We start from the raw sequence: 57,671 nt of genomic DNA, 5'->3' as shown, positions 1-57,671 counted from the left end.
CCACCAGTATGCGATCGGTCACGATGCGACGCTGCAGGTCTGCCATGGCGTCGGACTTGCCGTGGCGGACGATGCTGAGCACCTGTGACTGGTGCATCACGAAGATCATCGCCGTCGATGCGCACTCGGCACCGAGGGCGCGCGAGATCCGGGCTATGTCGGTCAGTGTTGCCCCGCCTCCGCCGAACTCCCGCGGAACTCCGACCCCGAGCAAGCCGGCGTCGCGCAGCGCATCCACCGATTCGGTGGGAAAACGGGCATCGCGATCGACTTCGTCGGCGTAGGTCCGCAGTACGGCCAGCACGTCGGTGATCGACTGGTCGATCGAGCTCTCGTAGACGGTGGTCATGGCCTCAGTCCGTCAGCTGAGCGATGGCCGCGGCGATCGCGTTGATGCTGCCGAAGGTCGACTTCTGCAACATGGTGTCGGGGAATTCGACGTCGAACTCGTCCTCGAGCGCGATCATCACGTTGACACTGGCGTGCGAGGTGAGGCCGCTGTCGTAGAGATCGGCAGCTTCGTCGATGCCCTCAACGGGAACCGGCAGCTTTCCGAATTTCTCCAGAACGGTTCGCACTCGAACCACGTCGTGAGCATTGAGCGTCTGCATCGAAACCTCCACCGATCGCGTTAACCACGAGACCGGACGGCCTCGTCGTCGACTCAGGGTCGGCTGGCAGTGCGCCTTTTCGACCCAAAGTCTCCCCAGACCCTCTTAAACAATATCGCAGATTGTTTAGTAGCGTTACCGGGATGCCCGCATCGGGTATCCGAGCCGCCGTACACTTCGAGTGGAGCGGGGGCTCGTACGGGCGCCGGATCGGGCGTCGAAACACAATCTGTGAAGGACTGTCTGGTCTATGGGTGGAGTCTGCGGGGTGTCAGTGGGTACCGGTGCCGTGCGCATCGCGTACATCGCCGACGGCCGCCGCGTCGAGGACTCCATCGACGCAGAGGGTGCACACGACCTGCTGCCCGGCAAGCTCGTCGACCTCGGGCCGTTCGAGGACATCGTCCTCGCAGGATGGGACACCGCAGCCGTGACGGCGCTGCTGGAGACCCTCGGCGACGGCACCGTGCCGAAAGCTCGCATGGTCGAGGAGTCCCGCGCCCTGCTCGCCTATGCCCGCACCGTTCCGGAACTGGCAGACAAGGACTACGTCCTGGTCGTCGACCTGGGAAAGAAGGGGCTTTCGGCCACCGCACTCGATGTCGCGGGAGAGTACGTCGAGTGGACCGCACGCACCGTCGACATCAGCGGTGACCGCTTCGACGAGGTGGTCCGCGGCATCGTGATGGCCAAGGGCATTCTGCCGGCTCCGGTCGGCCCCGAGGGCGATCAGGAGTACCAGGCCTTCTTCCGCGAGCTCAAGGAGTTGGTGAGCTCGTCGGTCGGCGTCCGGGCACCCAACCGCGGCCCGATGTTGCTCAGCCGAAAGGAATTCGAGCGAGAGATCACACCGCTCGTCTCCGACGCCCTGGACTGGGCCTCCAAGCAGGCACCCGATGCAGTGCTGCTGATCGGTGGCGGTGCAGGCATCCCCTCGGTGCGCACCATCATCGAGGACAAGTGGAACGTTCCCGTCCACGTGCCCGACGACCCTGCAATGGCCATCGCCGAGGGCGCGGCACTCGACGAAAGACCCGTCGAAGCCTCTCTCCACGCCGATGTGGGAATCATCACCGTCCCGGACGACGCATCGGAATTGCTCGAGGCGGCGCCCGAGATGCTCGCCGAGCCGGAGACGCTCGACTTCGACACCGTCGAGGAGTGGATGGTCGACGGCCTCACCGTCGACCAACTCGCGACCGAGGATCTGACGATCCCGTCGACCACCTTCGATACGGCCCCGGCAGACATCGACCTCGACGAACCTGCACTCCTGCAGCCCGAGGTGCTCGAACCCGAGGTGCCCGCGGCACCCGAGCCGGGGGTCGTCGCCGAGCCGGTTCGTCGCGGCCGACGCACCTGGTCGGTGCGTGATGCGTCCGTGCTCGCCGCCGTGAGTCTGCTGATCGTTGCCGTGGTGGGACTGGTGTTCACCCGGGGAAACACGCCGCCGCCCACTCCTCTGATCGAACAGCAGATACCCATCGATTCCACGTTCGCCGCTGCGCTTTCTGCCGTCGCGGGCCCGGCCGACGGGGTCGATCCGGGACCCGCCGAGCTGCCGGTGCTCGGGCCCGCTCGATTGTCCGATGCGGACCTGTACGAGCGGGAGTTCAGCTACGCCGGCGAGCTGTACCTACCGACTGTCGATCCGGAGCTGCCGGAATAGACCTCGGGTCCGGTTCGAGCCGGCCGGGTGGGGAGCGCGACCGGTTTCGCTACGCCCGGCTCCGCCCACCGCCGGGGCGCGCGCCCCGCCGATTCGGCCGAAGCGGTAGCCTGGCGCTCTGGACGAGGTGGATCGCGTCCGAAGACAACTGCCGATCGAAATGAGGCCGACAACCGTGACTGTGCTGCTTGGGGTGTCCATGGGGACCCGAGCCGTGCGCACGGCGCAGCCCCGAGCCGAGCAGTTCGGGTCACCCGTCGGCGACCCATCCGGCCTGGTCACCGACATCGACCGGCCCTTGTTCTTCCGCAACGAACTCATCGACAGCGTCGGCGGAGACCTTCCGCATCTGGCCGCCGAATCGATCGGTGCCGCAGCCGAGAGCGAGCCCGAACTGGCCACCGGCGTCGCCTACCGCGACCCCCGCCAGGCCGACGCGCTGCATGCTGCCCTCAGCGGTGCGCGCCTGCACAACTACCACCTGGTCCCCGAGGTGGAGGCCGTCGTCGAGTACCTGGCGGCAACGGGCGAAGCCCGCAACTGCAATTCCGTCGCCCTCTTCGACCTCGGAAGTTCCGGACTGACCGTCAGCGTCGTGGACCTGGTCCAGCGCACCGTCATCGCCTCGCAGCGATCCGGTGCGTACAGCGGAGATCTGCTCGACGCCTACGTGCGCAACAATCAGCTCGAACGCCTCGGCAAGCAGCCGACCGACCCCGACATGGCGTTGTTCGAGAAGCGCTGCCGAATTGCCAAGGAACGCTTGTCCACTCAGGACGCGGTATGTCTGCCCGACGCCAGCGGCATGATCCTGCTCTCCCGGGAGAACTTCGAGCTGCTCATCACCGACCTGCTCGACGAGGCCATCGAGTTCGCGCGCGACGTGATGATCGGTGCCAACGTTCCCATCGACGCCGTCGTACTGATCGGCGGTGGCGCTCGTATGCCGATCGTGCAGAAACGCGTCGGACCGCTGCTCGAACTCCCGTCGATCGTGCCGACCGAACCCGAGACCGTCGCGGCACGTGGAGCGGCACTGGCCGCTCGGCCGCACTCGCGCACGCGAACCGGAACGCGACGGGCACCGAACAGGCCGGTGACGTCCGCGTCGATGACCGCCGAACCCACGTCGCGGGTCCGCTCGGAACCGGCTTCCGTGCCGGTGCCGCCTCCGCTACCCGCGCCGGTCCGTCCGGTTCCGGCGAATACCGAGTCTCAGCACGCCGCGCCCGGTGTGCCTGTCCCGGCTCCCTCGCCGGCGCGTCCTGTTCCGGCCCGTCCCTGGATAGCGGCGGGAGCGGTCGGCGCGCGCTCGCAGGACACGGTGTCCGAGGTGCCGGTGCCCGAGGTGCCAACGTCAGAAGTCCCGACGTCAGAAGTCCCGGTCGATCCCACCGGTACCTCGGGAGAATTCGCTTCCTCGAGGTTCACCGACTTCGCCGAATCCGGTGCAGTCGATTCGGTTCCCGAGACCTCACCGGTGGTGGAAGATGTTCTCGACGACCACGTGCAGGGGGCGCGGGTCGACGGGGAGGTCGTTGCGTTGAGCGCGAACACGGGGGATTCGTCTGCCGAGAACTCTGCTGCCAAGAACTCTGCTGCCAGGCCCGAGGCAGCAGACGACGGCAAGCCGGTTCCGTTCCAGCTGAAGAACGTCTACTGGCTCGACGCCGATTACGACGACGACGACGGCGAGGACGACCGCACCCGGGCTCGGCGCAAGCTCCGCACCGGAGGTGTTCTCGCGCTCGGTCTCGCGTTGGTGGTGGGCGGCTCCGCGTTCATGATCACCCAACAGAACACACCGCAGGTGGTAGACACCTCGGTCAGTCGGAACCAGACCGAAGCTCCCGCTGTCACGACCACGGTGCCGCCCACGTCGGTGACACCAGCGCCGGTGTTGCCGCCGCCCGCACCTGCACCCGAAACCACCGTCGAACCGACCACCGTGCCACCGGAGACCGAGGTCTACCAGGAGCCGTGGACGCCGGAGCCGACGACGACCACGGCCGAGCCTGTTCCGCCGCCACCCGTCGAGAGCGTTCCTCCGACGACACAGCAGCCACCGCCGCTGATTCCAGGATTCCCGGACTTCACGCTGCCCGGTTTCCCGCCGATTGCCCCACCCGCTCCCTGACCCGATTCACTTCTCTCCGTGAGTGTTTCGCGGCCTGATGTGCTCGAAGATCAGGATGGTCTCGGTAGCGGCCACAGCAGGGTCGGCGCTGAGATTCTCGACGACGAAGTCGCGAAGAGTAGCGGTGTCGACGGTCGCCACATGCACCAGGAAGTCGTCCGCACCGGCAATGAAGTAGATGTTCAGCGTCTCCTTCCGCGAGGCGATCTTCGAGCCGAATTCGCTGATGCGTCGTCGAGCATCTGCTTGCAGCCGAACCGAGATCATGGCCTGAATGCCCTGGCCGAGTGCCTCGGGGTCTATCTCGGCGTGGAAGCCGCGGATGACGCCGCGTTCGACCAGAGCGCGAACCCGCGCCAGTGCGGTCGACGGTGCGATCCCGGCCGCGGCAGCGAGCGCGTTGTTGGGTGTACGGGCGTCGCGGCGGAGCTCGTCGAGCAGGATGTGGTCGATTCGGTCCAGTGGCACCGACCGAACATCGTTCGACCGAGACCCCGCTTCACCCGTCTCGAACGAACTATTGCTCACCATTCTGGGATCGTACAGAATTATGTTCACTTCCGTTGCAGGTATTTCGTAGATAATTCATAGTTGGCCTACACGGATGGAGCCCCGGCTTCACATCACCCGCCACCGAGGAGGCCGCCATGAAGATCGGAATTCCACGCGAGATCAAGAACCACGAATACCGGGTGGCCATCACCCCGGCAGGCGTGCACGAACTGGTCTCGCGAGGACACGAAGTGATCATCGAAACCGAGGCAGGAGCCGGTTCGTCGTTCACCGATACCGACTACAAGGCCGCCGGGGCGCAGATTCTCACCGATGTCGCCGAGGTCTGGGAGTCTGCGGACCTGCTGTTGAAGGTCAAAGAACCTATCGCCGAGGAGTACTCACGCCTGAGGAAGGGGCAGGTGCTGTTCACCTACCTGCACCTCGCGGCGTCCAAGCCGTGCACCGATGCGCTGCTCGAGTCGGGTACCACCGCCATCGCCTACGAAACAGTCACTGCTGCAGACGGTTCCCTGCCGCTGCTCGCCCCGATGAGTGAGGTTGCCGGACGCCTCGCGCCGCAGGCCGGTGCCTACCACCTGATGTCCAGTGAAGGCGGCCGCGGAGTTCTGATGGGCGGAGTTCCCGGAGTCCGCCCCGCCAACGTCGTGGTGATCGGAGCCGGCGTGTCCGGAAAGAACGCCACCGCAATCGCTTTCGGCATGCACGCCGACGTCACCGTGCTCGATCTCGACGTCAAGGCGCTACGCGCCATCGACGATCAGTACCGCGGTGCGGTGAAAACCCTGGTATCCAACGCCTACGAGCTCGAACAGGCAGTTCTCGCAGCGGATCTCGTGATCGGCGCAGTGCTGGTGCCGGGAGCGAAGGCACCGAAGCTCGTGTCCAACAGTTTGGTTCAGCGCATGAAGCCGGGTTCGGTTCTGGTCGACATCGCCATCGATCAGGGCGGCTGCTTCGAGGATTCGCACGCCACCACCCACGCCGATCCCACGTACAAGGTGCACGAGTCGGTGTTCTACTGCGTCGCCAACATGCCCGGTGCCGTACCGCGCACCTCCACCTACGCGCTCACCAACGCCACCCTGCCGTACGTCGTCGCACTCGCCGACAAGGGCTGGGAAGCTGCGTGCGAGGCGGACCCGGGTCTCAAAGCCGGCCTGAGCACGCACAACGGTGCACTGTTGTCGGAGACCGTCGCCGCTGCGTTCGCCTGAGCGGCTGCGCCGCGCGTGCACGAAAACTCGTAGCCCACTACGAGCTTCCAGTCACGTGCGGCGGAGCCGCTCACGCGCTGTGACGGCCGGAGCGCCTGCTCTTGCGGGTGGGTGCCGTCGCCCGGCGCTGCGCTCGGTTGGAGGGCCCGCCCACGTTGATGGGGCGGGCCAACAGCACGGCGATCGCCGTGGTCAGCGGAACCGACAGGGCAAGCGCCACACCGCCGACTGCGGAGCGGACGATCTCGATCGCCACCGAATCGCCGGTGAGTACGTCCTGGATGGACCGGTCGGCGACGCTGAAGAGCAGCAGCAGCGGCAGTGCGCCACCGGCGTAGGCGAGCACGAGCGTGTAGACGGTACTGGCGATGTGATCGCGACCCACCCGCATCGTGGCGGTGAAGATCTCGCGCCGCGACGCCGTCTCGTCCACCGAGGCGAGCTCGAAAGCCGCCGACGCCTGCGTGATCGTCACGTCGTTGAGCACACCGAGCGAGCCGATGATGAAGCCGGCCAACAGTAGACCGGTGACGCTGACGTTGCCGATGTATGTCTGTACGGCGGTGTTCTGCTCCTCGGACAATCCGGTCAGGTGGGTCATGCGGATGGCGACGTACGACAGCACCGCCGCCACCGCCATCGAGGTGAGGGTGCCCAGCAGCGCCGAGCTGGTCCGAAGGTTCACCCCGTGCGCCAGATAGAGCACGGCATAGAGAATCACCGCACCGGCGACGAGGGCGACCGGAATGGCGGGTGCACCGTCGAGCAGGGCGGGCAGCATGAACACGACCAGCACGGCGAACGCGATGAGCAGGCCGACCAGTGCGCGGAATCCCCGCCAGCGGGCGACGACGCAGATGACCACGGCGAACACGCCGACGATCAGCGCCAACGGCAGCCCGCGGGAATAGTCGTTGAAGGAGTAGCGGACTCCACCGGCAGGGTCGGTCTGCACGACCAACCGGATGTCCTCGCCGGCGCTCAGAGTCGGTTGCCCGGGCCCCGGAGCGATCTCGAGTACCGTCCGCTTGCCCGCGTCCTCGCCCGTGGTGATGTCGACGATGCTTCGCTGGCATTCGTAGGAGTCGTTGACCGCGGGGGTCGGGTCACCGGTGAACGGTCTTCCGGCGTCGGGACTTCCGCAGGGCCCGATGCTCTGCGAGGTGATGGTGCCCGCTTCGGTGGACACTGCGCCGCCGCCGGAGGTCTGGAACGGCAACGGGATGTCGACGCTCTGCTGGCTCGGCCACAGTGCGATCGCACCACCGATCACGGCGATGGCAATGGCGACCAACAGTCCGACGACCACCTTGGCGGCCACCGGTCCCAACGGAACCGGAGTATCGCTGTGGCCGTGCCCGTGCCCGTGGCCCGCGTAGGAGTCGAGGCTCGGCTTGGTGCCGTCGGGAGGATTGCCGTGTGGTTCCACCATGCAAGGCTAGTACGGAGCCAGGTTGGTGACAGATGCGAGGAGCTCGGTGGCGGGGAGCAGGGGGGGCGTCCCCCGCCACCACCTGACCGACCCGGGGGGGAGGGGACGACCAGGGCTCGCGGGCACCGAAGTGCCGTCCGCCAATGTACAGATCATTCGTCGCCGAGGCGGGATCACACCGATGTTTTGTGCATCACTTTCAACTACTTTCGAGTAACTTCCGGCGTCACTGCTTGTACGACGCTAGGAAGTTACCGAACCTCTCGATCGCCACCGCCAGGTCTCGCGCCCACGGCAGAGTCACGATGCGGATGTGATCGTGACCGGGCCAGTTGAATCCCGTGCCTTGAACCACGAGGATCTTCTCCTGCAGCAACAGGTCCTGGACCAGCTTCTCGTCGTCGTAGATTTCGTGTACTTCGGGGTCGAGTCGCGGAAACGCGTACAGCGCACCCCGCGGTTTGACGCACGAGACGCCGTGAATCGCGTTGAGTTTCTCCCATGCGACGTCGCGCTGCTCGAGCAGACGGCCGCCGGGCAGGATCAGATCCTCGATGCTCTGGTATCCGCCGAGTGCGACCTGAATGGCATGTTGCGCAGGCACATTGGGGCACAATCGCGTCGACGCGAGAAGGTCGATGCCTTCGATGAATCCTGCCGCGTGCTTTTTCGGTCCGGTGATCGCGAGCCAGCCGGCGCGGTAACCGGCCACTCGATACGCCTTGGACAGTCCGTTGTACGTCAGGCAGAGCAGGTCGGGAGCCAGACTCGCCAGCGAGGTGTGCTGAGCGTCGTCGTAGAGGATCCGGTCGTAGATCTCGTCCGCCAGCAACAGCAGCTGATGCTTGCGCGCCAGATCGACGATGCCCTGCAGCACCTCCTTCGAGTACACCGCGCCCGTCGGGTTGTTGGGGTTGATCACCAGCAGTGCGACGGTCTTCGGGGTGATCTTGGACTCGATGTCGGCCAGATCGGGATTCCACCCGTTCTCCTCGTCGCACATGTAGTGCACGGCCTTGCCGCCCGACAGTGTCGTCATCGCCGTCCACAGCGGATAGTCCGGGGCCGGGATCAGTACCTCGTCACCGTCGTCGAGCAACGCCTGCATCGTCATCGTGATGAGCTCGGAGACTCCGTTACCGAGATAGATGTCGTCGACGTCGAGTTCTGGGAAACCCGGTTCGAGTTCGTATCGGGTGACGATGGCGCGCCGCGCGGACAGAATGCCCTTCGATTCCGAGTACCCCTGCGCCACCGGCAGCGCCGCGATCATGTCCCGCACGATCACATCGGGGGCCTCGAACCCGAACGGGGCCGGATTGCCGATGTTGAGCTTGAGGATGCGGTGCCCCTCCGCCTCGAGCCGGGCGGCGTGGGCGTGTACCGGTCCGCGGATCTCGTACAGCACGTTCTGCAGCTTGGTCGATTGCTGCAACGTGCGGTAACGCGGCTGGGAGTGGATCTGCGGAGTGGTCACCCGTCACATCGTGCCAGGTGGGTGCCACGTAATTCCACGAGGTTGTTTCGTCCGACATGTCGGTGGCAGGTGGAACAATCTCGTTCCATGTGCGGACGGTATGCCAGTACCCGGAGTGACAGTGACCTGCAGGCGGTGTTCGACATCGCCGAGACCGTCGGTGCGGAGGTGCCGCCGTCGTACAACGTGGCCCCCACCCAGACGGTCCGGACGGTGCTCGAGCGCGCACCGAAGGACGAACCCGAGGCCGACGCCGTGCGACAACTGCGGTCGGTGCGCTGGGGCCTGATCCCCTCGTGGGCGAAGGACGCCAAAATCGGTTCTCGACTGATCAACGCCAGGTCGGAGACCATCACCGAGAAGCCGTCGTTCAAAAAGGCGGCGAGCCGTCGACGATGCATCGTGCCCGCCGACGGCTACTACGAATGGGAGAAGCGCGACGGCGCGAAGGTGCCGTATTTCCTGCATACGGAAGGCGTGCTCGCGATGGCCGGCCTGTACGAGCTGTGGCGAGACCCCACCAAGGCCGAGGACGACGAGGATCGATGGGTCTGGTCGGTCACCGTGCTTACCTCGCCTGCAGCCGATGCGCTCGGGCACATTCACGATCGCTCGCCGGTGGTGCTTCCGCCGGAGCTGCGCTCGAGCTGGCTCGACCCCACTGTGACCGATCTCGGCGACGTGCAGGACCTGTTGGCGGCGATCCCCGAGCCGCGGCTCGAGCCCTACGAGGTGAGTACCGCGGTCAACAGTGTGAAGAACAACAGTCCCGAACTGTTGGTGCCGGTGTAGCTGCTCAGCCGAGGCGCAATCGGCAGATGTCGGCGATCGCGGACCGCTCGTCCGGGGACAGGTCCTCGGCGACCGGCGAGTCCAGGATGCGACGCAGTCGCTGGAAGTAGGTACGCGCGTCGATGCCGAATGCCACGTAGATGTCCTCGTCGCTGCCTCCGCCGTATCCCCGCCAGGTTCGGCCGAAGGTCAGAATTTCGTGGTCCACCGAATGGGTAGTGGTCCGGCGCATGGTGTCCCCCTAGTGCTACTCGACTCCCATCATCCGGGTCATGGTTGAAGGGCCGGTGAACAACGCGTTACGTGCACGTCAGTTCACTAGGGTGGACAGCGTGACTGCTCTCGCCTTCGGATCCTGGCCCTCGCCCATCACCGCAGCAGATCTGTCGTCGGCGGGCCACCCCGTCGAGGGCGGGCGCTTCGTCGGCAGTGAGATCTGGTGGTCGGAACTGCGGCCCGCCGAACAAGGCCGAACGGCCATCTGCCGGTATGTCGACGGAGAAGTGAAGCCGGTTCTGCCCGCACCGTTCAACGCCCGCACCCGCGTCCACGAATACGGCGGGGGAGCCTGGACTGCGACGGCCAACGGAGACCTGGTGTTCGCCGAGTTCTCCGATCAACGCGTCTACCGACTCACCCCCGGCGGCGCACCTGTGCCGCTGACTCCGAAACCGGCTGTGGCGTCGAGCATTCGGTACGCGGACCTCTCGGTGGTCGGCACCGACGTGATCGCAGTTCGCGAGATGCACGACGCAGGCGCGGTGTCCCGAGACATCGTGGCCATCGATCTCGGCGGCGGCGGGGTGCGCTCGCTGGTGGCGGGTTCGGACTTCCTTGCGTTCCCGAGACTGTCACCCGACGGCACCCGCATCGCCTGGATCGCGTGGAACCACCCGCAGATGCCATGGGACGGAACCGAACTGCGTGTCGCCACGCTGGCCGATCCGTCGTCCTGGACGGTTCTACTCGGCTCGACCGAGGAATCGGTGCTGCAGCCGGAATGGATCGACGACGAGTCGCTGTACGCAATCGGTGACCGAAGTGGTTGGTGGAACCTGTATTCGGTCAAGCTCGACGGGTCGGTCACGCCGCTGCTGACGCTGGACGCGGACTTCGGTGCTCCACTGTGGCGGTTGGGATCGAGTTGGTACGAGGTGCTGGACGACGGGACACTGCTCACCGTGCGGACTGTCGGCACCGACACCCTTGCGGTACTCGACCCTGCGTCCGGAGTGCTGGAGGACATCGCGCTCGACGGTGTGACCTCGGTGGGGCTCGGTGGGCGCTCCGGCTCGACGGTGCTGATCAAGGGCGGCGGAGCGCACGTGGCAAGCGCGCTGTTCGCACTCGACCTCGAATCCCGTGAACTGACTTCGGTGCGTTCGGGTTTCGAGTCCGTGCCCGACAGTGCATACCTACCCGAGGGGCGTCAGGTGACGTTCCAGGGGCCGAACCGTGAGGTGCACGCCATCACCTATGCGCCGCGCAACCCCGACTACGAAGGCCTGGACGGTGAACTGCCGCCGTACGTCGCCTTCGTCCACGGCGGCCCGACAGCGCACGTGGCACCCGCTCTGAACCCGTTGTTCGCCTACTTCACCAGCCGCGGCATCGGCGTCGTCGATGTGAACTACGGCGGTTCCAGTGGATACGGCCGCGAATACCGCAACCGGCTGCGCGGGCAGTGGGGAGTGGTCGACGTCGAAGACACCATCGCCGCGGTGCAGGGGCTGGCCGACAGTGGACTCGCCGACCCCGCCAGATTGGCGATCGAAGGTGGATCCGCGGGCGGGTGGACGGTCTTGGCTGCGCTGACATCCTCCGATGTGTTCGCTTGCGGCGCATCGTACTTCGGTGTCGCCGAGCTGGAGCTGTTCGTCGCCGAGACCCACGACTTCGAGTCCCGCTACATCGACGGGCTCATCGGACCGTTGCCGGAGGCCATCGATCTGTACCGAACCCGGGCACCGGTGAACAACGTCGACGGACTCTCTTGCCCGGTGCTGTTGTTGCAGGGGCTCGACGATCCGATCGTGCCGCCGTCGCAGGCCGAACGATTCCGAGATGCCATGGTGAGCAAGGGGATACCGCACGCCTACCTGGCTTATGCGGGTGAGTCACACGGGTTCCGCAAACTGGAAACGCAGGTGAACGCACGCGAATCCGAACTGTCCTTCTACGGCCAGGTCATGGGGTTCACGCCGCCCGGAATCCCCGAGCTGCAGCTGTGGCGTCCCTCTAGCTGAGTGGTGGGTGCGCGCGCTTCGCTTCCAGAAACTCGAGGAGTGCACTGGGGATCGCGCAGTACTTGCTGTTGCCCTCGGACAACTTGCTGCCCACCTCGAACGCTGCCTTCGACGGACCGTCGTTCTCGAGGATGAGTGCACAGAGGCGCTCGTCGGTGCGGCCGGATTCGCAACACTGCTCGACGTGCGCTCGGTCGTCCGGTGACAGAGCCGTCCACCACTCGTCGTAGCGGCGAAAGAGCTTGTCCGCGTCGTCGGTCATGCCTGCTCCCTACTTGTCGGTACGCCTTCGCGTCCGACCATACTCACGATGTCCGATTCGGCCACTTCCGAGGGGGGTTTGCGGGAACCTCACACCGCTTGTGCAGGGTGCGCGCCTGCATTTCGACGCGAGGACGGGCGCGCGGTCGGTAGAAAGGTCGCTCGGTGGCGTCGGCCGGCTCTATCGGCAGCATCGCGGATCATCCGGTCGACGAGCTCGGGACGATCGAGATCCGACCAGGCAATTCGCACCACCTGACGGCCGGTTGCGCGAATGCGATCCTCGCGGCGCTTCTCCTCCCACAACACATCGGCTGCAGACTTCCCCTCGGGCACGTAGCGCCCGTATTTCACCTTGCCGTCGAATTCGAGAACAGTCTCGATGTCGGGCAGATCGAAATCCACGCGCCCGACGAAGCCACGGGAATCCGTGATCGGTACCTGCAGCTGTGGGGTGTAGCCCAGTTGATGCAGCACTACGCGGGCGCGTGATTCCCCGACACTCTCGGACCGGCCGTCCATGAACTCCGCAACCCGACGCGCCAGCCGATTGCCCGGATGGTTCGGGCACGAATCCAGTGCTGCGACAACATCTTCGGCAGCGAGTCCGCGTGCTCTCGCCGCGAAGTCCGCGATACAGACAGCCGTCTCGAACGGAAGTGAGCGAGCGCAATCGGCAACTGTGCGCGCCAGGGCGGTGACCCGAACGCCGTCGAAGTCCACGACTTCCTCGTCGGTGTACGGCGAGGTGTGCACCGCTCGAACGGCACTGCTCCGACCTCCGCCCCGGGCGCGATTGCGCGTGATGTGCACCCGGCTCAGGTCGGCATTCCACACATCGAGACCGTGGAAGACAGCCGCACTCACATGGCTGACCACGGCATCGGGGGCGATGGTCGCGTCGAACACGGCATCGGCGATCACTCGATGCTTGTCTTCCCTGGGCAGGGCGTCGAATTCGTCTCTGCTGACGAACCGTCCGGGACGGAGTCGACGCCACGCTCGCGTTCGGCAGTAGCGCTGCAACTCTGCGTCGGAAATTCCGCGGGAGAGTGCGTCGGATCGCGAGACGATGCGGGTCATGAAGAAATGCTCTCGGGCGCAATCGCTTTCGACAAGACCCCAGTGGCCGATTGTGGATAACTCGCTTCCTGTGGATAACTCGTGGGAGTGGACCTCACACCCCTACTGACGACTGCGCGCCCCTGCTCGGCAGTGAGCAAGGGCGCGCGGTCGGTAAAAAGGGTGTGAGGTTACTTCCGGCGACCCGGAACCTTGGCTCCCGGGGCGAATCCGAGTCCACCGGCCTTCGGCTTGGGTGGCGTGCGGTCATCGGAACCACTGGACGTGGTGTCCGACGCCTCGGCGGGTGCCTCGGTGGTCGACGCCTCAGCTGGTGCTTCGTGGGAGTGGACCTCACACCCCTACTGACGACTGCGCGCCCCTGCTCGGCAGTGAGCAAGGGCGCGCAGTCGGTAAAAGGGGTGTGCGGTTACTTCCGGCGACCCGGAACCTTGGCTCCCGGAGCGAATCCGAGTCCACCGGCCTTCGGCTTGGGCGGAGTCCGCTCATCCGAACCACTGGACGTGGTGTCCGACGCCTCGGCTGGTGCCTCGGTGGTCGACGCCTCAGCAGGTGCCTCGGTGGTCGACGCCTCTGCTGGTGTTTCGGCCGCGGATGCTTCGGCTGGTGCCTCGGTGGTGTCCGACGCCTCGGCTGGTGTTGCCGCTGCCGCACCCGGTGTCCGTGCGCCCGGCTTCTTGAATCCGGACTTGACGGCCAGGCCCTTGGGCTTGACGGTCGGCTTGGATTCGGCGGCAGCCTCGGCGGCGGGTGCTTCCGACGCCGTAGCCTCGGCAACCGGTGCCTCAGCAGCAGGTGCCTCGGCAGCCGGCTTACCCGGTGTCTTGGCGCCCGGCTTCTTGAATCCGGACTTCACGGCCAGGCCCTTCGGCTGGACGGTCGGCTTGGATTCGGTTGCAGCAGAGGCTGATTCCACAGGTGCGTCAGAGGTCGACGGCTCCGTGGCGGGAGTCGCAGTGGCCTCGGCAGGCTTGCCCGGTGCCTTGGCGCCCGGCTTCTTGAAGCCCGACTTCACGGCCAGACCCTTGGGCTTGACGGACGGAGTCGATTCCGAGGCCTCGGTGGACGGAGCTTCGGCTGCAGTGTCGGCAGGTGCAGCCGCCTTCGCGCCGGGTGCCTTGCCCTTCATCTGCAGACCCTTGCCACCGGGTGCCTTGCCGCCTGCCATTCCGAGACCCTTGGGCTTGGCTGCGGGTGCTGCCTCCTCCGTTGGCTCTTCGGCCTTAGTGGCGGAACCGGGTGCCTTCGCTCCCGGAGCCTTGGCCAGACCCTTCATCTTCAGACCGCCGCCGGCCTTGGGTGCCGGAGCTGCCGGAGCGGACTTCGCCTCGGCCGGCTCCTCGACGGGGGCGATGCGTTCGGCCTCTTCGACCTCCATCGCCTTTTCGGTCGCGAGCTTCTCCTCCGGAGTGCGCTCGCGGGGGATGACCTTGATGTTCTCGCCCAGCACCGAGGACTCGACGCGGGTGATCGACTCGAGCATCAGCTGCGCGACGTCGACGACCTCGACGCCTTCGTGTGCGCCGCCTTCCTGACGTGCGGTGACACCGTCGGTGAGCATGACGCGGCAGAACGGGCAACCGGTGGCGATCTTCTTCGGGTTGGTCGCCAGTGCCTCGTCGACCCGGTCGATGTTGATGCGCTTGCCGATGTTCTCTTCCATCCACATGCGAGCGCCACCGGCACCACAGCACATGGACCGCTCACCGTGGCGCGGCATCTCCTTGAGATTGGAGCCCGACGCGGCCATGAGCTCACGCGGAGCGTCGTACACCTTGTTGTGGCGGCCGAGGTAGCACGGGTCGTGGTAGGTGATGTCCTGGCTGACCGACGCCACCGGGATCAGCTTCTTCTGACGCACGAGGCGGTTGAGCAGCTGCGTGTGGTGCACCACCTCGTAGTCACCGCCGACCTGCGGATACTCGTTACCGAGCGCGTTGAAGCAGTGCGCGCAGGTGACGACGATCTTGCGCTTGCTCTGCTCGACACCGTCGAACACGCTGTTCAGCGTCTCGATGTTCTGCATCGCGAGCTGCTGGAACAGGAACTCGTTGCCCGCGCGGCGAGCGGAGTCGCCGGTGCAGGTCTCGTCCGCGCCGAGCACCATGAACTTCACGCCTGCGGTGGCGAGCAGCTCGGCGACGGCCTTGGTGGTCTTCTTGGCGCGATCCTCGTAGGCACCGGCACAGCCGACCCAGAAGAGGTACTCGTAGTCCTGGAACGAATCGGCGTCCTGGCCGAAGACCGGGATGTCGAAGTCCATCTCGTTGATCCAGTTGAGGCGGTCCTTGGAGTTCTGGCCCCACGGGTTGCCCTTGTTCTCGAGGTTCTTGAACAGGCCGGCGAGCTCGGACGGGAACTCCGATTCGATGAGCACCTGGTAGCGACGCATGTCGATGATGTGGTCGACGTGCTCGATGTCCACCGGGCACTGCTCGACGCAGGCACCGCACGTGGTGCAGCTCCACAGCACCTCGGGATCGATGATGCCGCCCTCGATGGCGTCGGCGACGAGCTTGCGATCGGCCTCGTCCCGAGCGTTCTGCGGGATGGCGTCGAGCGCCTTCTGGTCGACGTTGCCCTCGGAGTCGACCAGTCCGACCTCGTCGCCTGCCATGTCCTTCTTGCCGCCTGCCAGCAGGTACGGGGCCTTGGCGTGGCTGTGGTCGCGCAGCGACATGATCAGCAGCTTGGGGGACAGGGGCTTGCCGGTGTTCCAGGCGGGGCACTGCGACTGGCAGCGTCCGCACTCGGTGCAGGTGGTGAAGTCGAGCCAGCCCTTCCAACTGAAGTCCTCGATCTTGCCTGCGCCGAACGCATCGACGTCGGGGTCGGCCTCTTCCATCTCGAGGACCTTGCCGCCGGACATCATCGGCTTGGCCGGTCCGAGGGCGACGGTGCCGTCGTCCATGCGCTTGAAGTAGATGTTGGGGAACGCGGTGAAGCGGTGCCACGCGATACCCCAGTTGATGCGGGTACCGACGATGTAGAGCCAGATCATGCCGGACATCAGCTTGATGAACGCGAACACCGCGACCATGTTCGAGTTGGCGGGCAGCAGCTCGGCCAAGCGGATCGTGAAGAAGTCCGTGTACGGGTTCCCATGCCCGTACGTGGCGATCTTGCCTGCCTTGACGAACACCATGCCGAGGCCCTCGATGAGCACGACGGCCTCGACGAAGTAGGCGGCTTTGAATCCGGAGCCGGCGAAGCGCGACTGACGCTCGGGCTTACGCGGGTGGTTGAGCTGGCGAATGATGATCAGCGTGGTGATGCCGATGACCGTGCCGAGTCCGAGCAGCTCGTCGATGAGGTGGTAGGCCGCGGTGTCACCGATGATGGGCCAGTGGAACTCCGGGTTGAACGTCTGGCCGTATGCCTCGAACCAGACGATGGCACCGAGCATGAAGCCGATCATGACCAGCCAGTGCGCCCAGCCGACGGTGCGGAACTTGACCATCTTGGTGTGCAGCAGGAACTCGACGACCATCTGCTTGAAGCGAGGGACTATCGGTCGCCAGCGGTCGGGTGCCGGCTGGCCGAGTCGCACGATGTTGAACATCCGCAGAGCCCCGCGAATGAAGACGTACCAACACACGAGGCTGAGCAGAGCACCGACTGTGCCCAACGTGATCGTCAGGGCGTTCATGTCGCGGCCTTTCGTTCAGGTGGCAGCTGGGGGGCTACCGCGGGTTCGGCCCGTCGAGCCGGCTGACGGACTATGTTACTCGCCAGTAGTAGTTTCGCCGTACTGACGGGTAACTTAGCACCACCGAGTGAAGCGGTGCTGGTGGGTGGGGAAGTGAGGCCGTCCGACGGGTGGGATGAACTCGTCAGTAGGTTGTCTCGCAGATCACCGTATGCGTAGGCCGTCGAGGTGCTGTCGAGAAGGCAGTCCTTACCTGCTCCGTTCGTGTGGCGGGATGTCGCCGACGGGCCGTCTGGGGCCGGTGGGATCACGCGCTCGGTCTTCCTCGATCGTTCGAACGATCGACATCTCCGATCTCAGCATGACGTGACGCGAGCCGCTGTGCTGCGAATATCCAAAATGTTTGTGACAGTGGGTAACTGACAGGTGGAGAACCTGTCACAAAAGGACAACGACCGGTCCGATTCTTACGCTACAATTCGGGCGCACCAAAAGTCGCAAAAGAGTCATCGGGGTGACTTTGCGCTTGACGGCTGCCTAGCGGTACTGCCAAGCACTCAACGCCACAGAAACGGAACTGAACTCCACATGAAACTCAGCAAACTGGTCGTCACGTCGGCCCTCGTCGCAGTCGCGATGGGCCTGGCCAGCGGAACCGCATACGCACAGCCCGCCGATGAAACGGCCCCCGGTGACACCAACTACACCGTCGATCTCGAAGATCGCACGATCGTCACCACCATCGACGCAGGCGTCTTCAAGGTCGCCGACGACGGGAAGACGGTCGACGTCCTCGACGCCGCCGACAACACCCTCGTGACTCTCCCGCTGTCGTTCAACCTCGGCGGACTCAACTTCCCGTACGAGCAGAACGTCGACGACAACGGCAAGACCCTGCGTCTGATCCCGGACCTCGACTTCACGAAGGCTTCGGCCAACTCGCGCAGCATCGGCGCAACGACCGTCGCCTCGCCTGAGGAGAACCTCAAGGCGCAGCAGAACTTCTCGTCGCAGCTGGGAATCGCGACCGCGATCGGTGGCTTCACCGGAACCGCGATCGGTGCTGTTGTCGGTGGACTCGGCTTCCTCGGCGGTCCCGTCGGCTTGGCGTCGGTACCGCTTGGTGCAACGATCGGCGGCATCGCGGGCACGATCATCGCCGGCGGACCCACCCTTGTTGTTGCAGGCATCGACCTGATCAACACGTTGAATGCGGCACCGGGCACCACGGTCTGGGCCAAGTAAGCAAGTCTTCACAGAAAACCCGCACTCTCGTCGAGGGTGCGGGTTTTCTGCGTTCTGGGTGGGTCGGCGTCGAGTTCGGGCGACCGCCGCGCCAGTGTGGGCACCCGTTGGATCGAGGACAACGAAGAAGTGCATTTACACGCTTATTAAACTTTCCGTAAAGTAAATAGCATGAAAACCGACTACGAACCCATTATCGGAGCCGTGGACAGAACGCTGACCGACGAACTCCGCGACGAGTGGGACGCGCTGGCCGAGCGAGTCGGAACGGTCTTCTCTTCTCGCCCCAGTTATGCGTTGAATGCACCGCGACCTGCGGGCAGTGAGCTGGTCTTCGTGCACGTGCGTCGCGGTACGCGTCTGGTGGCTCTGGCACCGATGTTCGTGACGCGACTCGGTCCGCTGAAGGTGGCGAAGATTCTCGGGGCCGGGCAGGGCGTTCCGACGGAACTGCTCAGCGAGGACGACGCGTCGTCTCGCGGCCTGTGGGATGCCGTCGAGGACTGCGGTGTGGTCTTCTACGCAGACTCCATGGCCGACAATCAGATCGCACTCGCGGTGCTCGATGCGCACCCGCGGTGGCGTTCGGAGTCGATCGTGCGGGAGCGAGTTCCGGTGATCGAGGTGCCGGAGGGGAGCACCGCTCGGGATGTGCGAGGGCGCAATTCACTGAAGCGGCTCGGAAAGTACAGGCGTCAGGCCGAGCGGGCCGGGAGTCCCCTCACGATGGAGACCATCCGGGATGCGAAGCACTTCGAACGACGCTGGACAGACATATCCCGCTTGGCTGCCGCCTCGACGCTCCACAGCGATCGCACCGACTACCTTGCGGAGGAATCGCCCGCCGACCCGTCGGCGTCGGCCAAGGACTTCCTGGCTCGCGAAGCAGCAGCCGGGAGATTGACCCTCTCCGGGGTGAGCGTCGAGGGGCGATGGCGTGCGCATCAGATCTGTGTTCGGACCGGAGCTCGACTCGAAGCCTGGTTGACGCATTACGATCCCGAGGTTGCGAAGTACCAACCCGGGCATCAGATGATGGAATGGTTCGTCCAGAGCCACGACGAGCTCGACGTGACCGTGCTGGACCTGGGCGTCGGTGTCAACGACATCAAGAAGTCCTGGTCGACCTCGGGCTACGACGTGCTGGCCGTGGTGGGCGTCCCCACACGCATGGTCGGGTCTCGGATTCTGGTCGGCTTGGTGCGTCGATGGGAGCTGTCGCCCGGGTTCGCGCATGCGCGAAGAGTCGGCTACGCGGCGCTGTCACGTCTGCGACCGTCCACGCACTAGGACGTTCGGATCGTCAGGCCCGGGTTCTCCGCGAGTACGTCGTTGATGGGGGTGGCGAACAGCTCGGGCCGCTGACCCTGCAGCATGCTGACGACGGTCGCGACCTCGCAGGAGGGCTGATCGCCCACGTTCGATGCACTGGCGATGCCGACCGCGAGGGTGCCGCTGACGACAGGGCCTCCACTGTCTCCGCGTAGCGCGCAGATGGAGGTGGAGAAGCCGCGGTCCAGAACGTTGTCGCCCAGTGCGACGTGCTGGCCCGTGGAAAGAATTGTGCCGCAACTGAATCCGGTTCTGGATCCGGATTTGCAGACCGGTGCTCCCACGATCGGGTCCACCGTCCCGGTGACGTGCAGTGGGCCTGCTCCGGGGACTCGCACGGCGTTGCTCTCGAATTCGGCGGCATTGGCGTCGTCGATGTCGATCAAGGCGTAATCGTTGCGCGACTGGCTGGTTCGGTAGAACGTTCCGAATTTCGAGCCCACGAGACTGCCGTACATCGGATACGCGCCCGTCAGTGCCGCGGAGCCGGTGTCGGTGGTGTTCGGATTGCAGTGGCCCGCAGTGATGTTGACCGATCCGCGCGTCGGGTCGACGGCATTGAATCCGAGGGAGCACCGCTGACCGAGGCCGGCCGGTGTACCCGCGAGAAAGCTGTCACCGCCGAGATACGAACTCGCACGGATCGGGCCTGCCGTCGGTGACGGATCGAACGGGAGCAGGTCCAACAGCGGCTGGACGGCATCGACAATTGCCGGCGGGAGCTCGATGGGCGACGCGTCGATCCCGAAACCGTTGGCCGACGCGGCATCTGCCACGTAGGCGTAGGCCGGTCCGTCCGCCACCGCAACGACGGGACGTCCGTCCTCGTCCAGCCATGCCCTCGCTACGCCGTCGGAACCGACGGTGTCGGTGAACTCGGCCAGTCGGCGGGCTGCGTCCGCTCGGTCGAGAAATTGCTGCGGAGACAGCCCGAGGTCGCGGGCCACCGCGTCGGCCAACGCCGCAGGCAGCACCGTGTCGGCAACCGGATCTGCCCCAGCGGTGGGCGCGAACACGGTCGCCGCCACCACGATCGGCACAGCGAACATCGACAGCCGGAACGCTCGGCGACGCATAGAAACCTCTCCCCCCGGGCATCTGCAGATGTGATGCCGTTCACCCGTCGTACGACTATAGGCGGTGGAGGGCTCCCGCCGTACCCACTACTCGGTGCGCAGTGTGCTTCCGGTCGCGCGCGTGACCTGATCGATGGGAATGCCCAGGCTTGCCGTGCCACCGTATTGCGCCAGAGCGAGGTTGGCCTCGTTGCAATCGGGTGCGCCGCCGCTGTTGGATCCGCTGGTAATTCCCAACGCGAGGGTTCCGGTCACGATGGCACCGCCACTGTCACCTGCGAGAGTGCATGCGGTGCTGGCGAATCCGCGAACGGTGCGGGACGTGCCGTCCTCCATGTAGAGCTGTGTCTCGACGCGATCGGCGGCAACCACTCCACAGGTGAACGACGACGACTGCCCGGACTTGCAGACCGGCGCTCCGATGACCGGCGATGCGGTTCCGGTGACGGTGACGGTGCTGCCGTTCGCTCCACGGACGGTGGGGCGGTCGAGTCCCGACGCGATGCCGGTGTCGTTCAGGGCGATGACCGACCAGTCGAGGCCGTCCTCTGCGCCCAGGCTGGACCGGTCGAACGACCCGATCTGCGTGCTACGCGAGATGTCGGCCGGATCGGGCAGGTAGACCGGTGCGCCGCCGGATCCGGTGGCCTTGGCGGGGTTGCAGTGGCCGGCGCTGAGGTTGACGGCCGAACCGGAGGAGTCGACGGCGTTGAAGCCGAACGAGCAGATGCTGATGTCGGTGGCCGGAGCGTCGGCGATAGGTCCCGAGGTGGTGACGTAGGTGTCGCCGCCCATCGGAGTCGGGTCGACCGGCTTGTTTCCGCCGGGGGAGAGGATGACCTTGATGTTCGCCAGCAGGGTAGGCAGATTCAGCGCGCTACCGATCGGGCTGTTCACCAGATCGATGACGATCTGGTTGTCGATGAAGTCGATGGCCGTTCCGTTGATCTGCTCGGAGATCTCGCGAGGGAGGCCGGCAATCCAACTGTTGAGGTCTGCCAGCGACTTCTCGAGTCCGTCTGCCGACACCGGCGACTGCGCGGTGGCGTATCCGTCCTTGGCGACGGCCTGCGCCGCAGCAGGTGAGGTGACGGCGACGACGGCATTGCCGTCGGGTCCGATCCAGGCACCGGCGAAATCTGCCGGACGGCTGGCTCGGAAGTCCGATGCGTATTCGGAGAGTTCCTGCGCGCGGGCGGCCCGATCGAGATACTCCTGCGGAGAGATCTTCAGATCTCGCTGCACGGCCTCGACGAGCTCGCGGGGAAGCTGATCGGCGGGTGACTGGACGACGGGTTCTGCTGCTGCTGTCCCGGAGAACGAAGCAAGAAGTACGAAAGCCGTCGAACACAGCACTGCAGCACGCAGCGCCCCGGTGTTACGCATGAAATCCCTTCATCGGGTGCTTGTCATCAGCGCCCCACCCTAGGGCATCGGGCTCGGAATCCGTGTTCGCGCAGCTCAGGGTTCTTCGAGCTCTTCGGATGGGGTGGTCACCGAAGCTGAGGTCGTGGTGGTCTCAGCCGGAGTCGTCGTCTCGACCGGGGTGGTCGTCACCGGAATCGTGGTGGCCACCGGCGTCGTGGTGGGCACCACGGGCGCAGGGGCGGGCACCGGCGCGGGCGCGGGAGCCGGAGCAGGCAGGGGAGCAGGTTCGGGTGCCACGTACGGCTCTTCCGGCTGTTCGACGACCTCGGGTACGAAGACGGGCTCGACGGAGGTGGCGGTGGTGGTCGAGGGTGCGCGCGTCGAGGTGACGATCGGCGAGCCGGCATCGGTGACGGTCGGGGGTGTCGCGGCGGGAGCGTCGCCGAACACTCCGCTCAGTGCTGCGATCGCGAGGACGATGACCACTCCTGCTGCTGCACCGGCAACGATGGTGGCGATCGTCCGCGAACGCTCGCTGCGTTCCTTCTTCGCCGCTACCGGCGCAGCGGCGACGGCCGGAGAGTGATCGGTGGTCGAGGTGTTCTCGTCGACCGGAACGATCGGCTCGGACCGAAATTCCGAGGGAGCGAACACCGGAGCGACCGCAGGGATCGCCTCGGAGAACGCGAGGGACGGCGCGGGCGCGACGACCGGGATGGCGTCGGTGTCGAGGGACTCCGTGCCGTCGTTTCGGGTGACGACCGGCGCGGCACCGGTCACCATGGAGTTGCCGTCGACATCCTCGATCTCGGCCAGCAGCAGGGCACCGCGGGTGGCAGCGAGCGGCTCGACGAGCACCGGGCCCGACGAGCGTTCGGTGATGTCGCTTGCCACCGACGGAAGTGCAGCGCTGCCGCCGGCGAGGATCACAGTGCCCGTCCCCGGAACGTCGAGCCGGCGGAGCAACGGCGCGACGAGGTCTGCGAACTCGGCTCGGGTTACCGTCGTGGACTGCGAGACACCGGGGAGTTCGACCGAGATCGTGGCGACGTCGGCTGTGCTCAAGGTCTGTTTGGCGGCCTCACACGAGGCGACGACGCCGGCAAGGGCTGCCAGGACTGCCGCGTCGGACAGGTCGATGTGCTCGCGATCGGTCACCACGTGATCGAAGAGGGCGTCGGTGAACGCGTCTCCGCCGACGGCGGTGGTGCGGACCGTTCCACCTCCGGGGAAGGTGGAGATGTCGGTGCCGGTGGCCCCCATGTCGACCACGGTGACCGCTGCTCCCGGGCTCGGCTGCGCGAATGCGCTGGCGGCTTTCGCGTCGGGAACCAGGGCGACGTCGGTGAGGCCGGTGTGATCGAGGGCGTCACGAAGCAGTGCGACGGCGGCGCGGGTCCACCGCGTCGGGTACGTCATGGTCGTGACGGGCATGTCGCTGGGCACGCCTGCCTTGGTGGACACCATCGTGACGAGGCAGTTGGCGGCGTTGGCCATCAAGTCCTCGGCGCGGTAGGCGTCGGCGTCGGGCTCGAGATCCTCCTGCCGACCGACCAGATCGACGAACCGAGTGAACGGCGCCGTCTCGGCGGGTTCACCGAGGTGGGCGCGGCCGTCCTCGTCGAATCTCAGTGTCGTCGGCAGGACGACGATCGTCGGTTCGTCCTCGGCCGATGCGCGGTAGGCCGCGACGGACCTGGTGTTGCCCACGGTTATTCCGAGATGGCCGGCATCGCTCATGGGGTCTCCGCCGATCGGTCGTTCGGTGCGGTCTGTTCGGTTATGGACTGCCCGTCGTCCGGGTCGGTGTCAGGGGTGTCGGGGGTCTCGTCGGTTGGTTCGTCCGGAAGTTCCGGATCGACCGGATCGACCGGTTCGACGACGATGGGAGGCTTCTCGCGGTCGTCGTCCTCGGGTGCCTCGAGCGCCGGGCGCGTCTCGATCTCGATCCCGGGTTCGGTCTCGATCGGCTCGCTCCGCGGGAGGTCGGAGGTTTCGGTGGGGGTCGTCTCTTCCAAGGTGGTGGTCGCCGTGGACGGAGCGACAGGAACGATCTCGGCGGCCGGTTCGGCGACGACGGTGGGGAAGTCGATCGGGCCACCCGACCCGGTGCCGCTCGACGACGTGCTCGGCACCAGCTGGGCGTTGTCGATGGTGGGGACGTCGGTGTCGGTGGGCGTACCGAGTTGCAGCGCGAAGAGCGCGGCACCGACGGTCAACGCGGCGGCGAACGCTGCCGCAGCGAACAGTGGTCGCCGGTCGGATCTCGCCGGGCTCACCACCGCGAACTGCTCGGTGACGGCGTCGACGGGGAACTGCGCAGCCAGAATCGCAGCACCGCGGGCCGCGGCGATTGCGGTGTCCTTCCTCTGCAGGGTCGGCAGAAGCGATGCGTTCCACGCGGCCAGCGCTTCTTCTTCGGCGACCAGCGCGACGTGTGCGAGCCCGTGCGCATTCATGGCCGAACGCAGCGCGAACACCTGCTCGGCCGTCCACTGGGCGGGATAGGTCGCCGCCGCGGCAAGATCACCCGGCCGCAGACCGATGGACGACGCCACCTCGGTGAGCAGGCACAGCAGGGCCATCGACGTCAGTTGCTCGGCAGGAAAGACCGTGCCCTTGCTGCCGGTGACACCCACGCCGTCGGCGAGGGAGTCGAGAAAGTGTGTGTAGGCCTCGGAGTCGTCGTCGGTCGCATCTCCGAGCGAGACGGTGCCGTCGGGATGGGTGTTGAGCACGGTCGGGTGCAGTGACGCCAGGTGCAGCGACGGTCCGGGCGCGATCGGATGGGACACGGCGGCGACGGCGCGCTCGTCGTCCAGGTAGAGGCCGACGTCCGGTGTGCTCACACTCGCACTGCCGGGCTGCTCGGTCATGGGGCTGCTACCTGTTCTCGATCGGGGAGTGGTGCTCGGCCGTTATGTCGCTCCCGGTCCCCGCACAGTTACAGTGTCCACACTTGTGCTGGTCGAGGCTCCGTACCCCATGGCGCGCAGCATCGAGATCAGCTCCGACCGCGACTGCGCCCCGAGCCTGCGCCGAATACGAGCCACATGGTGCTCGACGGTCTTCGGGGAGATGTAGAGCCGGCTGCCGACCTCGCGGTACGTGACGCCGAGTACCAGCAGTTCGGCTACCTCGGCTTCGCGTTCGCTCAACGAGCCCGTCGGCTGCGGGGTCGATCTCGGGCTGTCGCGACCCGTCGAGCTGGGTTGGCGCAACGACCTGGCGATGTGCAGCAGCGAGGTTGCCGTCGCAGTATCGGTGACGGTCAGGGCGGCCTCGCTCGCCAAGCGGGCACCGTCCCACGGCAGTCCGAAGGCGGTGAGCGTGCGTGCCGAATTCTCCACCTCGGTCGCGTCGGGCCTGCCCTGCAACACGCCGAGCCACGCGCGACCGGCACCGGCGAGTGCGGCGCTGTACGGATGGGTCGGAGCGGCGGCGGCCAGAGCCTTGGCGTGTGGGACCAACGCGTCGGGAGTCTGCGCCACGATGGCCGCCTGAACCTGGTACCAATGCAGCGCCGACGCCCACACGGGTGGATCGCCGAGCGCTGCGAGCAGGTCGGTGGCCTGCGCCACCAGATGCTCGACGCGGTCCACCTGGCCGAGTCGAGTTGCGGCCAAGAGCAATTCGCCCAGGGGTAGCAGCGCGAACAGGTCGGTGGAGTATTCGGCGATCACGTTCTGGGCCTGGGTCCATGCCGTGATCAGTGACCCTGCGTCACCGGACCTGCGAGCCAGGCCCACTCGAATCGCGTGCAGGAACAGTTGATTGCGCACGTGTGACACCGGAATCCGTAGAGCCTCGATCGCGATGCCTGCTTCGGCGGTATCCCCTCGCAGCATCGACGCCCAGGCCCCGACGAGGCTCAGTCTGGTGTGCGCCTCCGATCCCGTACGGTGTTCGGGAAGTGCTCGCGCCACGATGGAATCGACACGGGGTAGGTCGCCGCAGTGCACCGCGTGCAGCGCCGAGACGGCAGCGGCAGTATCCGGGGTGCACGAGCGATCGGAAGTAGTGCCCGTCAACGTCATTGCCCGCATCAGTGCGTTGGCAGCGGCACTCGACGCGGCTGCGCTCCGCGAATCGATCGACCCGATCACCCCGGTGACGAGCAGACTGCCCGACGCGATACTCGACGTCGGTGCGAGGGCAGTCACGGCAGCCATCGAACGGTCGGCGGCGCTGCGATCACCGGCCGCCGCGGCCGAGAGGGCAGCCCACATGGCGTCGGGTCCGAGCCGATCCTCGCCGAGCCACGCGAACAACTGCGCACTGCGCGAGGCCATTCCACGTTGCGCGGCAATCGACGCCGACACCCGCACCGCCGTCCGCAGATCCGTCGCATCGCACCCGACGGCGCCGTCGAGGACCACATCGGCGAATCTCGCCGCCTCGTCCGGATTCCCGGTGGCAGCCGCGACCTCGGAGCGCCTCGCAGCCAACGCCGCCGAGTCGAAGCCCGCGTCGACCGCCGCGTCGTACAGGGCACCTGCGGCATCGACAGCAGCCGAATCCGCCTGCTGCACAAGGAAATCTGCGAGACCCGGATGGATGACGCCTCGCTCTGCCAACGCACGTGCCGCGGTGGCGTCGAGCAGGCGGGATCGGGTGGCGATGTCCGTGACGGACGAGAGCAGGGCTCGGCAGCGCGCCTCTCCGATCATCTCGATCAGCGGTGCCTCCGCGGACGGAATCAACGTGCCCGTGGTGTCGAGTAGGCCGGAGCTGCAGGCCAGGTCGACGATCGACTCGACATCGGTCGCGCGTGCCACGATCTGCGCAGCCGACGCAGGATCGGGTGTGATGCCGAATCGGGCTGCGAGCAGCAGTGCCCGCGTGTCGTCGGTGGTCTCGATCAGCATCCGACGGTGTTGTTCGGCAACGGATTCGGCGACCGCGCGCAGTGGAGCCGGATCGGAACGGTCGCCGCCGAGTGCGCCGAGAGCCGCATCGACGGCGGCGAGAATTCCGCCGGTCGCCTTGGCGACGGCACCGGCGAGTGACGCCGAGATCGGTCGAACGGTCGCTGCTCGCGCCGCGATGGCCGCCTTGTCCAGCGGAACCAGAGTCAACCGGTTGGAACCGGCGGACGCGACGAGCTTCTCGATGCGGGAATCGAAGCTCCGCGGCGCGGTGGCGACGATCAGGGTGATGTCCGATCGTGTTGCAGCCGCTGCGATCTCGTCGAGACGCTGCTCCGACAGCAGGTGCGCGTCGTCGACGAGAACCGTCGAGCCGGACGGCGCGTCGGCGATGGTGCCCGGGTACACGTCCACCGTCGACGCCACGGAATCGAGAACCGCGGATCGACCGGAGCCGTCGACTCCGACGACGACATGAAAACCGCTGGCGACGAGCGCATCACGGACGAAGCGATCGGCGCGCTCGATGCCGACGAGCGATGATCGAGTGCTGGTCACCGTCGACCTATCGGCCGGTCAAGCCGCCGAGGGCTCCGCCGAGCCCGTCACCCACGCCGCCGACGACACCGCCGAGTCCATCACCGACACCGCCGACCACTCCGCCGAGCCCGTTACCGACACCCTGTCCGACATCGCCGAGGGTGGGCCCCTGGTAGCTGGGAACCTGCACGCTCGGGGCCTGCGGAACCTGAACCGCCGGAGGCTGGTAGCTGGGAACGGTCGGAGCGGCGACCGACGGGATGGTCGGCACCGTGGCCGCGCCGTTGTCGGCCGGGGCAGGCGATCCTGTGACCGGAGCGCCGGTGGCCGGATCGATCTGCGTCACCGTGCCGTCGGCGTTGACCACCGTGGTCGGCGCACCCTCGGAACCGGTTGTGACAGCACCGTTCTCACCGGTGGGCACCGTCGTCGTCGCGGCATCGGCCACCGCAGCGGTGGTTCCCGGTGTCTGGGTGCTCGAGATCGACGTGTCCGCGTTCGATTCGGCCGGAGTGGTGTTGTCGGAAGTCAATGCCGTTCCCACCGACAGTCCTCCGCCGGCGAGAAGCGCGAGAACGAGAACGGATCCGGCCACGACACCGGCTTTCTTGCGACCGGACATTCCTGCATCGGAGTCGACGGCGGTGGGCGTCGGCGCGGGCCGGGGAGTGGGGCGAGGCATCGGGGCGGCTGCCGCAGCGGACGCGACGGCCGTGGTGGGCACCGCAGCCAAGGCTGCGGCGTTGTCGGAGGCGGTCGCGTCGGCGATGTCGCTGCCGAGTATCGCGGCACCGACTGCGACGGTCAGCTCGGGTCGCGGTCCGGCCACCACGGGTGCTCGCAGCTCGGACGACATGAGCTCGGCAACCAGTGGGATGGCCGAACTGCCACCGACGAGTACCACCTGGTCGATGTCGGAGACGTCGAGACCCGCGGCCGTGACGGCGTCGCGTACCACCCCGATCGACCCCAGCAGTGATGCGCGCACCAGTTCTTCGACCTCGGAGCGCACCAGGCGGACCTCGGTGTGCAGGCCCGGGAGGTCGACCGTCAGTGACGTGGACGTGTCGTAGGACAGCTGTTCCTTCGCCTCGCCGCAGCGGGCCCGCAGTTCCACGAGTGCGCCGACGGTATCGGGGTCGAAGGGATCGAACTCGAAGGATTGGCTTCCCGAGACGGTGTCGAGGACGTACTGCATGATCGCGTGATCGAACTGCGCTCCGCCGAACTCCTCCGAATGCACTCCGGTGCCGACGGTGCCTGCCTCGGAGCCGGTGCGCATCAGCGTGACGTCGAGTGCGCTCGCGCCCAGGTCGTAGACCACGGCCAGGCCGTCGGCCTGTGGGCCGCGCGTCACTTCGAGCCACCGCATCGTGGCGACGGACTCCGGTACCAGCGTGACGTCGGCGAGTCCCGCGCGCTCCAGTGCTTCACCGAGAACCTCGGCGGTGTACGCCGTCCAGCGAGTGGGGTGGGTGACGACGACGGTAGGAGCGGAATCGGTCCCGGCGGAGACCTCGGCGACGAGTGCTCGAGCAGCGGTGGCGTACAGGTCCTCGGCGCGGTGACTGCGGCCGTCGTCGTCGATCAGTTCCACCGGATCGCCCACCCGGTCGGCGAATCCGCTGATCAGATTCCGCGTCGAACGGTCCCAGAGCTCTGCCAGCCGCGGGGCCTCGCCCGGACGAAGGTCGAGTGCCGAACGCTTGACCACCGAGGTGACGGGTTCGGTGTCCAGAGCAGCCACAGCCGTCACCGAACCGATACGTATGCCGAGCCCTGCGTTCATCGTGGTGTCGCCGCCTTCGTCTCGCACTGCCGTCAGTACTACTGCCGTCACACGCACTGTCGGCAGTGGTCGATTATTCGTTACGTCTCACAGCAGGTTAGAGCGCACAACGAGTGAAATCCCCTAAAGCGCCGAGATCCCCTAACCGAAGTCCCCTGGCAACCCCCGGGGGAGTGGGGGGATCCGCCCCGTTGGGCGGGGGCTCTTCGGTGCCTAGCGTTGTGATCAACCACGAAGCACCACTCGTCAAGGAGACCCACGATGGCTACCAACGCCGTACTCGATTTCATTCTCGGCCTGCTGCGCGACGACCAGGCTGCAGCCGCCTACTGCGCCAACCCCGAGATGACGCTGGCCGCCGCGGGACTCGGCGACGTCACCCACGCCGACATCGTCGCCGTGGCACCTCTGGTCGCCGAGTCGGGACTGTTCGCCGGTGCAGGCAGCCAGCTCTCGGCAATCCTGGGCGCAGGCGGATCCGCAGGCCTCGACGGCGCACTCGCCGGCGGCGCGAGCCTCGGCGGCGGATTGTCGGCCGGGCTCGGACTCGCAGCAGGCGCAGTGGCCGGCGGTGGACTCGCAGCAGGCGGCAGCCTGACCGGCGGAATCGACGTCGCGGGTGAGATCGAGGCATCCCTGCAGGCAGCACTGGCCGCAGCATTGGCAGTCGGAGGCCAGATCGGTCTCGAGCTCGGCACTGCATTCGGCGGCGCATTCGACGCCCTGCTCGGCGCGGGTGCCGGGATCGGCGGCGGCCTCGGACTCGGTGGCGGCTTGGATCTGGACCTCGACGGTCTGCTCGGGGGAACCGTCGGGCTCGGCGCTGCACTCACCGGACTGATCGGAGCAGGCGCAGGCATCGGCGGCGAGATCAGTGGAGACATCGCCGCACAGCTGCAGGCAGCACTCGACGCCGCTATCGGCGCGACCGGTGCCGTCGACCTCGGCGCACTGGCAGACATCCAGGGCGGCCTGGCCGGCGCTCTCGGTGCGGCCTTCGGAGTCGGCGGAAGCGTCGGAGCCGATCTCGGTGCCGCTCTCGGCGGAGTCTTCGACGCGGTACTCGGTGCCGGAGCCGGACTGGACATCGCAGGTGACCTCGGTGCCGCTCTGACCGCGGGAATCGGCGGCGCACTCGGCGGACTCGGAACCATCGGAGCCGATCTGACCACCGACATCGGAGCTGCACTGGACGGCGCACTGGGAGCCGGTGGCTCGTTGGTCGGCGACATCGCCGGTGGAGTCGGCGCAGGCCTCGGCGGCCTCTTCGCGGCAGACGGTGCCATCGCAGGCTCGATCGGTAGCGCACTCGGAGCCGTCCTCGACGCCGGAGTCCTCGCTGACCTCGACGTCGACGCCCTGCTTGCTGCAGGCGGCAGCGTCGGCGCAGTGGTCGGCGGCGCACTGGGAACCGCACTCGACCTCGACACCAGCGCAGTGGGCAGCCTCACCGCCGCTCTCGACGCAGCACTCGACGGCACCATCGGAGCAGCAGCCGGCATCGGCGGCGGACTGGCCGGCGGACTCGAAGGCGGAGTGGCAGGCGGACTCGAAGGCGTCCTCGGTACGGCATTCGGCGTCGGCGGTGCAGCCGGGGCTCAGCTCGGAACCGCACTCGAATCGGTACTCGACACCAGCGCCGCACTCGACCTCGGAGCCGCACTCGGAGCCGGAGCAGATGTCAGCGCAGGCCTCGTCGGCGCGATCGACACAGCGGTCGCAGCCGGAGCAGACCTCTCGGGAACCGTCGAAGCAGCACTCGCCGGAGTCGGCGGAGTGGGCGCAGACCTGTCGGGCGGCCTGGCCGGACTCGGCGGAGTTGGCGCGGGCCTCACCGGAGGACTCGCAGGCCTCGGAAACGTCGGTGCTGATCTGACCGGTGGCCTGGCGGCCGTCGGAAACGTGGGTGCAGATGTGGCCGGTGGCCTGGCGGCCGTCGGAAACGTGGGTGCAGATGTGGCCGGTGGGCTCGCCGGTGTGGGTGACGCCGGTGCAGGCCTGACCGGTGGTCTGGCCGGACTCGGCAGCCTCGGCGGCGGAATCGCAGGCGGAGTTGCGGGCGGCGTCGCCGGCGGCGTGGATGCTGCGGCTTCGGCCGGTGCAGGCCTCGAAGGAGTCGTCTCCGGTGGCATCAGCACCGGACTCGACGCAGCAGCATCCGCAGGTGCGGGCCTCGAAGGTGCCGCGGGAGCTGCAGGCTCGGTTGCCGGTGGCCTCGAAGGTGCCGCGGGCGGAGTCGTCGACGCCGGCACCTCGGTGGGCGGCGAGATCGCATCGAACGTCGGAGCGGGACTCGACACCGGTGCCTCGATCGGAGGCGACTTCGCGTCCACTGTGAGTGCGGGTTTGGATGCTGGTGCGGACGCTGCGGCTTCCGCGGGCGGCGGGTTTGATTCCGCTGCCGACATCGGTGGCCAGGCCGCGGGCAGCCTCACCGGTGGCCTGCAGTCGGGTGTCGAGGGACTGGCAGACGCCGGCGGCAGCCTCTCCTCGGCGGCGTCGGGATCGTTCGATTCCTCCAGCTCGTTCGATTCCTCGGCTACCGCGACCGGTACCGGCTGGTCGAGCGTCGACTCGGACGTCTTCGGACAGGGTGAGACCGAGTCGAGCTTGTTCAGCGAGTCCGGCCTGCACGGTTCGGTGGATTCGGCAGCCGACTCTCTGGGACATGTGACCGTCGATCACGACATCGACCCGATGCAGCCCTGATCGTTCGCCTGCGGGTAGACAACGACATGACTCGGCCCCGAGTGTTCGCCAGCACTCGGGGCCTAGTCGTCGCTAGAGTTCGTTCGGGGCGCGCAGGAGTTTTTCGAGCCTGCGGCATGACCTGGTACTGCGGAAGTCGACGAGAACGGTTGTGAACACGAGCGTATGGACGGGCAATCTACGGAGCTGGCCGAGCTACTGAGCCGTACGGCGGCGGTGGCGACATCGGCGGGAAGATCCGACCTGGTGGATCGAGTCCAGGCGGCGCGCTCGAGAGTGTTGGATCCACGTCGACGCATCATCGTGGTCGGACCGCTCAAGCAGGGCAAGAGCCAGTTCGTGAACTCACTGCTCAACCTGACGGTGTGCTCGGTCGGAGACGACGAGACCACCGCCATCCCGACGGTGGTGTCCAACGCCGAGAGCCTTTCCGCGCAGCTCGTACTCGCCGATCCCGGCAACGAACCGATCCGAGTGGACGTTCCGCCCGAGGAGATCACGACGGTCACCCCGGCCAGTCCGCTGGCCCAGGGCCGGGAAGTGTTGCGTCTGGACATCGGGGTGGCGAGCCCGCTGCTCGCCGACGGTCTGGTGCTGGTCGACACCCCCGGTGTCGGTGGTCACGGAAATCCGCACGCTGCAGGAACATTGGGGCTCATTCCGTCGTCCGACGCGGTGCTCGTCGTGTCCGACGCCTCCCGCGAATTCACCGAGCCGGAACTGTCGTTTCTGCGTCAGGTACAGGGGCTGTGCCCGGCCGTGGCGGTGCTGATCACCAAGATCGATCTCTATCCGCACTGGCGGCAGATCGTCGAGGCCAATCGTGGACACCTGGACCGCGCCGGCATCGACGTGCAGATGCTGCCTGTGTCGTCTCTGTTGCGTTCGCACGCACTGCGTTTGAACGACGAGGAGCTCAACGCCGAGTCCGGCTTCCAGCAGCTCTACGCGTTCCTGCGTGACGACGTGGTTGCCCGGGCGGATGTGCTGGCACGCTCGTCGGTCTCGCTCGACGTCCGTTCGGTCACCGAGCATCTGACGCTGTCGTTCGGCAGTGAGCTTGCGGCACTGAAGGATCCGGAGCGCGCTGCCGCGGCCGTCGCGGGGCTGCAGCGCGCCAAGGCCGCGGCCGAGGAGCTGCACAAGCGCTCGTCGCAGTGGCAGCAGACACTCGGGGACGGTATCGCCGATCTCGCGTCCGACATCGATCACGACCTGCGCGACCGGTTGCGACGCGTCACCAGGGAAGCCGAGGAAACCGTCGACGAGGGGGATCCGGGCAAGGATTGGCCGCAGCTCGGCGAGTGGCTCGAGGAACAGATCGCTGCGTCGGTGGGCGACAACTTCGTCTGGGCTCACGAACGGGCACTGTGGCTTTCGGAGCTGGTGGCCGAACACTTCGCCTCCTCCGGGGCGGCAGCACTACCCGATCTCGACGTCGGCGATCTGGACAACGTCCTCGATCCCGTCTCGTCCCTGGCCGATCTGGAATCCGGTCGTATCGGAATCACGCAGAAGGTGCTGGTGGGAATGCGCGGATCCTACGGCGGTGTGCTGATGTTCGGCCTGATCACCACGTTCGTCGGTTTGAGTCTGCTCAATCCGATCTCCATCGGCGCGGGTGTGCTGCTCGGCACCAAGGCGTACAAGGAGGACAAGGAGAACCGCGTCAAACAACGGCGTTCCGAGGCCAAGATCGCGATCCGACGTTTCACCGACGACGTCAGCTTCCAGGTGGGCAAGGAGTCCAAGGACCGGCTGCGGCAGATTCAGCGAGTCCTGCGTGATCACTTCACGTCCATCGCCGAGCAGACGCTGCGGTCGCTCAACGAGTCGCTGCGCTCGGCGCAGGAAGCCGCCGCCGCCGACAACACCGACCGCGCTGCTCGCATCGCTGCGCTGGAGAACGACATGCGCGTGGTGGCCGAACTGAATGCTCGGGCAGTGGGACTCGTCAAGGACGTCGCGGTATGAGCGTGGCGGCTCTGGCCAGGGCACGCGACCTCATCTCGGCGGCGCGATCGACGTACTCCGGTGATGCCGAGGCATCCTGGATGCTCGACGAATGCCTGTACCGCTTGGACGAGCCGCTGCGGGTGGCACTCGCGGGATCGCTCAAGGCCGGTAAGTCCACACTGCTCAATTCTCTTGTCGGACAGGACATTGCTCCCACCGACGCAACGGAGTGCACGAAGGTCGTCACGTGGTACCGCAACGGCGTCGCTCCCGCCGTCACGGCCTGGTACGACGGTGACCGGGCTGCGAACGTCCCGGTGCAACGGCGGGACGGACGATTGACCTTCGATCTCGGGTCGTTGACGGCCGCGCAGGTCGACCGACTGGACGTCGAATGGCCTGCAAGTGCTCTGGCGCAGACGACGATCATCGACACCCCCGGTACCTCGTCGCTCTCGCGAGACGTGTCGGCGCGTACGTTGGCGATGCTCACGCCCGAGAACTCGTCCTCGGGTGCAGACGCCGTCGTCTATCTGCTGCGCACGCTCAATGCGACCGACGTGTCGTTTCTCGGGCAGATCGGTGCGCACGTGGGCGGTGATTCGGGACCGCTCGGTGTGATCGGTGTCGTCTCGCGCGCCGACGAGGTGGGGTCGGGGCGAATGGACGCGATGATGTCGGCCAAGGAAGTCGCTGCGCGATTCGCGTCCGAACTCGAGGCCACCGGCCTGTGCCAGGCGGTGGTTCCGGTCGCGGGTCTGCTGGCGCTCGGTGCGGAAACGTTGCGGCAGAACGAGTTCTCGGCATTCGAGATGTTGGCCACGGTGCCGACCGAGGATCTGCAGTTGGCGATGCTCTCGGCCGATCGATTCGTACGTGCAGAAAGCACGCTACCGGTCGACGCGGCGCTGCGAGCCAGCATCGTAGACCGTTTCGGGCTGTTCGGTATTCGGATGGCCGTGACGTTGATCAGGCTCGGGGTACGCGATTCACCCACGCTGGCTGCCGATCTGGTCGAGCGCAGCGGGCTGACCGAACTTCGGTCGGTGATCGACGTGCAATTCGGTCAACGCGCCGACCAGCTGAAGCTGCACTCGGCTCTGGTTGCCCTGCAACGGATTCTGGAGTTCCGTCCGGAATCGCAGGCGCTTCGCACCGAGGCCGGGCGAATGCTCGCCGATGTGCACGGCTTCGCCGAATTGCGTCTGCTCGGCCGATTGCGCTCCACCACACCGAAACTGCCCGACGGCGGACTGCTCGAGCTGCAGCGCATCATCGGCGGCTTCGGCATCGCCGCCACCGAACGCCTCGACCTGCCTCCCGATGCCGGTCACGCGCAACAGCGAGACACCGCGCTGGCGGCGGTACACAAGTGGCGAGCACTGTCCTCGCATCCACTGTTGGACCGATTCACCTCGACCTCGTGTGCCACGGCGGCCCGCAGCGCGGAAGGAATACTCGCCTCACTTGCGTGAGGATCCCCGGGGCAGGAGGGCCACGATCGTCGCAGCGACAGCCGTGCCCGCCACGACGAACGGCCCCCACTGCAGAACGCCGCCGAGCAGTGCGGAGGCGTCGGACACGAAGGTCGAGAACGTGACTGCCGCTCCGATGGTCAGGATTCCGACCGCCCCCATCAGGACCTTCGACGACGTCGCCGCGTTGCGCAGTAGATTCAGTGCGACGAATCCCAGCAGCACGAGCACCGCGGCTGCGGCACCACTGGACAGCAGCGTGGCCGAGGCGGTGTTGCGGACGTCGGCGGCACTTGCCGTCGAATCCTGCTGTGACACCGCAGTTTCGACGCCGGAGAGCACGGACTCCCAATTCAGCGCGATGGCGGCGGCCAACGTGAGAATCAGGGCCGCTGTCAGCGTCCACAGCGCGCTTGCGACCTTGGGTAGGACCGACCGAGACGGCTCCTGCCGTGGCCGCAGCGGTTCGACGGCAATATCGGGCCGCGGTGGTTGCGGACGGGGAGGTAGGGGCCTCCGCGATGTCGGGTCGTTCTGTTCTTCGGCCACGGGCAGGAGTCTATCCGTCGGTGGGGGAGCCCTGCGGTCTCAGCGCAGCACCACCGGCACACCCTCGTACGGGCGCAGCGTCATCGGGAAACTGTTCAGTTCGTCCACCGTGGCGATCTCGTTGTCGTCCGATACGTCGACGGCCGTGGTGCCGGGCACCAGGTGCTTCGACTGGATGGTCGCGCTGATCTCCTCGGACGAGAAGTTGAGCACCGTCGCCTGGATGGTTCCCTGCCCGAGTTCGTGCACCATCACCAGTAGACCCTTGTGCGAGACGGTCGGGATGTCGATCTGCTGGGCGGTGGCGATACCGAACTTCTTGCGCAACTCGATGATTCGCGCCAACTGGCGGGCGAACGACTGCGGATCCGCCAGCTGCTCCGGGAGCGAGCCGTACAGGCTGCGCCCGCGGGGGATGCCGGATTCGGAGCGCACGGCCTCGGGGAAGTACCCCATCAGATCGTGTGCGCCGCGGTTGATCCAGCGGGTGTCGCCTTCGCGGATGAGGTCGTCGACCTCCTCGGCGTCGATCGGCAGGATGCCCAGTAGATCCCAGCCTGACAGTGCGAACACGCCCGGTTGCAACGCGTTGTACATCGCGAGCAGCAAGTGGGCCCGCTTGACCGTTTCGATGTCTCGCTCGTCCATCCGGTCCAGATCGCGGATCCCGAGCGATGCGGTGATCACACTTGCTGTGGTGCAGGCGATTCCGTTGGTGGTGAACGTCCGGTTGTACGGTGCCCAGCGCCCGGTGAGTCGATCGGTCAGCTCACCGCGGATCCGGTCGCCCAGATCGCTGCCCTTGACCGCCTCGCCGCCGTAGGTGAATTCGTCCTCGGCGTGCAGGGTGGCGAAGTGGATGAGCTCGAACGTCATCTCGTCGTGGTTCTGCAACGCGTGCACCAGAGACGCCGTGTCGACGCCGTGATCGCGCGCCAGAGTCATGGTGAGCCTCAGGAACTCGGTGTTTCCCATGACGAGCGCGTGCTGATAGGCCGGGCGATTGATGAAGTCGTACGACAGGTCGGCACCGTTTTCACCCATGGCCTTGATGTCGTCGATCGTCAGGTTCAACTCCTGGAAGGTGAACCCACCCATCTTGCGCACCACGCTGGCGATCAGGTGGTTCGCCGCCTCGGACAAGGGGTGGCCCTCGGACCAGCCCGGGCCTTCGGCTCGACGCTCCACACCGAGAAACCCGTTGGCGTCCAACCGCAATGCGCCTGCACCCAAATCGGCGATGGAATGGCACGCGTCACCGATCACCAGTCGCATGCCGGCGAAAGAAGGGTCGAGCCAGTTGATCGACGGCTGACCGGCCTTGAAGTAGTGCAGGTACACCCAGCGACGCTCGACGCCGTCGATGCCGACGACGGGAGGTGTTGCGCTCCAGTTGGTTTCCTTCACGCCGAGCTCGTAGAAGATCACGCGCTGCAGCTGGCCGATGATGTATCCGGCGCGGGCGAGATTGGCCTCGGCCTCGGCGTCGATGTTCTGCGAATCGGCTCCGGCCCGCACTCGGGGCAGCAGATGCCAGTCCTGCGGTTCGATCTCGACCATGTGGTAGATGCCGGGGTAGTCGGCCACGGCCATCTCGGCGAGCCGGAAGTCCGCACCCTTGCCGGTGTGGCCGGGCACGATGTCATCGATCACGATGCCGTCGTACGCCGACGCCACTACGCAGAGGCGTCGGAACTCTTCTTCCGATCCGAACGCGGGGTCGATCTGCATGCCGATGCGGTCGAAGTGACCGTCGACCGACGGGGTGGGACGCCAGCCGTGAATGCCGCCAGCCACCTTCACCGGGCCGGTATGCACTGCGGTGACACCGATTTCGGAAAAGGCCTGCCACAGCTTCTCGTCGCCGAGTGTGCTGAGGAAGCTCGTCTGCGGGGCGTTGATCACCGAGATGGGATACGCGGTGAACCACACCGGTGCGCGCTCGACGGCGGCGCGAGGATCGGGGTCGGCGTACGGGTTCTGCCACATGCTGCCCTTGCCCGAGAGTTGCTCGGCAATGAGCTTGGCGTCGCGCAGCATCGACTGTTCGGTGAGCCAGTCCACGTACTCGGGGTTCGACGCCACCGGCTCGCTGTCGGGTGTGGGGCTGCTGCTCCTGTTGGCGCGACGCACCGAAGGTCGAAGTGGTTTCGGCCGAGCCGGATAGAACTTCTCGTCGTAGGTGATCTCGCTCGGTTCGTGCTGCACTTCGGGATCCATGTGCCTCCGTAGCCTCGCTTTTCCTCAACCCTACGTAGGGCGCGGCCGATCCGCAGGGTTGTGGTTCCCCTGATCGGCGACCGGTGAAACCTGGCTCACCGACCGGTGAAACGTACTCCGAACTACATCGATGTGATTCGTCAGGGGCGTTTTCCTTCGATATGCGAACGTCATCGAATCGAGACCGCCTGGTGTGGAATGTCGGATTCCGATAGGACATAGTGAGTTGAGTACCAACTGACCCATCTGTCACATCAGACTCATGAGTCACATCCCCTTCAGCTACAGGAGTTGTTCATGCGACGTCTTGCCCGCACATCGATCCTGGCCTCGACGGCCGCTCTGGCCGCCGCCATCGGTGCGGTTGCCCTCGCACCGGCCGCATCGGCCGAACCTGCCCCCGAACCCGTCGGCCCGCTCGGCTCGGTGGTTCTCGAAAGCCCCGACCTCGTGGTGACCATGGCCGCCGTCTGCGACATCACGGTCGAGGACGCACCCGAGGGCGGCGTCGTCGCACTTCAGGTCAAGGTGGACAACGTCGGTGCGGACGACGCGTCGAACGTCAACGTCAACTACGGCGCACTGCCGGGCGTGCAGGGTCAGAACACCGAGACGACCATCAAGGCAGGCGAAGCCGCCACGTACACCGTGCCGTCGGTCGATCGTGAATGGATGGCCCGCCCCGCCGGTGCCGCAGCCTTCGCCAGCGCACTCGACGCGAACTTCCTCGACAACATCACCGGTGGACTGCTCACCCACAGCTGCATCCCCGCCCCGGTCGAAGAGCCTTCCGAGTAACTCCCCCGCAACACTTTCTCCCCGCTGCGCCGCGACGATCCCCGTGATCGTCGCGGCGTACTGCTGTGGAGGGGCTTCGCCCCACGTGCGCGGAGACCTCATCGGGTCGTTCCGCAGGCTCCACTCCTGCCCTCGTAGCAGGGGTCGAGTTTTCGCTCACATGCGGCGCAGCCGCTCCCCGGGGAACAAATTCGCCACACCCTCCGTTGTGCAGGTCAGCAGCCTTGAGTGGATGAGGCTCAAGTTGGAAGTTGACGCGAAAGATCGCGTTGTGCAAACTTGAGCGGAGTTCGCTCACCCAGGGACTGAACCCCAGCAATAACAGGAGGAAACATTATGGCTCGTGCGGTCGGTATCGACCTCGGGACCACCAACTCGGTCGTGTCCGTCCTCGAGGGCGGCGAACCGGTTGTCGTCGCCAACTCCGAGGGATCACGCACCACCCCGTCGATCGTCGCTTTCGCCAAGAACGGTGAAGTGCTGGTCGGCCAGCCCGCGAAGAACCAGGCGGTCACCAACGTCGACCGCACGATTCGCTCCGTGAAGCGCCACGTCGGCACGGACTGGACCGTGGAGATCGACGGCAAGAAGTACACCCCGCAGGAGATCTCCGCGCGCACGCTGCAGAAGCTCAAGCGCGACGCCGAGGCCTACCTGGGTGAGGAAATCACCGACGCGGTCATCACCGTTCCCGCGTACTTCGAGGACGCACAGCGCCAGGCCACGAAGGAAGCCGGCCAGATCGCCGGCCTCAACGTCCTGCGCATCGTCAACGAGCCCACCGCGGCCGCTCTCGCATACGGCCTGGACAAGGGCGACAGCGAGCAGACAATTCTCGTGTTCGACCTCGGTGGCGGCACGTTCGACGTCTCGCTGCTGGAAATCGGCGACGGCGTCGTCGAGGTCCGCGCGACGTCCGGCGACAACCACCTCGGTGGCGACGACTGGGACGAGCGCATCGTGACCTGGCTCGTCGACAAGTTCAAGGCTCAGAACGGCATCGATCTGACCAAGGACAAGATGGCGCTGCAGCGTCTGCGTGAGGCTGCCGAGAAGGCGAAGATCGAACTGTCCTCCGGGCAGAGCACCTCGATCAACCTCCCGTACATCACGGTCGACGGCGACAAGAACCCGCTGTTCCTCGACGAGCAGCTCAGCCGCTCGGAGTTCCAGAAGATCACCTCCGACCTGCTCGATCGCACTCGTGCGCCGTTCCAGGCAGTGGTCAAGGACTCCGGCATCGCCGTCAAGGACATCGACCACGTCGTGCTCGTCGGTGGTTCGACGCGTATGCCCGCAGTCTCCGAGCTGGTCAAGGAGCTCTCCGGTGGACGCGAGCCCAACAAGGGCGTCAACCCGGACGAGGTCGTGGCCGTCGGCGCTGCACTGCAGGCCGGTGTGCTCAAGGGTGAGGTCAAGGACGTTCTGCTCCTCGACGTCACGCCGCTGTCCCTCGGCATCGAGACCAAGGGTGGCGTGATGACCAAGCTCATCGAGCGCAACACCACCATCCCGACGAAGCGGTCCGAGACCTTCACCACCGCTGACGACAATCAGCCTTCGGTGCAGATCCAGGTCTTCCAGGGTGAGCGCGAGATCGCCTCGCACAACAAGCTCCTCGGCTCCTTCGAGCTGACCGAGCTGCCCCCGGCTCCTCGCGGCGTCCCGCAGATCGAGGTCACCTTCGACATCGACGCCAACGGCATCGTGCACGTCACGGCCAAGGACAAGGGCACCGGCAAGGAGAACACGATCAAGATCCAGGACGGCTCCGGTCTGTCCAAGGAAGAGATCGACCGCATGGTCGCCGACGCGGAAGCTCACGCAGACGAGGACAAGGCTCGTCGCGAAGAGGCCGAGGTCCGCAACCAGGCCGAGTCCCTCGTCCACCAGACGGAGAAGTTCGTCAAGGACAACGAGGACAAGGTCGACGCCGAGCTCAAGGGACGCGTCGAAACCGCCATCGCCGACGCCAAGTCGGCTCTCGCGGGCAGCGACATCTCGGCAGTCAAGACCGCCGTGGAGAAGCTCTCGACCGAGTCGCAGGCTCTCGGCACCGCCATCTACGAGGCTCAGGCCAAGGAGCAGGGCGGCGCAGAGGGTGGCGCGCAGGCCGCTGACGACGGTGTCGTCGACGCAGAGGTTGTCGACGAGCCCGCCGACGACACGGACAAGAAGTGACGTCGGACAACACCGAGCAGGAACCGGTCACTTTCGTGGACAAGCGAAAGATCGATCCCGAGACCGGTGAAGTACGGGAAGGTGACGCAGTTCCGGAGCCCCTCGTGGGCACCGGGGCTGCGCCCCAGCCCGACTCGGTGGACGAAGGGACCGTCGACGGCGACGTAGTGGAAGACCCGCGTGACACGCAGGTTGCAGAGCTCACCGCAGATCTGCAGCGCGTCTCGGCGGAGTACGCCAACTACCGGCGTCGCACCGATCGTGAGAAGCAGACCGGAGCGGAGAACGCGAAGGCGTCCGTCGTCTCGCAGCTTCTTCCGGTTCTGGACGACCTCGAGCGAGCCCGCCAGCACGGCGACCTCGAAACCGGACCGCTCAAGGCAGTGGCAGACAAGTTGGCAGGGGTGTTCTCGAACATCGGCCTGACCACTTTCGGAGCCGAGGGCGACGCCTTCGACCCGGCCATCCACGAGGCTGTCTCCCACGAGGGCGACGGCAGCAGTCCGGTCGTCGGAACGCTGATGCGTCCGGGCTACAAGCTCGGCGAGCGCGTCCTGCGGACCGCGATGGTCGGCGTCGTGGACAGTGCAACACAAGAATCGGATGCACCCGCGTCCGACGAGCAGTAGAGAAATAGCGCGAGAGGAGGAAACGCCCGGTGAGCCAGCGGGAGTGGATCGAGAAGGACTTCTACAAGGAGCTGGGCGTTTCCTCCAGCGCGACTGCAGAAGAGATCAAGAAGGCGTACCGAAAGTTGGCCCGGGACAACCATCCCGACGCCAACCCCGGCAACGCCTCGGCCGAGAACAAGTTCAAGGCGGTCAGTGAGGCGCATGCCGTCCTCGCCGACCCGGCCAAGCGCAAGGAATACGACGAGGCACGAAAGCTGTTCGCCTCCGGTGGTTTCGGTAACCGTGGCGGAGGTGGATTCTCGCCCGGCGCAGGCGGATTCGGCGGCGGTGGGCAGACCTTCGACGTCGGCGACATCTTCGGCCAGGGCGGCGGCGACGGCGGAATCGGCGACCTGTTCGGTGGCCTGTTCAACCGCGGTGCGCAGCAGCGGCCTCAGAACAATCGACCCCGACGCGGCAGTGACGTCGAAACCGAGACCTCGCTGCAGTTCCGTGAAGCGGCACAGGGCGTTACGGTTCCCCTGCGGTTGACCAGCCCGTCCTCGTGCACCACCTGTCACGGCAGCGGCGCAAAGCCCGGAACCAGCCCGCGGGTGTGCCCCAAATGCAACGGCCAAGGCGTCGTCAACAGAAACCAAGGCGCGTTCGGCTTCAGTGAGCCGTGCGACGACTGCCGCGGTACCGGATCCATCATCGACGACCCGTGCGTCGACTGCCGCGGTACCGGAGTGCAGAACCGCACCCGCACCATCACCGTGCGCGTCCCGGCCGGCATCAGCGACGGCCAGAAGGTTCGGCTCGCCGGTCAGGGCGAAGCCGGCTTGCGCGGAGCGCCGTCCGGCGACCTGTTCGTGACCGTTCGGGTCAAGCCCGACAAGGTGTTCGGCCGAACAGGCGACGACCTGACGGTGACCGTTCCGGTGAGCTACGGAGAACTGGTGCTCGGCACCACGCTGTCGGTGCCCACCCTCGAGGGGCGCGTCGGAGTGAAGGTGCCACCGGGCACCGTCGACGGCCGAGTGCTACGTGTGCGTGGCCGCGGTATCCCGAAGAAGTCCGGCACCGGCGACCTGATGGTGACCGTCAAAGTTGCCGTCCCGCAAAAACTGGACGATGCTGCTACCGACGCTCTGAAGAACTATCTGGAAGCCGAGAAGGCCAGCGGATTCGACCCGCGGGCCGGGTGGGCAGGTGTGTGATGTCGGTCCCTCCCGAGGGCGGATCCACGAAAGCTGTTGGCGGGCAAGCTGATCCCGACGCCCAGGTCTTCGTGATCTCCGTCGCGGCACAGTTGGCAGGTATGCACGCGCAGACGCTGCGTACGTACGACCGGCTCGGGCTCGTCACCCCGCATCGCACCACCGGCGGCGGTCGACGCTACTCGCCGCGTGACGTCGCACTGCTTCGCGAAGTGCAGCGACTCTCGCAGGACGAGGGCGTCAACCTCGCCGGCATCAAGCGCATCATCGAACTGACCAACCAGGTCGAGGCACTGCAGGCCCGGGTCTCCGAGCTGGCTCAGGATCTGGCCAACGTGCACGCCAGTTATCGCCGTGACCTGGTGCCGATTCAACGCAATGCCCTGGTGGTCTGGAAACCGCGCCACCAGCGCTGAATTCGAGGGTGCGCCCTTCGCCCTTCACTGTTCGCAAACGCGCGCGCGTTCGTCAGGTGCGCGCGGATTCGCCGGCGATCGGTCGCTATTCCGCGCGCGTTCGGCAAACGCGCGCGCTTTTGCCGACTCGACCGGGGGCGTCGTCGGGGACCATGGCGGCTGCTGGGCAGCTGAGGTCGGGTTGATCGGCGGGTGTTGAACCCGGGTCTCTGCTGCACACGTCCTCGCACACGCGTGCGCGTTCGCCAGGTGCGCGCGAATTCGCCAGCGATCGGTCACTATTCCGCACGCGTTCGGCAAACGCGCGCGCTTTTGCGGCGTCGGCCGGGGGCGTCGGCGGGGGCGACCGGGGCGGGGGCGCACCTCGACAGGCCTCGACCGGGGCGACGGCATCGAACCCCGCGCGCGTGTGCGAGGCATTCCGCGTCGGCCCCTATCCTGGTTCACATGCAGGCGTGGAGTTCGACGGTTGTTCAGTATCATCGCCTTCGGAACGATCTTGCGGTGATCAGACTCGAGGGCGATGCTGTGCCGTTTCAGGCAGGCCAGTCGGTGTCGGTCACGGTTCCCCAGAACGCTGCTCTGACGCGGCGATATTCACCCGCTCTGCCGCCTTCGCGAGACGGGAAACTGGAATTCCACGTTCGAGCCGTTCCGGCCGGTTGGGTGAGCGGTTCGATCGTCAACGAGACGCGGCCCGGTCATGTGTGGCAGATCAGCGATCCGCAGGGCAGTCTGCATGTCGACGATTCGGGGCGCGACGTCGTGATGATCGCGGGCGGCACCGGCCTCGCTCCGTTGCGCGCGATTCTGCTCGACCTCACTCGCCGCCAACAGCCGCCGAACGTGACGCTGTTCGTCGGCGGCAAGTCGCCACGTGATCTGTACGCCGGCGACATGCTGTGGTTGATGGCGGCGGAGTTGCGGTGGTTGACGGTGGTACCCGTCGTCGACCAACTGCACGAGCCGTGGGCGTCGGATCGATGGAACGACCGCATCCATGCCGAGATCGGTTCCAGCGCAAAGTTCTTCGAGCCCGAGCATTGCTGGGAGGGCAGTGTGGCCGACGTCGTCGCCACGCAGGGGCCGTTCCCGGATCGCCAGATCCTGGTCTGTGGCTCGCCGGGAATGGAAGCGGCGACCGTGCGCGCGCTCGTCGAGATCGGCACACCACTCGACGCCATCCGCCGCTGAAGCGGGAAGCCCAGCAATCAGGGCAGCTGCAGTATCCGTCGCAGATGCGCCAGGTCTTCGTCGGATACCGTCGTGAATTCCGGCGGCGGGGCGTCGGCGATCGCTCGGGCCTTCGCGGCGAGCCGGCGTCCGGCATCGGTGAGTCCGATGATGCGGCGTCGGCGATCGTCGGGATCCTCGGTGCGCATCACCAAGTCGCGTTTCTCCAGCTCGCGAACGTTGAGGGATATGTACGGCGCATCGGACGCAAGAATCTCGGCCAACTCGGTCACCGTCCGATCGCCCGTGAGCAACTTGGTGAGCAGCTTGGCTCGCAGGAAGCTCATCCCGGTGGCGTCGGCGACGGCTCGGCGGGTGTCGTGCTTCTCGAGCATCAGCGCGCGCATCTCGCGCCAGACGAGGGCTGCCTCCGAGTCGGTCATACGAGCACCGGTTGGTCGATTCGGTCGGCGGTCGAGCGGGCCCACCTGCCGGTGGTGACCACTGCGAGCACGGTGACGACCACGCCCGCGCCCGCGATGACGAACCACGCCGGAACTGCTGCGGCGGTGAAGCCGTCGGAGATCTCGCCGACGATGCTCGCCGTGACGATGGATCCGACGACGGCCACGCCGAGCGATTGACCCACCTGCCTGCTCGTCGACGCGATGGCTGATGCCACTCCGGCCTGACTGCGCGGCATTCCGGACACCGCGGTGTTGGTGATCGGGGCGTTGACCATGCCGAAGGATATTCCGAAAATCACGTACGCCACCGCAAGCCACGCGAACGACGTCGTCGGAGTCAGGCGGGTGAGCATCAGCGCCGAGGTGACGAAGCCGATTCCCGCGACGAGCAGCGGAATGCGCGCGCCCAGGGTGCCGACGATGCGGCCGGAGATCGGCGCGAAGATCAGCGTCATCAACGCCATCGGCAGCGTGTACAGACCGGCGTGCAGTGGGGAGTATCCGCGTACGTCCTGCAGGTAGAGGGTGTTGAGGAACAGGAATCCGCCGAGGGACGCGAATGCGCACACGGCGATCACCGTCGCTCCGCTGAACGGCGCGCTCCGGAAGAACTTCAGTTGGATGAGCGGTTCCTCGATTCGCGACTCGACCACCAGCAGCCCGACGAGAGAGCCGACGGCGACAGCGCCGGTGAATACGATCAGCGGCGATCCCCACCCCTTCGCGGGACCTTCGATGATGGTGAACACCAGGGACACGAGGAACGCGAAGATGAGGAACTGGCCGGCCGGGTCGAACTTGCGTGAGTGCTCGGCCTTCGATTCCGGGACGAATTTCAGTGTCATCGCCAAAGCGAAGATCCCGACGGGGACGTTGATCCAGAAGATGGACTGCCAGCCGGCACCGGTGACGAGGATGCCGCCCAGCGCCGGGCCTGCCGACATCGAGATTCCGACGACGGCACCCCACATTCCGATGGCTCCGGCACGTTCTTTCGGATCGGTGAAGGTGTTGGTGATGATCGACATCGCGACAGGATTCATCATCGAGCCGCCGACGGCCTGCAGCATGCGGAAGGCGATGAGCCAGCCGAGCGACGGTGCGATGCTGCACAGCAGGGAGCCGAGGACGAACGTTCCGGTGCCGATCAGGAAGAAGCGCTTGCGGCCGTACTTGTCGGCCATCGAGCCGCCGAGCATCAGCAGTGATGCTACGACCAGCGTGTATGCGTCGATGATCCACTGCAGACCCGATACCGATGCGTTCAGATCTGCGCGCATCGACGGCAGCGCGACGTTCACGATCGTGTTGTCGGTGCTGACGAGAAACAGACTCAGGCAGCAGATGCCGAGCACGAGATACCGGTGTCGTCGAGTCAACTCGGCCACGTTCACCTCCGCGATAATGCTTGTACTTATATAACTATTACATGAGTACTCCTAAATTGTTCGACGAGCAAGTGAGATGCGGGCAGGGCGCGCCCGATAGGGTGTGTGTCACAGACTTGCTCGGTGAATGGAGAACAACAGTGGCTTCCGAGATCGCACCAGGCGACCTGGTTCAGGCGTCCGGGCATGCAGGCCCGTGGAAGGTGCTCGAGATCCGTCAGGGTCTGGCGTTGCTCGAGCATCACGACGGTCATCGGTTGTCGGTACGTACCACCACGGTCGAGGTGGTGCGGAAGGCGTCGAACAGTGAGGGTTCGGCCCGGCAGGCCGAGGCAGAGGCCGACAGTCCCTCACTGTTCGACGAGAGCTGATCTACCGCTTTCTGCCGTCGACGGCGTACTTGAGGCGCAGCGACTTCGAGATCTGCTTGTACTCCCGCAGCTTCTCGCTGCGAGCTCGGGCGTCCTGCCTCGACATGGCCCAGGCATTCTCGCGCAACAGTTTTCGGTAGTTGCCCAGTCGTCGTTCGGTGAGCTCACCTGCGTCGACGGCGGCAAGCACCGCGCAGCCGGGTTCGTGTTCGTGCGCGCAGTCACCGAATCGACACGACGCGGCCAGTTCTTCGATGTCGGAGAAGGCGCTCGCCACAGCGTCTTCCGACCCTTGGACGCCCACCGAACGCAAGCCCGGGGTGTCCAGCAGCACCAGGGCAGAGGACGGGATCGGCACCAATTCCCGATGCACCGTCGTGTGCCTGCCTTTGCCGTCGGCCGACCGGGTGGCACCGGTTTCCAGAACCGAACCACCCAACAGAGCGTTACCGAGCGTCGACTTTCCGGATCCCGACGGCCCGATCAAGGCGACCGTTCCGCGCAGATATGCTGTCAGTGAGGCGATTCCGCTGCAGTCGACCGCGCTGGTGGTGCACACCTCAACGCCCGGCGCGGCGGCCAGCACCAACTCCTCGGCGACGCTACCGCTGTCGGTCTTGGTGATCGCGACCACGGGAACGGCGCCGCTGCCCCAGGTGAGGGTGATGTAGCGCTCGACGCGGCCGAGGTCCAGGGCCGTGTCCGACGCCACCGTGACGACGACGGTGTCGACGTTGGCTCCGAGAACCTGTGTGTCGGAGGTGGATCCGGCGGAGGCGCGTTCGATGGCTGTGCGGCGAGGGAGGGTGGCAACGAGCCTGAACGAGTCCAGTGTCACCCAATCCCCGGTGCAGATACCGGTGCCGGTGCAGCGGACGATGCCGCTGTCGGTGACGGCGTCGAATTCACCTCGGTCGACGCGAACGACGCGGGCGAGAGTTGTTTCCTGGGAGAGCTTTTCGAATTCGGTCAGCCAGTGCTGATCGAGGCCGTAGTGGTCGAGTGAAGACATGCGAGGTCCTTGGGGGAGGAGGAACGGGGGTTCGGGTCCGTCGATGTCCGGGTGGCCACGATGCCACCTCCTCACTGTCTCGATGCACGAAAAAACCGTCGACGGCAAAGTAGCAGCCGTCGACGGTGTCGGGAAAGCGATTTATCGGCTGAGGTTGGTGCCCTCCGCCGGCGCTGCGAGTGCGGTCAGGAAGGAGCGGGCCCAGCGATCGACGTCGTGCGCGAGCACTTGCCTGCGCATGGCCCGCATGTGGCGTTTGCCTGCCTCGGGTTCCTGCTCCAGTGCGCCGATGATGGCGTCCTTCACGCTGTCCAGGTCGTGTGGGTTGCACAGGTACGCCTGGCGCAGTTCTGCTGCGGCACCGGTGAATTCGCTGAGCACCAGCGCGCCACCGAGATCGCTGCGGCAGGCGACGTACTCCTTGGCGACGAGGTTCATGCCGTCACGCAGCGGCGTGACCAGCATGACGTCGGCGGCGACGAAGTAGGCCAGCAGATCGTCGCGGGGGATCGGCCGGTGCAGATAGTGCACCACGGGGTGGCCCACCTGGCCGTACTCGCCGTTGATTCGGCCCACTTGCTGCTCGATTTCGCCGCGCATGGCGACGTAGCTCTCGACGCGTTCACGGCTTGGTGTCGCCAACTGCACGATGACGTTCTCGGCGGGATCGACGCGGCCCTCTTCGAGCAATTCGCGGAACGCGTTGAGCCGAACGTCGATTCCCTTGGTGTAATCGAGTCGATCGACGCCGAGCATGATGCGCTTCGGGTTGCCGAGATCCTTGCGCAGTTGCTTCGCGCGATCACGGACGGCCTTGGAGCGAGACTTGGTGTCGAGATCACCGGAATCGATGGAGATCGGGAACGCGCCGACTCGCACGGTTCGGAAGCCGACCTGCACGACGCCCAACTTGGACCGCACTCCCACGGTGCCGCGGGACGTGGTTCCCCCGGCGAGGCGTCGGGCAAGGTAGAGGAAGTTCTGCGCGCCACCAGACAGGTGGAAACCGATGAGGTCGGCACCGAGCAGCCCTTCGACGATCTCGGTGCGCCACGGCATCTGCATGAACAGCTCGATCGGCGGGAACGGGATGTGCAGGAAGAACCCGATGGTCAGGTCGGGGCGCAGCATCCGCAGCATCTTCGGGACGAGCTGGAGCTGGTAGTCCTGGATCCAGACCGTCGCGCCCTGTGCTGCAGCCTCGGAGGTCTTCTCGGCGAAGCGGCGGTTGACCTCGACGTAGGCGTTCCACCAGTCGCGGTCGTACTCCGGCTTGACGATCACGTCGTGATAGAGCGGCCACAGCGTCGCGTTGGAGAAGCCCTCGTAGTACTGGGTGTACTCCTTCTCGCTGATCGTGACCGGACGCAGTTGCAGGCCGTCCTCGACGAACGGCTCGACGTCGACGTCCGAGACCCCCACCCACCCCACCCAGGCACCCTTGTTGGCGCGCAGGATCGGTTCGAGAGCGGTGACCAACCCGCCTGGGCTTCGCTTCCATCGTGTGCTTCCGTCCGGAAGCTTTTCCAGATCGACCGGCAACCGGTTGGCTACGACGACAAAATCCGAACCCTGCGAGGCGTCAGCCACAACTGTCCAATCCGCTTGTAGATCTCTGGGGGAGCCAGTCCTGCGAAGGTGCTACTCGCTCTCGCCCTTCACAACAGGATCTATACCCAACATCGACAGCAACATGCGGCATTCGTCGGCATCGGTTGCGTAGGCGGCGACGACGCGCTGAGCCTGGCTGGCCGTCTCGTACTCGAGTGGGACGATGTCTTCGTCGGCGATGTCGTTGTCGGTCGAAGTCTTGGCAGGCATGGTGTTCTCCGTATTCTCTGCTGGGCTTACACGGTGTTCGTTGGTCCCGACTCTATGTAAATGTGGCGTCCCATTGCCACTTCCCGATGCCATAGGCTGCAGCAAATGACCGATTCTGTGCCGCTCCGCCATGCTCGGACAGTGGTGGAGGAGCCTTCTCCGGCCACCGGCTCCGCGATTCTGCGACGCACCGTCCGACGCCATCGCGCCCGACTGATCGTCTCGTCGCTGCTGTTCGGAGTGCATCAACTGTGCGAAACGATGGTCCCGGTGGCGATCGGACTCATCGTCTCGCGGGCCATCGACACCGGTGACGTGACGGCGATGATCGTCTCGCTGGTCGGTCTGGCGGCCTTGTTCGTCACCCTGTCGTATGCGTGGCGGTTCGGTGCCCGCATCATCGTCGTCGCCATCGAGCGGGAGGCGCATCTGGTGCGCGTGGAGGTCGCCGGTCGTGTCCTCGATCCGCGGGGTGTACGTACCGAGCTTTCGGCGGGGGAATTGCTGACGGTCTCGACGTCCGACGCCGAGAAGGAGTCCTGGATCCTCGATCTGATCGCGCGGGTCTTCGCGTCGGCCGTGGCGGTCGTCGCGTCGGCTGTGGCGTTGTTGATCATCGACGTTCCCCTGGGCCTTGCCGTCGTGATCGGGACCCCGGTCATCTTGATCGCGCTGCAGCGCCTCGCTCCACTGCTCACCCGCGCAGCAACCGCCCAGCAGGCCCAGATCGCCGGTGTGTCGGGTATGGCCACCGACCTGGTCAGCGGTGTCCGGCCGCTGCGTGGCATCGGTGCCGAGAACGCCGCGACCGAGCGATTCGTGACGTCGAGCAGAACGGCATTGGCGGCGACTCTGAAGCTGGCTCGCGCGAACAACGTCTATCAGGGCTTGTCGGCAACGGTCAACGCGTTGCTGGCAGTCGGGATCGCCGGTACCGCCGGCTGGTTCGCGCTACAGGGCCGAATTTCGGTCGGTGAGTTGATCACTGTCATCGGCCTTGCGCAGTTCGTCATCGAACCCCTGACCGGATTGGCGAGGATTCCCGGTGTGGTGGCGATGGTGCGCGGATCGGCCGACCGACTGGCCCTGGTGCTCGGTGCGGAACACGTTCTGCCGCAGTCGGAATCCGCGGTGCCCGCGGCGACCGATCTCGGCGTCGACAGCGTTCGGTTCCGATCGCTCGACGGCCTCACCTTCCGGGCAGAACCGGGCGAGATGCTCGGCGTGGTCGCCTACCGGCCGCAGGACGGGGAGGCGCTCGCCGCGCTGCTGTCCGGTCAGATCTCCGGTGCCGATTACACCGGATCTGTTCGCGTCGGCGGCATTCCGGCGGGAAAGATCGATCTTCGACGCTCCCGCGAGACCGTTCTCGTCGAGCCGCACCTCACCGACCTGTTCGCCGGAACAGTCCGCAGCAACGTCACCGCCGGGCGGGAGCGGCCCGACGCCGAACTCGACCGAGTGCTCCAGGCATCCGCGGCCACCGACGTCGTCGAATTGCACGAGGCCGGTCTCGATCACGCCGTCACCGACCGCGGAGCCAGCCTGTCCGGCGGCCAACGCCAACGAGTGGCGTTGGCGCGAGCGCTGTCGGTCGACGCCCCGGTCCTGGTACTGCACGACCCAACCACCGCCGTCGACGCCGTCACCGAGCACGCCATCGCCCGCGGCATCGCCGAACTCCGGCACACCGAAAGAACATCGCAGACAACGATCCTCATCACCACCAGCCCCGCGCTGCTGTCGGTGACCCATCGCGTTCTCGTCGTCGACGACGGCCGCGTCGTCGCCGAGGGAACGCACCACGATCTCGCGTCCTCGGACGCGCAGTACAAGGACGCGGTGCTGCGATGACCACCCCTGAACTTCTTCCGATCGCCACCGGAGCCCGATCCGGTCGGTGGTTGCTGGAACAGCTGAAACTACGACGGGCACGTACGGCGGTCACGCTGCTTCTCGGCGCACTTGCGGCGGCGATGTCGCTGGTGCCGGTTTATGTCTTCGGGGTCCTGGTCGACCGCGTCCGCGACGGGGCCGACTCGTCGACGATCGTCGGGGTCGTCGTCGTCATCTCGGTGGCCGCGGTTGTCGGCGGCATCGTCACCGGTTTCAGCGGCTATCTCATCAGCACTTTGGGTGAGGGCATTCTGGCGTCGCTGCGCGAGGCCGTCGTGCGCCGCGCGCTGCATCTGCCGGTGGCCACGCTCGAGCGAGTGGGCAAGGGCGACTTGCTCTCCCGGGTGGGCGACGACGTTGCGGTGATGGCCAAGTCGATCGGTGAGGTGATCCCGCAGCTCGTCGGTGCGTTCCTGCTCGTATGCCTGAGCATGATCACGATGCTCGGCATCGACTGGCGGCTGGGCCTGGCTGGGCTCGTCGCGCTGCCGATGTACGTCCTCGCGCTGCGCTGGTATCTGCCGCGCTCGGCACCGAAGTACGCGGCCGAACGCGTGGCGATGGGCGAGCGAGCGCAGTCGTTCGTCAGCAGCATGCAGGGCGCGAAAACCGTTCGTGCGTACGGACTCGAGTCGGCGCATCTGAAAGAGATCGATCGGGCGTCGGCGAAGGCCCGCGACATCGGTGTCGACGTGTTCCGCTTGTTCACCCGATTCGGATCGCGAAGCAATCGCGCCGAATGCGTCGGACTGTCGGTGATCCTGTTGGCCGGATTCCTGCTGGTGCGCGGCGATTACGTCACCGTCGGTGAGACGACCGCTGCGGCGCTGCTGTTCCACCGACTGTTCAATCCGATCGGCACCCTGCTGTTCACGTTCGACGACATCCAGTCCGCCGGAGCGTCTCTGGCCCGGCTGGTCGGTGTCATCGACATTCCCGACGAGCGACCCGTCGGCGACGGGTCCGTGCCGTCCGATGCCACCTTGGACGTCACCGATCTGCGACACGAGTACGAGTCCGGCCACGAGGTTCTGCACGGAGTGAACCTGCGGGTCGGCGCAGGGGAGACCGTCGCTCTCGTCGGATCCACCGGCGCAGGCAAATCCACGATTGCAGCGATCGCGGCAGGCTCGATGGCGTCGACGTCGGGGACGGTTCGTGTCGGCGGCGCATCACTCGATGCGCTGGGCAGTGAGGGCCTGCGGCGACACGTCGCGATCGTCAGCCAGGAAGTGCACGTGTTCGCCGGCCGATTGATCGACGACGTGTTGCTTGCCGCCCCGGATGCCGGCCGTGACGACGTCGAAGCCGCACTACGCACCGTCGGAGCGTGGGCGTGGGTCGAGGCGCTCGAGAACGGCCTCGACACTGCGGTCGGCGAGGGTGGACATCAGCTGACCGCGGCTCAGTCGCAGCAATTGGCCTTGGCGCGTTTGGTTCTCGCCGACCCGGCCGTCGCGGTGTTGGACGAGGCCACCGCGGAAGCCGGCAGTTCCGGTGCGCGAGATCTCGAAGCTGCGGCCGAGGCAGCGACCAGGGGACGCAGCACGTTGATCGTCGCGCATCGGCTGACGCAGGCCGCTGCCGCCGACCGCGTGGTGGTCCTCGAACACGGCAGAATTCTGGAACAGGGCCCGCATGAGGAGCTGGTCGCGGCCGGTGGACGATACGCACAGCTGTGGGAGGCGTGGCAGGGTCGCTGATTGCTTTAGCGATTTGCCTAAAGCTATTAGGTTTGGTTACGGTGTCCTCGAAAGAACGAGGAGGCCGGTATGGCACGCGCAGGATTGACCGCGCAACGCATCGTGGCAGCAGGAGCGGATCTGGCCGATGAGGTCGGCTTCGATCGCGTCACCGCCAGTGAGCTGGCCAGACGCTTCGACGTCAAGGTGGCGAGCCTGTATTCGCACCTGAAGAACGCGCACGAGTTGAACGTCGGGATAGCGCTGCTGGCGTTGGAGGAACTGGCCGATCGGGTGTCCGAGGCGCTGGCAGGCCGAGCGGGCAAGGACGCGTTGGTGGCCGTCGCCAATGCGTATCTCGGTTATTCGCGGGAGCACCCCGGTCGCTATGCGGCGACGCAGTTTCCACTCGATCACGAGACTGCTCTTGCGAGTGCGGGAGTGCGTCACTCGGCAATGATGAAAGCGATCCTCCGGGGGTACGACCTCGGCGAAGAGGATCGGGTACACGCAGTTCGATTGCTCGGCAGTGTGTTTCACGGCTATGCCAGCCTCGATGCGTCGGGCTCGTTCGGTCACAGTGCGCCCGACTCGCAGCAGTCCTGGGCTCGCATCCTCGACGGAATCGACACACTCTTACAGCACTGGAGGCAGTGACATGGAACCGATCTCCGAGCGCGACATCAGGTCGTCGTTCGTCAACTCGTCCAAGGGGGACGCCGGAAGGCTCTCTCTTCCCGAGATGTTCGACGCTGTGCCGTGGAGCGATCTCGACTTCTTCGGTTGGGTCGATCCCAAGCTTGCCGGGAGGAGTTACATCGTCGTTCCTTCCGCGGATCGACTGTGTGGAATCTCGTTGCGCTACAAGGTCGGTGGTCCACGCACAGCGCAGATGTGCAGCATCTGCCTCACCACACACGCGAACGGTGGCGTCTCGCTGATGGCTGCCGCGAAGGCAGGCGAATCCGGCAGGCGCGGCAACACGGTGGGTACCTACATCTGCTCGGACCTCGCGTGCTCGCTCTACGCGCGAAAGAAGAAGACCCCGGCGTTGGGCCGTCAGTTCAAGGAAGACTTCGATGTCGAGACCCGCACCGCGGCAGTCGAAGACAACATCGCTGCGTTTCTCGCTCGCGTCCTCGATTGATCAAGTGGTGGTGTGCACTCGGATGCCGATCGCCTCGGGTTCGATGTCGTCGCGCAGCACGTATCGCCTGTCGTAGTCGCCGTCGTTCTGGGTGCGGTAGGGGATGGGCTGGTCGGTGAACAGGCTCTTCACTCGCTGTACTAGTCCTGATTCTGCGGCAGCGTAATCGGTTTCGGTCATCCGGTCGGCGCTGGCGATCAACACCGGCGGCAGTACGGACATGCCGGTGTAGAACAGGATGCCGTGCTGAATCGGGTACAGCAGCTCGTGCAGGTCGCCGTTGATGCCGCGTGGGGAGACGGTGTGTTCGCTGCCGCCCATGCTGACGACGATCATCGCCCGCTTCCCTGCGAGCATTCCGTCGCCGTAGCGCCGCGAGCGGCCGTCCGCACGCCTGATGCCGTATCCGAATCCCTCGACGAACACGCGATCCACCCAGCCCTTCATGATCGCGGGCATCGAGAACCACCACAGCGGAAACTGCAGCACCACGGCATCGGCCCGTAGCAGTTTCTGTTGCTCGGCCACGATGTCCGGGGTTTGGGTGCCGGCCGCGAGGGCTGAGCTCGACGCGTTGGCCACCTGGAATCGCTCGGTCGGATCGTGGTCGTAGTCTGCTGGCCGGATCAACGGATTCCACTGCATCGCATACAGATCCGACTGCTCGACGGTATGGCCGTCGGCGTGGAGTTGCTCCAGGGCTGCCTTGCGCAGGGAGCCGTTCAGCGAGCGAGGTTCTGGATGGGCATAGACCCACAGGATGTTCATGCCTTCGATCCTGGACCTCGCCGCACTTCGGAACCAGTGGCATGAACGACAACATGTGAAAGAATTCGGCCATGACGCATCGCATCGCGGTCTACGTGCGCGACGGTCTCCTCGCCATGGAACTGGGCATCGTGCACCGTCTGTTCGGGCAGGCGCGATCCGAGTCCGGCGAGCTGCTGTACGAGGTGGTCACCTGCACCGACGTACCCGGCCCGGTTCGCACCGACTCCGACGTTCGCATACTCGTCGAACGCGGGCTCGAGGCTGTGGCCGCTGCGGACACCGTCATCGTGCCCGCTTCCGACGTCGACTACGAGACCGACCTCGCCGCCGCCTCGCCGCCATTCGACGTCGTGTCGAGTCAGAGGTTGGCGTCCATCTGCACGGGCGCTTTCGTCCTCGCTGCGGCAGGTTTGCTCGACGGCAAACGGGCTACGACACACTGGAAGTCGGCCGCACGTTTCGCGGAGCTGTATCCGCAGGTGCTGCTCGACCCCAACGTGCTCTACACAGAGGACGGCAACGTGTTGACCGCGGCAGGCGAAGCATCGGGAATCGATTTGTGCCTGCACATGATTCGACAGGACTTCGGTGCGGCCGTGGCCAATCGGGTGGCGCGCGGAACCGTCGTACCTCCCCACCGCAGCGGCGGGCAGGCGCAGTACATCGACACTCCCGTGCCGCGGACGCACAGTACGTCTACTGCCGACGCGCAGGAGTGGGCACTGCGCAATCTTGGGTCGGCGCCGTCTGTGGAGGATCTGGCTCGGCACCAGGCGATGAGTGTGCGGACGTTCTCACGCAAGTTCGTCGCCGAAGTCGGTGTCTCCCCGGCTCGCTGGATCGCGGCGCAACGCGTCCAGCGGGCACGGGAGTTACTCGAGAACACAGATCTGACCGTCGAGCGCATCGCGCACGACACCGGATTCGGCACCGCGACATCGTTGCGAAACCAGCTTGCTGCGGAGTTGGGGGTCTCGCCCAGCGCATACCGAGCGACGTTCAGGGTTGGTGGTTGACGCTCCTACCACGAGGCGTCGACATGTTTGGGGTCTCGAATCCTTCTGCAGGGCAATGGTTTTCGATTGAACTATGGTTGCCAGTCGAACGCGCATTCGATACACTTGCTTCCATGACCATGAAGATCTGGCAACTGAGCGAGAGCGAACTGCTCGCCGACGCCGCCGCGGTCTCCCACCGAATCCAGTTGCTCGAGGCCCGCCGGATCGCTCTCGTCGCCGAGAACCACCCCTGGTTCGTCCCACCAGCAACTGTGGATCCGTATCGACAACCCAGACCATCACACGCCCGCGCAGGCCCCCACATCGCCTGAACCCGCCCACAGACCACTCCAGCCCCGCACCGAAACACCGGTGCGGGGCTGGAAAAGGTTGCTCGTGAGCTCGATTCGAGCTGTCAGTCCTTGTTCTTCTCTGCGATGAACAGCTTCTCGATGCGCTCTGCCTCGTCCTTCTTGGCGGCGGCCTCGTCGGAACGCTCGGCGGCCTCGGCCAGTTCGGCCTCGGACGGCGCGGCGGCCAGCTTCTCCTGCTTGTCGACCTGAGCCTGCTGCGCCTTCTTGCGATCCTCTGCGGCCTTCGCGGTGGCAGCGGCCTGCTCGTCGGCCTTCTTCTTCTTGGCGGCGGCTTCACGCTCGGCATCCTGAGCGGCCTCGCGCTTGCGTTGCTCGGCCTCCTGGCGGGCGTCACGTGCGGCTTCCTGGGCGGCGGCGTCGGCTGCGCGGCGATCCTTTTCGGCGGTCTCGCGAGCCACCTTCAGTTCGTCGTTGGCTGCGGCCTTCTTGGCCCGAGCTTCGGCGTCGAGGCGCGCTGCCTCGGCACGGTTCTCGGTGCTGTCGACCAAGGTCTCGCCGCGATCGGCGAGTCCCTTGTCTCCCAACAGGTTTCCAACGGCACGGTCCAGTGAACCGAGCGTGTGCTCGTACACCAGGCGCGCAGGTGACTCCGCGTTCATCTTCTCGACCACGTTGGTCTCGATGAGCTGCAACGGAATTCGAGCGATCTTGTACTGAATGCGAAGAATGGTCATCGGTATGGCTAGGACGCTCATGAAACGAAACTCCTGTTTTGCAGTAGTGGTTCAGGCCTGGTTGCGGAGCTCTTCGGCCTTCTTGCGATCGGCCTCGGCCTGACGAAGCGCCTCCTGGTGCTTCTGTGCGGCCACCATTTCGTCGGAGTCCGCGGCAGCCTGCTCGATGCGCCGGTCCTCTTCGGCCTCGATCTGCTCGGCGGTCGCGTCGACCTCAGCGGCAGCGCGCTCCTGCGCTATCGTCTCGCGCTTGTTCTGCTCGGCCGCGACCACCTGCGTCTCACGCACCCGATCTGCCTGCGCCTCGGTGACCGCGGCGTTCTCCTCCGCGGCCTCCCGACGGCTTTCGGCTGACGTGCGAACGTCGGCCAGTTCCTCGGCGGCTTCGGTGGCCTGCGCTTCGGCGACCCGCTCCGTGGCCTGGGCCTCCTTGTGTTCACGAGCCTGAGCAGCCTGT

The 57,671-nt window shown here is 66.0% G+C and carries 48 protein-coding genes (2 of these 48 cut by a window edge); 23 read left to right on the top strand and 25 right to left on the bottom strand.

Annotation, left to right across the window (positions count from 1 at the left end; translation table 11 throughout):
• A protein-coding gene (locus tag AB0362_RS05975) for an acyl-CoA dehydrogenase family protein (protein ID WP_366235150.1) crosses the window boundary here: on the bottom strand, positions 1-349 show its beginning. The gene continues 806 nt to the left of window position 1, outside the view; 349 of the gene's 1,155 nt are visible here — the first part of the coding sequence; its start codon is at positions 347-349; its stop codon lies off the left edge, out of view.
• A 4-nt stretch (positions 350-353) separates the two neighbouring features.
• Positions 354-611 (bottom strand): acyl carrier protein, encoded by a 258-nt coding sequence (locus AB0362_RS05970; protein WP_032396368.1) that lies wholly within the window; start codon positions 609-611, stop codon positions 354-356.
• Between the two features lie 268 nt (positions 612-879).
• On the opposite strand from AB0362_RS05970, the gene AB0362_RS05965 reads away from it, so the two are divergent.
• On the top strand, positions 880-2,280 hold the full coding sequence (locus AB0362_RS05965) for a hypothetical protein (protein ID WP_366235149.1): 1,401 nt from the start codon (positions 880-882) through the stop codon (positions 2,278-2,280).
• A 175-nt stretch (positions 2,281-2,455) separates the two neighbouring features.
• The gene (locus tag AB0362_RS05960) at positions 2,456-4,417 is read left to right on the top strand and encodes an Hsp70 family protein (RefSeq protein WP_366235148.1); all 1,962 of its coding nucleotides are present in this window, start codon (positions 2,456-2,458) and stop codon (positions 4,415-4,417) included.
• 6 nt (positions 4,418-4,423) lie between these two features.
• Here the strand turns inward: AB0362_RS05960 and AB0362_RS05955 are convergent, their stop codons facing one another.
• On the bottom strand, positions 4,424-4,948 hold the full coding sequence (locus AB0362_RS05955; protein WP_068055430.1) for an Lrp/AsnC family transcriptional regulator: 525 nt from the start codon (positions 4,946-4,948) through the stop codon (positions 4,424-4,426).
• A gap of 116 nt (positions 4,949-5,064) precedes the next feature.
• On the opposite strand from AB0362_RS05955, the gene ald reads away from it, so the two are divergent.
• Complete coding sequence (gene ald, locus AB0362_RS05950; protein WP_366235147.1) at positions 5,065-6,147, top strand: alanine dehydrogenase; 1,083 nt, start codon at positions 5,065-5,067, stop codon at positions 6,145-6,147.
• A gap of 70 nt (positions 6,148-6,217) precedes the next feature.
• On the opposite strand, the gene AB0362_RS05945 is transcribed toward ald, so the two are convergent.
• Together AB0362_RS05945 and AB0362_RS05940 are read right to left on the bottom strand one after the other, a co-directional pair.
• Positions 6,218-7,579 (bottom strand): YibE/F family protein, encoded by a 1,362-nt coding sequence (locus tag AB0362_RS05945; protein WP_269594993.1) that lies wholly within the window; start codon positions 7,577-7,579, stop codon positions 6,218-6,220.
• Positions 7,580-7,805: 226 nt separating this feature from the next.
• A complete protein-coding gene (locus AB0362_RS05940; RefSeq protein WP_094686906.1) occupies positions 7,806-9,056 on the bottom strand; it encodes a pyridoxal phosphate-dependent aminotransferase in 1,251 nt (416 codons plus the stop codon).
• 87 nt (positions 9,057-9,143) lie between these two features.
• On the opposite strand from AB0362_RS05940, the gene AB0362_RS05935 reads away from it, so the two are divergent.
• Positions 9,144-9,848 carry an SOS response-associated peptidase gene (locus AB0362_RS05935; RefSeq protein ID WP_366235146.1) on the top strand — a complete coding sequence of 235 codons (705 nt, stop codon included), beginning with the start codon at positions 9,144-9,146 and terminating at the stop codon, positions 9,846-9,848.
• A gap of 4 nt (positions 9,849-9,852) precedes the next feature.
• Here AB0362_RS05935 and AB0362_RS05930 read toward each other — a convergent pair whose 3' ends face one another.
• Positions 9,853-10,080, bottom strand: coding sequence for a DUF3263 domain-containing protein (locus tag AB0362_RS05930; protein WP_149407371.1), 228 nt, complete (start codon positions 10,078-10,080; stop codon positions 9,853-9,855).
• 100 nt (positions 10,081-10,180) lie between these two features.
• Here AB0362_RS05930 and AB0362_RS05925 point away from each other — a divergent pair, with 100 nt between their 5' ends.
• The gene (locus tag AB0362_RS05925) at positions 10,181-12,094 is read left to right on the top strand and encodes a prolyl oligopeptidase family serine peptidase (RefSeq protein WP_366235145.1); all 1,914 of its coding nucleotides are present in this window, start codon (positions 10,181-10,183) and stop codon (positions 12,092-12,094) included.
• Here the strand turns inward: AB0362_RS05925 and AB0362_RS05920 are convergent.
• The 3 genes from AB0362_RS05920 to AB0362_RS05910 all read right to left on the bottom strand — a co-directional run bounded on the left by AB0362_RS05920 (position 12,087) and on the right by AB0362_RS05910 (position 17,087).
• The gene (locus AB0362_RS05920) at positions 12,087-12,356 is read right to left on the bottom strand and encodes a hypothetical protein (RefSeq protein ID WP_068055411.1); all 270 of its coding nucleotides are present in this window, start codon (positions 12,354-12,356) and stop codon (positions 12,087-12,089) included. The genes AB0362_RS05925 and AB0362_RS05920 overlap by 8 nt on opposite strands.
• Positions 12,357-12,445: 89 nt before the next feature.
• Positions 12,446-13,438: a hypothetical protein gene (locus AB0362_RS05915; protein WP_366235144.1), complete on the bottom strand. Its 993-nt coding sequence runs from the start codon at positions 13,436-13,438 to the stop codon at positions 12,446-12,448.
• Between the two features lie 409 nt (positions 13,439-13,847).
• A complete protein-coding gene (locus tag AB0362_RS05910; RefSeq protein ID WP_366235143.1) occupies positions 13,848-17,087 on the bottom strand; it encodes a (Fe-S)-binding protein in 3,240 nt (1,079 codons plus the stop codon).
• A 588-nt stretch (positions 17,088-17,675) separates the two neighbouring features.
• Between AB0362_RS05910 and AB0362_RS05905 the strand changes: the two genes are divergently transcribed.
• Both AB0362_RS05905 and AB0362_RS05900 read left to right on the top strand, forming a co-directional pair.
• Positions 17,676-18,332 carry a hypothetical protein gene (locus AB0362_RS05905; RefSeq protein ID WP_094669495.1) on the top strand — a complete coding sequence of 219 codons (657 nt, stop codon included), beginning with the start codon at positions 17,676-17,678 and terminating at the stop codon, positions 18,330-18,332.
• 171 nt (positions 18,333-18,503) lie between these two features.
• The gene (locus AB0362_RS05900; RefSeq protein ID WP_366235142.1) at positions 18,504-19,622 is read left to right on the top strand and encodes a GNAT family N-acetyltransferase; all 1,119 of its coding nucleotides are present in this window, start codon (positions 18,504-18,506) and stop codon (positions 19,620-19,622) included.
• Here the strand turns inward: AB0362_RS05900 and AB0362_RS05895 are convergent.
• The 6 genes from AB0362_RS05895 to AB0362_RS05870 form a co-directional block, all read right to left on the bottom strand.
• Entirely contained in the window at positions 19,619-20,740 is a 1,122-nt protein-coding gene (locus AB0362_RS05895; protein ID WP_366235140.1) for a S1 family peptidase, read from the bottom strand. The two genes, AB0362_RS05900 and AB0362_RS05895, sit on opposite strands and share 4 nt — an antisense overlap.
• A gap of 87 nt (positions 20,741-20,827) precedes the next feature.
• Positions 20,828-22,126, bottom strand: coding sequence for a S1 family peptidase (locus AB0362_RS05890; RefSeq protein WP_068055327.1), 1,299 nt, complete (start codon positions 22,124-22,126; stop codon positions 20,828-20,830).
• Between the two features lie 75 nt (positions 22,127-22,201).
• Positions 22,202-23,848, bottom strand: a complete 1,647-nt coding sequence (locus tag AB0362_RS05885) for an Hsp70 family protein (protein WP_366235139.1) — start codon at positions 23,846-23,848, stop codon at positions 22,202-22,204.
• Complete coding sequence (locus AB0362_RS05880) at positions 23,845-24,984, bottom strand: hypothetical protein (protein WP_366235138.1); 1,140 nt, start codon at positions 24,982-24,984, stop codon at positions 23,845-23,847. Before AB0362_RS05880 ends, AB0362_RS05885 begins: the two co-directional genes overlap by 4 nt.
• A 42-nt stretch (positions 24,985-25,026) precedes the next feature.
• Positions 25,027-27,534, bottom strand: coding sequence for a helix-turn-helix transcriptional regulator (locus AB0362_RS05875; RefSeq protein WP_366235137.1), 2,508 nt, complete (start codon positions 27,532-27,534; stop codon positions 25,027-25,029).
• Positions 27,535-27,541: 7 nt separating this feature from the next.
• Positions 27,542-29,356: an Hsp70 family protein gene (locus tag AB0362_RS05870; protein ID WP_366235136.1), complete on the bottom strand. Its 1,815-nt coding sequence runs from the start codon at positions 29,354-29,356 to the stop codon at positions 27,542-27,544.
• Between the two features lie 210 nt (positions 29,357-29,566).
• On the opposite strand from AB0362_RS05870, the gene AB0362_RS05865 reads away from it, so the two are divergent.
• The 3 genes from AB0362_RS05865 to AB0362_RS05855 all read left to right on the top strand — a co-directional run bounded on the left by AB0362_RS05865 (position 29,567) and on the right by AB0362_RS05855 (position 35,445).
• Positions 29,567-32,014: an IniB N-terminal domain-containing protein gene (locus AB0362_RS05865; RefSeq protein ID WP_366235135.1), complete on the top strand. Its 2,448-nt coding sequence runs from the start codon at positions 29,567-29,569 to the stop codon at positions 32,012-32,014.
• A 165-nt stretch (positions 32,015-32,179) separates the two neighbouring features.
• On the top strand, positions 32,180-33,988 hold the full coding sequence (locus AB0362_RS05860) for a dynamin family protein (RefSeq protein ID WP_094640824.1): 1,809 nt from the start codon (positions 32,180-32,182) through the stop codon (positions 33,986-33,988).
• A complete protein-coding gene (locus AB0362_RS05855; protein ID WP_300523479.1) occupies positions 33,985-35,445 on the top strand; it encodes a dynamin family protein in 1,461 nt (486 codons plus the stop codon). Before AB0362_RS05860 ends, AB0362_RS05855 begins: the two co-directional genes overlap by 4 nt.
• Here the strand turns inward: AB0362_RS05855 and AB0362_RS05850 are convergent.
• Positions 35,434-35,994, bottom strand: a complete 561-nt coding sequence (locus AB0362_RS05850; RefSeq protein ID WP_366235134.1) for a hypothetical protein — start codon at positions 35,992-35,994, stop codon at positions 35,434-35,436. The genes AB0362_RS05855 and AB0362_RS05850 overlap by 12 nt on opposite strands.
• Before the next feature lie 39 nt (positions 35,995-36,033).
• The gene (gene treS, locus AB0362_RS05845; RefSeq protein ID WP_283347411.1) at positions 36,034-38,214 is read right to left on the bottom strand and encodes a maltose alpha-D-glucosyltransferase; all 2,181 of its coding nucleotides are present in this window, start codon (positions 38,212-38,214) and stop codon (positions 36,034-36,036) included.
• 297 nt (positions 38,215-38,511) lie between these two features.
• On the opposite strand from treS, the gene AB0362_RS05840 reads away from it, so the two are divergent.
• The 6 genes from AB0362_RS05840 to AB0362_RS05815 all read left to right on the top strand — a co-directional run bounded on the left by AB0362_RS05840 (position 38,512) and on the right by AB0362_RS05815 (position 44,634).
• The gene (locus AB0362_RS05840; RefSeq protein ID WP_366235133.1) at positions 38,512-39,012 is read left to right on the top strand and encodes a Pro-kumamolisin, activation domain family protein; all 501 of its coding nucleotides are present in this window, start codon (positions 38,512-38,514) and stop codon (positions 39,010-39,012) included.
• A gap of 336 nt (positions 39,013-39,348) precedes the next feature.
• A complete protein-coding gene (gene dnaK / locus AB0362_RS05835; protein ID WP_269594981.1) occupies positions 39,349-41,193 on the top strand; it encodes a molecular chaperone DnaK in 1,845 nt (614 codons plus the stop codon).
• Positions 41,190-41,822: a nucleotide exchange factor GrpE gene (grpE, locus tag AB0362_RS05830; RefSeq protein WP_283347409.1), complete on the top strand. Its 633-nt coding sequence runs from the start codon at positions 41,190-41,192 to the stop codon at positions 41,820-41,822. Before dnaK ends, grpE begins: the two co-directional genes overlap by 4 nt.
• 29 nt (positions 41,823-41,851) lie before the next feature.
• Positions 41,852-43,024: a molecular chaperone DnaJ gene (gene dnaJ, locus AB0362_RS05825; protein WP_068055903.1), complete on the top strand. Its 1,173-nt coding sequence runs from the start codon at positions 41,852-41,854 to the stop codon at positions 43,022-43,024.
• Positions 43,024-43,440 carry a helix-turn-helix transcriptional regulator gene (locus AB0362_RS05820; RefSeq protein ID WP_366235132.1) on the top strand — a complete coding sequence of 139 codons (417 nt, stop codon included), beginning with the start codon at positions 43,024-43,026 and terminating at the stop codon, positions 43,438-43,440. The genes dnaJ and AB0362_RS05820 overlap by 1 nt, the downstream gene beginning before the upstream one ends.
• 447 nt (positions 43,441-43,887) lie before the next feature.
• Positions 43,888-44,634: an FAD-binding oxidoreductase gene (locus tag AB0362_RS05815; protein ID WP_094686892.1), complete on the top strand. Its 747-nt coding sequence runs from the start codon at positions 43,888-43,890 to the stop codon at positions 44,632-44,634.
• 17 nt (positions 44,635-44,651) lie between these two features.
• On the opposite strand, the gene AB0362_RS05810 is transcribed toward AB0362_RS05815, so the two are convergent.
• On the bottom strand, positions 44,652-45,056 hold the full coding sequence (locus AB0362_RS05810; RefSeq protein WP_366235131.1) for a MarR family transcriptional regulator: 405 nt from the start codon (positions 45,054-45,056) through the stop codon (positions 44,652-44,654).
• Positions 45,053-46,468, bottom strand: coding sequence for an MFS transporter (locus AB0362_RS05805; protein WP_317547931.1), 1,416 nt, complete (start codon positions 46,466-46,468; stop codon positions 45,053-45,055). Before AB0362_RS05805 ends, AB0362_RS05810 begins: the two co-directional genes overlap by 4 nt.
• A gap of 140 nt (positions 46,469-46,608) precedes the next feature.
• Between AB0362_RS05805 and AB0362_RS05800 the strand changes: the two genes are divergently transcribed.
• Positions 46,609-46,839 (top strand): hypothetical protein, encoded by a 231-nt coding sequence (locus AB0362_RS05800; protein ID WP_317547932.1) that lies wholly within the window; start codon positions 46,609-46,611, stop codon positions 46,837-46,839.
• 1 nt (position 46,840) lies between these two features.
• Here the strand turns inward: AB0362_RS05800 and rsgA are convergent, their stop codons facing one another.
• The 3 genes from rsgA to AB0362_RS05785 form a co-directional block, all read right to left on the bottom strand.
• A complete protein-coding gene (gene rsgA / locus AB0362_RS05795) occupies positions 46,841-47,851 on the bottom strand; it encodes a ribosome small subunit-dependent GTPase A (RefSeq protein WP_366235130.1) in 1,011 nt (336 codons plus the stop codon).
• Between the two features lie 141 nt (positions 47,852-47,992).
• A complete protein-coding gene (locus tag AB0362_RS05790; RefSeq protein ID WP_094686889.1) occupies positions 47,993-49,441 on the bottom strand; it encodes a trehalose-6-phosphate synthase in 1,449 nt (482 codons plus the stop codon).
• 51 nt (positions 49,442-49,492) lie between these two features.
• Positions 49,493-49,672: a hypothetical protein gene (locus AB0362_RS05785; protein ID WP_068055931.1), complete on the bottom strand. Its 180-nt coding sequence runs from the start codon at positions 49,670-49,672 to the stop codon at positions 49,493-49,495.
• A gap of 105 nt (positions 49,673-49,777) precedes the next feature.
• Here AB0362_RS05785 and AB0362_RS05780 point away from each other — a divergent pair, with 105 nt between their 5' ends.
• From AB0362_RS05780 to AB0362_RS05765, 4 genes are all read left to right on the top strand, one after another.
• Positions 49,778-51,526, top strand: coding sequence for an ABC transporter ATP-binding protein (locus tag AB0362_RS05780; RefSeq protein WP_366235129.1), 1,749 nt, complete (start codon positions 49,778-49,780; stop codon positions 51,524-51,526).
• Positions 51,523-53,271, top strand: a complete 1,749-nt coding sequence (locus AB0362_RS05775; RefSeq protein WP_366235128.1) for an ABC transporter ATP-binding protein — start codon at positions 51,523-51,525, stop codon at positions 53,269-53,271. Before AB0362_RS05780 ends, AB0362_RS05775 begins: the two co-directional genes overlap by 4 nt.
• 69 nt (positions 53,272-53,340) lie before the next feature.
• Positions 53,341-53,907 (top strand): TetR/AcrR family transcriptional regulator, encoded by a 567-nt coding sequence (locus tag AB0362_RS05770; protein WP_366235127.1) that lies wholly within the window; start codon positions 53,341-53,343, stop codon positions 53,905-53,907.
• Position 53,908: 1 nt separating this feature from the next.
• The gene (locus AB0362_RS05765) at positions 53,909-54,397 is read left to right on the top strand and encodes an FBP domain-containing protein (RefSeq protein WP_068055942.1); all 489 of its coding nucleotides are present in this window, start codon (positions 53,909-53,911) and stop codon (positions 54,395-54,397) included.
• Here the strand turns inward: AB0362_RS05765 and AB0362_RS05760 are convergent, their stop codons facing one another.
• Positions 54,398-55,165, bottom strand: a complete 768-nt coding sequence (locus AB0362_RS05760; protein WP_366235126.1) for an NAD(P)H-dependent oxidoreductase — start codon at positions 55,163-55,165, stop codon at positions 54,398-54,400.
• 71 nt (positions 55,166-55,236) lie between these two features.
• Between AB0362_RS05760 and AB0362_RS05755 the strand changes: the two genes are divergently transcribed.
• Together AB0362_RS05755 and AB0362_RS05750 are read left to right on the top strand one after the other, a co-directional pair.
• A complete protein-coding gene (locus AB0362_RS05755) occupies positions 55,237-56,184 on the top strand; it encodes a helix-turn-helix domain-containing protein (protein WP_366235125.1) in 948 nt (315 codons plus the stop codon).
• A gap of 113 nt (positions 56,185-56,297) precedes the next feature.
• Positions 56,298-56,498: a hypothetical protein gene (locus AB0362_RS05750; RefSeq protein ID WP_366235124.1), complete on the top strand. Its 201-nt coding sequence runs from the start codon at positions 56,298-56,300 to the stop codon at positions 56,496-56,498.
• 83 nt (positions 56,499-56,581) lie between these two features.
• Here the strand turns inward: AB0362_RS05750 and AB0362_RS05745 are convergent, their stop codons facing one another.
• Positions 56,582-57,235 (bottom strand): hypothetical protein, encoded by a 654-nt coding sequence (locus AB0362_RS05745; RefSeq protein ID WP_068055945.1) that lies wholly within the window; start codon positions 57,233-57,235, stop codon positions 56,582-56,584.
• 30 nt (positions 57,236-57,265) lie between these two features.
• On the bottom strand, positions 57,266-57,671 hold the 3' portion of the coding sequence (locus AB0362_RS05740) for a general stress protein CsbD (protein WP_068055948.1). It continues 122 nt past the right edge of the window; only the last 406 of its 528 coding nucleotides appear in the window; its start codon lies off the right edge, out of view; it ends in the stop codon at positions 57,266-57,268.

The sequence above is a fragment of the Rhodococcus sp. NPDC079359 genome (genome assembly GCF_040702585.1).
Lineage (GTDB): Bacteria > Actinomycetota > Actinomycetes > Mycobacteriales > Mycobacteriaceae > Rhodococcoides.
The sequence above is the reverse complement of the archived record's forward strand: the minus strand, read 5'-3'. Positions and strand labels throughout refer to the sequence as shown.

What these genes read in the sequence shown, in the direction of transcription:
- AB0362_RS05970 (WP_032396368.1), bottom strand. Translation starts at nt 611, where the DNA reads ATGCAGACGCTCAATGCTCACGACGTGGTTCGAGTGCGAACCGTTCTG.
- AB0362_RS05955 (WP_068055430.1), bottom strand. Translation starts at nt 4,948, where the DNA reads ATGGTGAGCAATAGTTCGTTCGAGACGGGTGAAGCGGGGTCTCGGTCG.
- ald (WP_366235147.1), top strand. Translation starts at nt 5,065, where the DNA reads ATGAAGATCGGAATTCCACGCGAGATCAAGAACCACGAATACCGGGTG.
- AB0362_RS05945 (WP_269594993.1), bottom strand. Translation starts at nt 7,579, where the DNA reads ATGGTGGAACCACACGGCAATCCTCCCGACGGCACCAAGCCGAGCCTC.
- AB0362_RS05935 (WP_366235146.1), top strand. Translation starts at nt 9,144, where the DNA reads ATGTGCGGACGGTATGCCAGTACCCGGAGTGACAGTGACCTGCAGGCG.
- AB0362_RS05930 (WP_149407371.1), bottom strand. Translation starts at nt 10,080, where the DNA reads ATGCGCCGGACCACTACCCATTCGGTGGACCACGAAATTCTGACCTTC.
- AB0362_RS05920 (WP_068055411.1), bottom strand. Translation starts at nt 12,356, where the DNA reads ATGACCGACGACGCGGACAAGCTCTTTCGCCGCTACGACGAGTGGTGG.
- AB0362_RS05915 (WP_366235144.1), bottom strand. Translation starts at nt 13,438, where the DNA reads ATGACCCGCATCGTCTCGCGATCCGACGCACTCTCCCGCGGAATTTCC.
- AB0362_RS05910 (WP_366235143.1), bottom strand. Translation starts at nt 17,087, where the DNA reads ATGAACGCCCTGACGATCACGTTGGGCACAGTCGGTGCTCTGCTCAGC.
- AB0362_RS05905 (WP_094669495.1), top strand. Translation starts at nt 17,676, where the DNA reads ATGAAACTCAGCAAACTGGTCGTCACGTCGGCCCTCGTCGCAGTCGCG.
- AB0362_RS05900 (WP_366235142.1), top strand. Translation starts at nt 18,504, where the DNA reads ATGAAAACCGACTACGAACCCATTATCGGAGCCGTGGACAGAACGCTG.
- AB0362_RS05895 (WP_366235140.1), bottom strand. Translation starts at nt 20,740, where the DNA reads ATGCGTCGCCGAGCGTTCCGGCTGTCGATGTTCGCTGTGCCGATCGTG.
- AB0362_RS05890 (WP_068055327.1), bottom strand. Translation starts at nt 22,126, where the DNA reads ATGCGTAACACCGGGGCGCTGCGTGCTGCAGTGCTGTGTTCGACGGCT.
- AB0362_RS05885 (WP_366235139.1), bottom strand. Translation starts at nt 23,848, where the DNA reads ATGAGCGATGCCGGCCATCTCGGAATAACCGTGGGCAACACCAGGTCC.
- AB0362_RS05880 (WP_366235138.1), bottom strand. Translation starts at nt 24,984, where the DNA reads ATGACCGAGCAGCCCGGCAGTGCGAGTGTGAGCACACCGGACGTCGGC.
- AB0362_RS05865 (WP_366235135.1), top strand. Translation starts at nt 29,567, where the DNA reads ATGGCTACCAACGCCGTACTCGATTTCATTCTCGGCCTGCTGCGCGAC.
- AB0362_RS05860 (WP_094640824.1), top strand. Translation starts at nt 32,180, where the DNA reads ATGGACGGGCAATCTACGGAGCTGGCCGAGCTACTGAGCCGTACGGCG.
- AB0362_RS05855 (WP_300523479.1), top strand. Translation starts at nt 33,985, where the DNA reads ATGAGCGTGGCGGCTCTGGCCAGGGCACGCGACCTCATCTCGGCGGCG.
- treS (WP_283347411.1), bottom strand. Translation starts at nt 38,214, where the DNA reads ATGGATCCCGAAGTGCAGCACGAACCGAGCGAGATCACCTACGACGAG.
- AB0362_RS05840 (WP_366235133.1), top strand. Translation starts at nt 38,512, where the DNA reads ATGCGACGTCTTGCCCGCACATCGATCCTGGCCTCGACGGCCGCTCTG.
- dnaK (WP_269594981.1), top strand. Translation starts at nt 39,349, where the DNA reads ATGGCTCGTGCGGTCGGTATCGACCTCGGGACCACCAACTCGGTCGTG.
- AB0362_RS05820 (WP_366235132.1), top strand. Translation starts at nt 43,024, where the DNA reads ATGTCGGTCCCTCCCGAGGGCGGATCCACGAAAGCTGTTGGCGGGCAA.
- AB0362_RS05815 (WP_094686892.1), top strand. Translation starts at nt 43,888, where the DNA reads ATGCAGGCGTGGAGTTCGACGGTTGTTCAGTATCATCGCCTTCGGAAC.
- AB0362_RS05810 (WP_366235131.1), bottom strand. Translation starts at nt 45,056, where the DNA reads ATGACCGACTCGGAGGCAGCCCTCGTCTGGCGCGAGATGCGCGCGCTG.
- rsgA (WP_366235130.1), bottom strand. Translation starts at nt 47,851, where the DNA reads ATGTCTTCACTCGACCACTACGGCCTCGATCAGCACTGGCTGACCGAA.
- AB0362_RS05785 (WP_068055931.1), bottom strand. Translation starts at nt 49,672, where the DNA reads ATGCCTGCCAAGACTTCGACCGACAACGACATCGCCGACGAAGACATC.
- AB0362_RS05780 (WP_366235129.1), top strand. Translation starts at nt 49,778, where the DNA reads ATGACCGATTCTGTGCCGCTCCGCCATGCTCGGACAGTGGTGGAGGAG.
- AB0362_RS05775 (WP_366235128.1), top strand. Translation starts at nt 51,523, where the DNA reads ATGACCACCCCTGAACTTCTTCCGATCGCCACCGGAGCCCGATCCGGT.
- AB0362_RS05770 (WP_366235127.1), top strand. Translation starts at nt 53,341, where the DNA reads ATGGCACGCGCAGGATTGACCGCGCAACGCATCGTGGCAGCAGGAGCG.
- AB0362_RS05765 (WP_068055942.1), top strand. Translation starts at nt 53,909, where the DNA reads ATGGAACCGATCTCCGAGCGCGACATCAGGTCGTCGTTCGTCAACTCG.
- AB0362_RS05760 (WP_366235126.1), bottom strand. Translation starts at nt 55,165, where the DNA reads ATGAACATCCTGTGGGTCTATGCCCATCCAGAACCTCGCTCGCTGAAC.
- AB0362_RS05755 (WP_366235125.1), top strand. Translation starts at nt 55,237, where the DNA reads ATGACGCATCGCATCGCGGTCTACGTGCGCGACGGTCTCCTCGCCATG.
- AB0362_RS05750 (WP_366235124.1), top strand. Translation starts at nt 56,298, where the DNA reads ATGACCATGAAGATCTGGCAACTGAGCGAGAGCGAACTGCTCGCCGAC.
- AB0362_RS05745 (WP_068055945.1), bottom strand. Translation starts at nt 57,235, where the DNA reads ATGAGCGTCCTAGCCATACCGATGACCATTCTTCGCATTCAGTACAAG.